Raw genomic sequence first — 57,671 nt, forward strand, 5'->3', positions numbered from 1 at the left:
GTGAAACACCGGTCTTATATTAGTATAATAAAGCAATCATCACAGAATATGACATTAATGCTCGGTCACCATCAGTATTTCATACTCATCACTACTTAGCGATATAGTGCTCTTAGAGTATTACTAGTGATAGGACTGTCTTATTTAGTATGAATCATGATCGATGATTATACTAAATTTAAATAATACATGTAGGCAAACAAAATTAGTACCAGCACAATGGCGATGATAGCGAAGCGTAAGAATCGTTCATCAGCACGTAATTGCTCACTGATATCTTGAGCAGGCAGCAAAAATAAGTTGCATTCAGGACAGCAAGAGTCCATCCGATCCAATATCGTTACAGAACGTGCGTTTGTGCAGCGTAGAGGAGAATTACTACAATAGCCAAGCATAATATATTACCCCTCTTTTCCCACTCTCATTATTCATTCGAAAAGTAATGAGACTATCATTACCGACTCTAAGCTTTTGACATTTTAATATTCTATAAAAATATCAACGAGAGTTTAGCATCATTGACTATAGACCAAATTCTAATGCCGCACCTCTGTATAACATCAGCATGAAGGAATCTAAGTCCTGCTTCACAAATGCTAACTGTCCTAAGTAATGTTTAATTACCTCAACAAATATACCTTTTACGGTAAATTTATGCCATAAAAGCCATTAATATGCGTTTAAAACCTTACAGTAAATATGGTTTTGTATTATAATGGCGTTGTAATGTTACAGGTTAGTCAATAATCATAACATTGTGTATCGGTACCTAATGTCATCCCTCGTTAGATAGCCACCGATAATCTTCTATCACGTTAAGGAATCAAATGATGAAACTACAATCCCTAGTTTTAGCCACTGCTGCTGCACTTACTATGACCACAGCATTTGCTGTACCAGCTGGTACTTGGTCTGTCGCTGCTGGTGCTCACATGGTTGACCCAAAGAGCGATAACGGTACTCTGGCAGATGGCACTATTGGTGTCGACGTAGACAGTGATGTCCAACCAACCATTAGCGGCGAATATTTCGTTGCCAATAACATTGGTATTGAATTACTAGCGGCTACACCATTCCATCATGACATTACCTTAACTGCTGGCGATGCTACTATCGATGCTAAAACTCAGCATTTGCCACCAACTCTATCGGTACAGTATCACTTCGATGGCTACAACATGCCTATGAATGTGAAGCCATTTGTTGGTGTTGGTGTGAACTATACGACTTTCTTTAAAGAAAAAATCTATAGCGATGCTTTCGAAAAATTAGAACTTGATGATAGCGTCGGCGTTGCTGGTCACATCGGTCTTGACATACCTTTTGCCCCAACTGAATACTTCCGTATTGATGCTCGCTATATGGACATCAAAACAGACGCCAGCGTAAAAGCTAATGGTGAGACCATTGAACTTGGTGAAGTTGACATCAGCCCTTGGGTATATGGCGTTGCTTTTGTTAAGACTTTCTAATATAACATAAAGTAATGTGAATAAAAAAAGCTGGCTTAATCGCCGGCTTTTTTGTATCTAAAGTTTAAGCGGCAATGATTATAGATAAAAAGATTATAGATAAAAACGATTGTGCTAAAGTCATTAACCGCTAAAAATCTGGCGACCATTAGCAACAAATTTTAAGCATAAAAAAAGACCATCCTAAGACAGTCTTCTTTTTTCAGATCCTTTTAGTACAAACGATTCTTACAGCAAAATACGGCGCGGATCAGCCAGCAATGTTGCGATATAGCGGGTAAATACGGCAGCATCTGCGCCATTAATCACACGGTGATCGTAAGACAATGATAATGGCAACATGAGACGCGGCTCAAAGCTTTGCTTCTTAGCATCCCAACGTGGCTGCATGCTTGCCTCAGACACACCTAAAATACCCACTTGAGGCCAATTTACTAATGGCGTAAAGGCAGTGCCACCCAAGTTGCCTTGGCTTGATATGGTAAAGCTTGCACCTTGCAAATCTTTAGTAGTGAGTTTTTTGTCACGTGCTTTTACCGCAAGCTCACCAATTTCAATGGCGATTTGCTTCAAGCCTTTATCCTGCACATTCTTGATAACAGGTACGATGAGTCCATCATCCGTTGCCACCGCGATGCCCATATTGACGCTTTTACGTAAGATAACTTGGGTATTGTCGTCGCTTAAATGACTGTTAAAGCGTGGATGCTGTGTTAAGGCATAGGCCGTCGCTTTGACCACGAACGCTAAAATCGTGAAGCCGATACCTTCTGCTTTCATGCTACCTTTTAGCTCGCCGCGCAGTTTTTCCGTCTCAGTGATATCAGACAAATCAAACTGGGTCACTTGTGGCAACAAGGTATTATAGTTGAGCTGCGGTATCGAGACTTTTTGTAGACGGCTAAGGTCTTGGGTTGCTGTTTCACCCCAAATCTCAACGTTGCTCATATCAGGTAAGCTTGGCAGGCTAGCGCTGGCTACATTGCCACTGGCAGGTGCCGATTTTTGAGTGCTTAAGCTTTCTTTAACATGCGCAAACAAGTCTTCTTTTAGAATGCGATCATTTAGCGCCGAACCATTCACTTGGGTGATATCGACACCTAACTGACGCGCCAGCTTACGTACGGCTGGACCTGCATATACGTCAACCAACTTTTCATTGACCTGTGCTTCAGTCAACTTATCAGCTTGCTTACTAGCGACCGCATTAGGCGTTGTAGATTTTTCTGCCTGTTTTGGCTCACCCGTTGTTTTAGCAGCAGCTTTTTCTTCTGCTGAAGGCTTTGGCTCAGCGCTATCTGATGTAGACTCACTTTCATCAGCAGCATCTGTACCACTACTCATGATAACGATAAAGTCTTGACCATTAGCAACCATGTCACCAGTCTGAACTAAGATTTTTTCAATCTTACCAGCGACTGGTGCGGGTACTTCTACCGATGCTTTGTCAGATTCAATCAATAGGATTGATTGATCCGCAGTCACGATGTCACCAACACTGACCATGATTTCAGAAACTTGCGCTTCATCAACACCTAAATCTGGCAATGCATGAGTGGTCGATTTACCAGCGTTAGACGCAGGCTTGTCATTAGAGTCAGACGAGGCTGATTCAGTTGCCGCAGGCTCAGCCTTTGTTTCTGGCTTAGCAGCCGTTTCATCTGCCTTTTGCTTCTCGTCAGCAGCGCTATTTTCTTTAGTGTCTACATTGCTTTCTGCACTGTCTTCTACGCTTTCAAGCTCGATAAGCACCATACCTTCACTGACCTGATCACCAACAGCAACGCTGATTTTGGTGACTTTGCCAGCAGCAGAGCTTGGCACTTCAACCGAGGCTTTGTCAGATTCTAATAGAATGATGTTGTCATCTTTTGCGATGACATCACCCACTTCTACCATAATTTCGCTGACTTCGGCGCTATCAACACCCAAATCGGGGGCTTTAATATCCATGATTTATCTCCTAGTCTTATGATTATTATTCTTTGACATCACCGTTATTAAGTAAAGTCGCATCCGCTTGATCTTCAGCCCGACCCTCATTGCTGATTTCATCATCATCTTCAGCGACAAATTCAGGGACAGGATTTGGATTGACATTACCAGGTGCTGGTGCATCGGGAGAATGATCATAATAAGGCTGTTGTTGCCATGCAGGTGGCTGATCCACATCGATGCCTAAACTTGAGATGGCATCTTTCACCAAACGCATCTCGACTTCACCCTCATCCGCTAGGCGTTTGAGCGTCGCAACCACGATATGTGCGGCATCAACGTTGAAGAAACTACGCAAATTTTCACGAGTATCAGAACGGCCGTAGCCATCAGTCCCTAGCGTCGTGTAAGGACGATTGTCTGGCAACCAAGCACGGATTTGCTCTGAATAATTGCGCATATAATCCGTCGCAGCGACGACGATACCTTCGTGCGGCGCTAACTGCTCAGTGACCCATGGCACCCGCTCTTCATCCATTGGATGCAAGCGATTGTAGTCATCACAAACCATGCCGTCACGAGTCAACTCGTTAAAGCTGGTCACACTCCAAACGTTGGAGGTGATATTGAACTCATCTTTTAGAATCTGCGCCGCTTTTTGTACTTCACGTAAAATAACGCCAGATCCTAACAGCTGCACTTGAGTTGAACCATTGTCTTCGAGCAAATACATACCACGCTTGATGCCTTCTTCCGCGCCTTCTGGCATCGCAGGTTGCTCGTAGTTTTCGTTCATTAGCGTTAAGTAATAATAAACGCGTTCGCCTTCACCATACATACGGCGTAGACCATCATGCATCACAACCGCTAGCTCATAACCGAAGCAAGGATCATAAGTCACACAGTTAGGCACAACGTTAAATAAGATTTGTGAATGACCATCTTGATGCTGCAAGCCTTCGCCGTTTAAGGTGGTACGACCAGCTGTTGCACCCAGTAAGAAACCTTGTGCTTGACAATCGCCTGCCGCCCAAGCCAAATCACCCACACGTTGGAAACCAAACATCGAGTAATAGATATACATCGGAATCATCGGTAGCGCGTTCACAGAATAACTGGTTGCCAACGCTATCCACGTACTCATTGCGCCTGCTTCGTTGATGCCTTCTTCTAACATGTGACCGTCGATGGCTTCTTTATAGCCCATCAAAGCTTCACTATCTTCTGGGGTATATTTTTGCCCAACTGCAGAGTAGATACCCAATTGACGGAACATACCTTCTAAACCAAAAGTACGCGCTTCATCAGGTACAATCGGCACGACGCGATCTTGGATGTCTTTATTTTTTAGCATAGCTGACAACAAGCGTACGAATACCATCGTTGTCGATTGCTCTTTACCATTGCTGCCTTTTAATACCCGATCAAACATTGACAGTTCAGGAATATTCAATGGGATATGCCCACTGCGGCGATTTGGCAAATGACCACCTAGCGCTTCGCGGCGACCTTTAAGATACTTCATCTCTGCCGACCCTTCTTCAGGGCGATAGAATGGTAGCGTCTCTAGCTGCTCGTCAGTAAATGGTAAATCAAAGCGATCACGGAAATACATCAACGCTTCTTGATCGAGTTTCTTAATCTGATGTGATTTATTAACCGCTTGTGTTTGAGCTGATAAACCATAGCCTTTAACGGTTTTGACTAAAATAACGGTTGGCTGACCTTTGGTTTTCATCGCTTCACTGAATGCAGCATAAACTTTCATTGGATCATGACCACCACGATTCAATCGCGAGATATCCTCATCAGATAGCGCATCAGCCATCTCTTCTAACTCAGGATATTTACCAAAGAACTCTTTACGAGTGAACTCAGCTGTACGGGCTTCGTATAGCTGATACTCACCATCGACCACTTCTTCCATACGATGTTTGAGCACGCCCGTTTTATCATTGGCAAGTAAGCTGTCCCATTTACCACCCCAGATAACTTTAATCACACGCCAGCCAGCGCCGCGGAATACAGACTCTAGCTCTTGGATAATTTTACCGTTACCACGGACTGGACCATCAAGACGCTGTAAATTACAGTTGACGACCCATATAAGGTTATCTAGCTTTTCACGGCCAGCGAGAGAAATAGCCCCTAAGCTTTCTGGCTCATCCGTTTCACCATCACCCAAGAATGTCCAAATCTTACGACCTTCTTTCTCTAGCAAACCGCGGTTTTCCATATAGCGATGTACATGCGCATGATAAATCGACATGATCGGACCAAGTCCCATCGATACGGTTGGGAACTGCCAATAATCAGGCATAAGGTATGGATGCGGATAGCTTGATAAGCCTTTGCCGCCGACTTCACGACGGAAATTATCAAGCTGATCTTCGGTCAATCGACCTTCTAAATAAGAACGCGCATAAATACCGGGTGCTGAGTGACCTTGATAATAAATCATGTCACCACCGAAATGATCGCTAGCAGCACGGAAAAAATGGTTAAAACCTGTCTCATATAGCGTGGCACTAGAAGCGAATGTTGCTAAGTGACCACCCAAATCGTCGTCATTTTTGTTCGCGCGCATGACCATGGCCAATGCGTTATAGCGAATCAAAGCACGGATTTTGCGCTCAATGGTTAGGTCGCCAGGGTACATCGGTTCATCTTCAACGGCGATGGTATTGATATAAGCGGTATCGAGACGATTGAACGGCAGGTCTTCTTGAACTGCCATATTGTATAAAGCTTTTAGCAGAAACTGAGCACGATCTTTGTCTGCATGTTTGATAACAGATTCAAACGCTTCCAGCCACTCTTGGGTTTCGGTGCTATCAGCATCCTTATAATAATTCATCACTATTGTCCTTTTTTATCAGTCAGTCCTGCCCGAAGACAGGATATTATTAAATCAAAGTGTTACTTCAATATTGTCGTGCGGGAATAATTTTCTCAATGACTTCCTTGTTAATTTTAAGAAGCGAGATTTATAGTAGGGTGCGGTTATGCAGCAGTATTTGACCGACTCATAACCTGGAGCAGCCTCACATAGCCAAAATAAAAACAGCGCTACTATCCATCGCATATGAACTGAGTATTTAAAAGTGGTTAGATAATAAAATGCTAACCCAACTTTTATAGTCAATTATCAAATGATAATAACTCTTTATTATAGGCTCTTATGCTGCAGTTGTTTATAGCTGTAAAGAAATGGTGATATGACAAGTATTTTTGAAATAAATAATCATTAGTTTTTTTAGAAATGTTTCAAAGAAATATAAGGATTGTTTGCTAACGAGCTGACATCTATAACTAGATACTGTAGCTGGTCATGAAATATCTGCCATTCATCCACTTCGTAGGACTTTTACGAAATTATTGCTTAATATGTTAAGTTACGTAATATATACATTAGTTTAGTTAGTGAAATAATTGAGAACTAGTTAAACGCTTATAGCAAGTTTTAGCTTCTTATAGGAATAATCATATGCATAAAATGCCATACGTTCTAAATTCAATAATTTCACAACTATTCAGTGAACATATATATCGGGTGCTGGCATTGATAGCCGCTATGGGCTTGATGTTGGTTAGTAATACATCCTCTGCAAGAGTTGATAATCCAGGCGCAGTTTGTCCTGCTGGTTTTTCAAAAGACAAACTGACAGATAGCGACTATACCAATTTATTTTTAAGTAGCAGCAATAATAACTACTTTAATGTCGCAGGTAATGCTTCAGATAGTATTCCACTACAAATGAAAATGGATCTTAGCGAATCTAGCACTAGTAATACTAATAATAACTTTAGCATTATAGATGCTAGCCAGTATAGGGTTATAAATATTGGTAGAAACTTTTCTACTCCAACTGCATATACAGATATTACACTAAGCTTTCGTAATAAAACGACCCAACAGCCTCTCTATTTGACCAACGTAGCTGTGAGTGCATTTGATATTGACTATTCAAATTCTGGTAATAATTTATTCGATGACTATGTACGCATTACAGGTACTACTGAATCTGGCTCTATTATTGATGGCACACTACAAACAATATCAGGCTCAAATGTCATATACTCTGCAGGATTAAACAACAGCACTTCCTTCAATTGCCCATCAAGAGATTTAGATACACGCTGTCAAGGCTCTATACAATTTTCTCAAGCTGTCAGTGAAGTGACATTTCGTTACACCAATAATCCTATATATGTTAAAAATGACCCGACTAATCAAGAAGTACAAATTCGCGTAGACAATTACTGCTATGTCCCTCAGTATATATTTTCAGGTACAGTGTTTGATGATAACGGTGGTATTACTGATACCCAAGCTGATGCTAATAACGCCAATATTACTAGTGGTACCTATTTTAATAAACCAAACTACTTTAACGGTGTATTTAATACCCCTCAGGAATTAGGTATTAGTGGGAGTAATGTAAGATTGGCTAATTGTTCTAATACATCTACTACTTATCCAACCCAATCGGTAATTAGAAACGGGGCTTCCGTCGGTGAGTATCAAATCAGTATTCCTAAAACAACACTGGCTAATAATACTAATCTTTGTTTGGTAGAAAGTCGAACAGGGGCTACTTATCCTATTCGCACTAGTAGTGAGAGCAGAAATGTTGGTTTCTCAGCAACCACTTATAATTATCCTAATAACAACTTTGGTAGAGTCATCGCTGCAAATGCCGCTTTGGTATTACAGAAGTACCAGTTTGTGAATGATTGCAATGCCAGTACTTTAGTTTACGCCTCAGTTCCGATTACTGGCGATCCAAGAACTGGGTTCAGTATGGATCCTATCCAAGATAATATCACTCCGCAGCAGTGTATTGCTTATAAGATAACTGCGACCAATCGTGCCAATCTCGCCATCAACAACTTCGTAATGAGTGATGTTCTGCAGAAAAAAGACGTTAAAGGTGCACAAGCCACGTCTATACGTGTGGCACCTACTGATCCTAATGGCAGCTTCGCTAATGGTAGTGTGGATATTGGACTAAATGGTACGGTCCAGACGACTGAGTTAACATTGCCAAAAATAACCAAACGTGATTTTTATTTCAACACCAAATACGGCACTACTGTGAATCCTTAGTAACTATTCCCCCTTGCTATATTATCAACCCTAAAGAATATTTTTTACTGACAAAAGCCCTATCTCTATAGATAGGGCTTTTACCGTTTGTGTACTCCAAAATACCATTTGTCGTTTTTGTGGTGAATATTTGTATTGTTTGCGTGACAATCACATTAAGGAACAATTCTAACTTTATCAGCATCTCTTATTCATAGTTGATTGCAGTTTTTACATTGCATGGGACGAAGTCAAGATTGACTTGATAATAATGGTTTAAGCAAGGAATACGATATGAAAGGTTTTAATTTTTTACGCAGTGCCATATTAGCAAGCTTAGCGTCGGTAATAGCATTAAGTGCTGCTCACGCCAATGATGCCTTAAAAATGGATTTAACAGCCAATCAAGTCACCAAAAACGCCGAAGGTAAGATCTCTTATCTACCAGTTCGTAATGCTCCAGCGGGTACGGTCATTCAGTATAAGGCAACATACAGCAATATTATTAACAAAGATATCCAAGATCTGGCGGTCGTATTACCTATCCCTGCCAATATGGCTTTCACTGGTGAAGCTAATCCTACCAGTGCTCAAGCCAGTATCGATGGCAAGAACTATGCCGATATGCCACTGATGCGTAAAGTCGATGGCAAAATGGTTAAAATTCCGTTTTCTGAATATCGTACCCTGCGCTGGAATATCAAGTTATTACCAGCACAGAAGTCTGCCGCCGTGGCACTTAACACGATCGTCAACTAGACCTCTCCTTCAACTCACAAAATCTTGCTCTTCTAATTTTAGGATATCTATATGAAATCAAATAATTTTAATTATAGCCTGTTAGCCGTTGGTGTTGCTGCGGTGATGGGTATCTCTACTGGGGCTATGGCGGCTAAGCCTACTGGCGGTACTGGCACAGGTAGTTTCGATGTCACTAACAAAGCAGAAGCCACTTATAAGGTTGCTGGTAACGACCAGTCGCAAACCGCTACTTCTAATGAAGTAACAGTCAAGGTCAATGAGCTTAGCTCATTTAGCCTACTTACTGACAACGTTAATACTCCTATCAATCCACAAGCTAATTCAACAGCTACTTTCACACATACCTTAAAGAACGAAGGTAACGTAAATGATAGCTATATTTTAGATTTAAAAAATGTTAACGGAGATGATTTTGATTATAGTGGCTATGTAGTCACTTATACAAAAACTAGCAATGGCACGTCTCAGAACATTACACTTGATGCTAATGGAAAAGCTACTACTGCTATTACTTTGACACCCAACGAAACTGCGAGTATCACAATTGTAGCGACTGCTAACACTGCACGTAGTATGGATAAAAACGGTATCTTAACAGTTAGTGCTGAAAGTGCTTATTTAAAAGCTAAAAATACAGGTACGCCTGCAGCCTATACAGCGTCTAATACAGACAACGCAAAAACCACTACGCCTGTCTATGCTATTACTAAATCGGCAGCTACTAACCTTGGTAACAAAAACTTAGATCTTAATAATGCCAACGCTTATATTGATTATACTATTACGGTCAAAAACGAAGGTAACATTAATGGTACCGCAGTCACTATTGAAGATGCTCTACCTAACGGTTTAACACTAGTCCCTTCTACACAAACGGATATTTATACTGCTCCAGTCATAAAACGTAATAACGCTGTTATTACCGTAACTCCAGAGATTTCGACTAATAAAATAACATTCAAGAATGTTGATATCGCTAAAAACGATGTAATTACCATCACTTTCCGTGCTAAAAAATCTAGTGCTGCTACTTCAACTAGTGATTTCTCAAACTATGCGACCGTTAAAGACAACACTAAAAACGATGTTGATGCTAACACTCCTGATTTAATTGATCACTCAAATGACAAAACCAATGCTGGTGTTGCAGAAGTGAACTATGAAAACCCAGTAGGCACAGGTCCTTATCCAGGTAAAGACGATAACACTAATGCGACAGTAACCACTACAAACCAGACTCGTTCTATAACTATCAGTGAAGGAGTTAATAAAGAAGTGCCTTTGTTAACACCTAATACTGAAAATAAAGTTGGCAATACTTATATCTACACTATCACTAACAATGGTACTGATATTACAGAAGCAGCAACCGCTAATTCTGTTACATTCTCTGTTAAGCCTACTGCTAGTAAAATTAATGGTGTAGATGGTACTACTGATAACACTGACATTAGCATAGCCCGGGTGTTTGCAGATATTAATAACGACGGTGTTTTTAATATTGGCGACATAGAACTTACTGGCACTCAAGTTGGAACGACTTCAGAGTATACCTACGATTTAAATCAAGCAAAAACAACAGGTTTTGCTGCTGGTACAGCTAATGCTATTAAAATAGGTGTGCAAGTATCAACTTCTGGTACTGGTAGTAATCTTGTAGGTGGCAAAAACAACATTAATGACTCTGAAACCTTGACCTTAGCGGTATTACCACAAGGGTCAGTAAATGGTACACCAAAACCTGTTGATGTCAGCACTACTTCGAAAACTACTATGCAAGGTATTAATTTACAGAAATACCAGATAGTTGCTAATTGTGAGGCAGCACTACCTGCTGATAATAATGCTGCTTGGTCGAGCACTGCTACTACCGCAACTTCTGGACAGTGTATCTTCTATAAATTAGAAGCGAAAAATACCTTTACTGAAAGTAATAGAGCTATTAGTAACCTTGCAATTTCAGATACATTGATGTCATCTGTTACGTATCAGGGCAACTTTACTCCTTCAAAAGCAGTGACTGCACCAACTCAAATTGCTGCTCCGTTAATCAAAGGGATTTTTGCCACTTTAAATCCGCAAGAGACAGTAAATATCAGATTCTCTGTAAAACCTTCACAATCAGGCACTAACTAAATAGTAAGTATCAATTTATGAGCATTTTCGAGTGCTTGTAGATCCCCTCTAGCTTGAATTAATCACTTTTCATTATTCAAGCTAGAGAATCTCTACCCTTACCCTCACTGATATTTTATTGGATAAGCGACATATGACTCTATCTACCATGACACCGTCTAATCGTACTGCATTGTGTTCAGCAAAGATCTCTGCGCTGTCATTGGCAATGTTGCTTATGCAATCAAATATCGCGATTGCAGCTGATGCAGCAAACCCTAATCTGCAAATCATCAACAATATTGCAAATGCTAGCTATAACGTCAATAACCAGACTGACGTCACAATATCTAGCACCTCAAACCAAGTACAAGTCAAAGCCTCAGACCTTCCTGAATACGGTATTGAACTCACTCAACAGCCGTTACTCACCGTTATGCCCAACGCCTTAGTTAACTGGGTAAATGTCCTCAGCAATACCAGCTATAGCAACCAGACTGTTGAGCTAACATTGGCTGTATCTCCAACGCTCTCAAACTTAAAAGTCTATCAAGATCTAAATAAAAACGGCGTCGTTGATAATGGTGATACTGAAGTTATTTTCGATAATTTAAGCGCACAAATCAAACTTGGACACAGTGAAAGTATCCAGTTCATCGTGCAAGCTTTATCAGATGTTAACGGCAAAAGTGGCGATACTGCAGATATTAAAATTGGCGCTGTCGTTCTGGAGGACCCATCCGTATCGAGTGTCAACGCGATTGATAGACTGATCATCGTTGAGCCTGAAATCAAATTTACAACTCCTAAGTTTGACGAAAACAAAACCACCTCACAAATCGATGAAAACGTCTATATCGATGCCAGCTATGCGCAGTGTAACGTTCAGCTAGATAAGCCAGATCAAGTATGGGTCACGATTACCTCTTTGTTGACGGGTGACAAATACGCATTGAAAGCGATTGAGACGGGCAATAGTACTGGTAAATACCAGCTATCAGCACCAACACAAAACAATGCCAACGCTATCAATGACAAATTTATTCAGACTCTAGCAAATGATACGTTGACTGCAAGTCTAGACGCCTGTATCGCGCCTTCTGTCGGCACTGGCGCTGAGCAGCTACCAAGCGAAGGTGACTTCACCGTACGTATCGATGACTTAGATACACAAATCAATATCGTCGATGATAGCCCAAGCTTAGTCGTCACCAAAGAAAGCGATGTTAAAAGCGCTGAATTTGGTGATTATGTTAGCTACACCATTAATATCACCAATAGTGGCAACTCTACCGCTTACGATGTACAACTAAAAGACGCCCTACCACGTGGTTTTGCTTATGTAGATGGTAGTGTACGTGTCAACCAAACTACTGATATCAATATCGACCAAGCGCAAACCACTGAGTTTAAAGCTGATGGTAAATATCAGGTGCTAAATTTAGGTAATATGGCAAATGGCGAAAGTAAAAAAATTACTTACCGTGTCTTAATCGGTGCCTCATCATTAGGCGGTGATGGCATCAACCGCGCGACTGCTGTTGCTAGCAATGAGCAAGGTAAAAGCTTAGTTTCAAGAGAAGCACAGTGGAAGATTGAAGTAGAGCGCGGCGTCATGAATACTGATGGCATCATCATCGGTAAGGTCTACCACGATATCAACCGTGATGGCATTCAACAAAAAGAAGATGGCGAACTTGGCGTTGCAGGCGTGCGTATCTACATGGAAAATGGTAACTTTGTCGTGACTGATCCTGAAGGTAAATATAACTTCTATGGTGTCAGTGCCAAAACTCACGTCTTAAAAGTTGACCGCACCACCATCCCTCATTCAACCGAGATGGTCACCCAAAGTAATCGCAATGCTGGCGATGCGGGCAGCCGTTTCGTTGACTTGAAATATGGCGAATTACATCGTGCCGATTTCGGTATCGTTGTCGGTATGGGCGATAGCACTGAGCGTTTGAATACGGAGCTTGTCGCTCGTAGCAAATCAGTGAGCGCTAAGAATGATAGCCTTGAGCAAGCAGTAAAAACCGAGCTAACCCTAGATCCTGACTACAATCGTGACTACGATGATAATGTAGACGCCAGTGGCTGCAACATCAATGGCGACTTAGATCTGGGCAGCAACTGTGACTCTGCTATCGTCAATGAGATGATCAATCCAGCCGCCAATCGTGTTGATATGACCGTAACTACGGTAGCACCGCCAGTAGAAAAAGAGCTGGAAGAATATCTCAAAGAAGTGGCTAACAATGACGTGGCTTTTATCAATTTAAACGAAGGTCAACAGCTCAGCACTTATAAACAAATGGTACAAGTGCAAGCGCCACTGGGTTCAATATTTACACTATATGCCAATGGAAAAGCAGTATCAGAACAACAAATCGGCAAAACTGCTGAGCAAGAAAAACAGAATGTGACTGCCTTTGATTACTATGCCGTCGACTTAAATCGCGGCAACAATATCTTGCGCGGTGTCGCTACTGACGTGAATGGCAAAATTATCTCTGAGCAAACCATTAAAGTATCAACGCCAGACAATTTACAAGCCATTGACTATCGCACTCAAGCGCAGCTAGTACCGGCAGATGGCGTTAGCGATTATCAAGTCGTTATTAGCCTAAAAGACCGTGATGGCCGTCCTTATATCGCCTCAACACCTATCACTATCGATACCAATATCGGCCGTATCAATCTTAATGACAGCAGTAAAGATCAAGCTGGTACGCAAGTTATTGTCTCAGGTGGCGAGCTACTCATACCTGTGACTGCACCGAATGTACCGGGTAAAGGTGAGTTGGTCATCGACACTGGTAGCAGTAAACAGATTATCCCGTTACAATTTACCGCGCAATTACGTCCTCTCATTGCCGTCGGCATCGTCGAAGGCGCGATCTCACTTAAAGACTTTGATGGCAGCAGCATTACTGACGCCCAAGGCGCTTTTGAGCAAGAGCTCAATGATTTCGCTGGTAACGATGACTATACCGCTTCTGGTCGCGCCGCGATGTTCCTTAAAGGCAAAGTACGTGGCGATTATTTGCTCACTTTGGCTTATGACAGTGGCAAAAAAGGCGAGCGTCTGTTCCGTGATATCGAGCCTGGTGAATACTATCCTGTCTATGGTGATTCATCAGCCAAAGGCTTTGATGCGCAATCTACCAGCAAACTCTATGTGCGCTTGGACAAGGGCCGCTCATTTGCTATGTATGGCGATTTAAAAACTCAAATCGATAACGATGAAGGTATTAAATTAGGTCAATATAACCGTACGTTGACTGGCCTAAAAGCCCAGTATGAAGATAGCAATACTCGCATTACCGCCTTTGTCGCGGAGACGAGTACCAGCCAGCGCGTCAATGAGACTCGTGGTCTTGGTATCTCAGGCCCTTATCCATTGGCTGAAAACTTTGATGCCGTATTAGAAAACTCAGAAACTGTCGAAGTGATCACTCGTGACGCCAACAATCCAGGCTTGATCATTAGCCGTGAGACCCTTACCCGCTTTGCCGATTATGAAATTGACCCTATCAGCCGCAGCTTATTTTTAAAAGCCCCTATCGCTAGCCAAGATATCGATGGCAACCCTATTTATCTACGAGTCACTGTAGAAGTAGATGAAGGCGGCGAAAAATACTTGGTCGGTGGCATTGCTGCCAAGCAGCAGTTGACTGATAAAGTCGCCATCGGTGGTAGCTATGTCAACAGTGATGACCCTCTTAACAAAGAAGAGCTTGCTAGCGTCAATAGCGTTATCAAGTTTAACGATAAGCTAAAACTGGTCGCTGAATACGCGATGAATAAAGCTGAGAATCCAAATTTTCAGCCAAGCAATCAAATCAATGCGACAGAATTAGACGGTCAGGACGCAGAAGGTAATGCCTTGCGTATCGAGCTTGACTTTGATAACAAGAAAAACACTCGTGCCAAAGCTTATTATAATGATACTGACGAAGGTTTCGTGACTGGCACCTCGCCGCAGACTGCTGGTCGCGCTGAATCGGGCGTCGAAGTCACTCATTTAATTAATGATAAAAAGACCGCGCTAAAACTAGAAGGCGTACGTACTAAAGATCATACCACTGATGCTAGCCGCCAAGGTGTCTTAGCCAGTATTGAACAGCGTTTGAGCACCAACATCGTTGGCGAGATTGGCTTACGTTATTATAAGCAAGATGCAACGGCAGCTTCACGCAATATCCAAGCGGTAACAGACGTCGTAGATGTGACTGATAACACTCTCTTTAATGACGATATTATCAATCAATCGGCGCTAAATAATGTCAGTGATTCTGAAAAAGATATTGAAGGTACTACCGCCCGCGCTCGCATCACGGCACGGTTGCCCAAGCTCAATGACTCTTTAGTATTTGCAGAATATGAGCAAGATATTGATAACAGTAATCGTAATGCCACCTCCATCGGAGGCGAGACGCCGCTAGGTGGTTTAGGCCGCCTATACGCCCGTCATGACTTGATCAACAGTCTATCTGGTAGCTATGGTCTTGATGATACTGAAGAACGTCAGCGTACGGTTTTCGGTTTTGATGCCGCTTATATGAAAGATGGCAAAGTCTATAGCGAATATCGCATGAGTGACGCCATTAGTGCTCGCGAAGCTGAAGCTGCTATCGGTCTAAAAAACAAGTGGTATGTTCAAGAAGGTCTGACTTTAAACACCTTATTTGAGCGTGTTGAATCATTAGAGGGCGATACCGAAAACACCGTAACGGCAGCTGGCATTGGTATAGAGTATCTTGCGAAAGAAGATTACAAAGCCTCAGCGCGTTTTGAGAAGCGTTGGGGTGAGACCAGTGACACATTGCTAGGTAGCGCTGGTATTGCTTATCGCTATACTGACGATGTGACTCTGTTGGCCAAAGACATCTACTCGCGCGTCGATTATGACGATGGCAATCGCACGATTAATCGCTTCCAGCTAGGAGCTGCTTATCGTGATTATGATAGCAATCAGTTAGACATGTTAGCCAAGCTTGAGTATCGCTTAGATGATAACAGTACTGGCGATGACGCCTATCAAAAAGACGCCGTTATCTGGTCATTGAGTGGTAACTATCATCCAACGCGTCCGTTGACGTTATCAGGCCGTTACGCGGGTAAATATACTCAGTTTGATGCTGATGATATTAGTAGCGACAATACAGCCCATGCGCTTTATGCTCGCGGTCTATATGACATCAGTGAGCGCTGGGATGTGGGTTTGCAAGCAGGCACTTATTGGAACAAACAAGCAGATGATATGTCTTATATGCTGGGTGCGGAAGTGGGCTATAGCCCGATGACCAATCTTTGGTTGTCACTAGGTTATAACTTTATGGGCTTTGAGGATGAAGACATCGCTTATGACGATAGCACTATGGAAGGCGCTTACTTTAGATTACGCTTCAAGTTTGACGAAGACCTATTCAAACGTGATGATCCACGTAAGAACCAGCGTTTGACGACTCACTCTACATTGTAATTTATCCCCATTGTCGTGTTATTATCTGACGACAATGCGGGCGTTATCGCGCTGTTCATCATATTATATGAAAGATATATTTTAATAAGTGATGAGATCAACGCCAAAAACCGCAAGTACCAATACCAATATTGATACTGATCCGCTTAATATGAGGTTTTGCATCATGCCTAATCATGCCAACAAAGCAGCCCATTATAAACAGCCTATAAAGGCTTTATTATCAACCGTTTTTTTCCTGACAATGACCTCGGTTGCATCGGCGAGTCATCATACTCCTGAAGTGGCAGTAACCCATGACGATAATCACTGTGCCAATGATGTTCAAACTCAGTCTCACCACCCAAAATACCAAAGTACGCGCCAACGTGCTATGAACTGTATGTTGACAGAGTTACAAGCGTATCAACAAAAAAACATGAGTGCACGTCAGCAATACTTTGCCTATAAAGCTCAGGCTTGGCTTAACTACGCCATCCATCAAGACAGCATAAATAGTCGTTCACCTGCTGGGCAGCAAGCAGCACAGGCAGCAGAGACGATTTTGACTACCTTAAGAAATGGCAAGGAACAAGATCTCAACCTTATTCAAGACATACCCTCAAACTCTGCTCTCATGCGCCCCGATCTATGGGCAACCTTAAGCGCGCTAAAAGATAGCGGTGGTATCGAGTCAGCACCACGAGAGATAGCCTTCAGCGAGGTCGCTTTAATTTGGGCTGCTACGAACCAGTGCGAGCGCGGCTGGCGGGAATCAGGCATCCATTTTCGCATGGCAGATCGTTGGCTTGAACAAGCCCGCGAAGCATACGTCAATACCCATGATTCACAGACCAACGTCGCTTTGGAAGAGCTGATCGTCAGCTATTATAAGCAATATGAGACATTAGATGCGAGTGCTGATAGTTGCCGTGGGCAAGTATTGATGCCTATCCGTTAAGTCCATTATTACCACTGCTCATCAATGCAGTAAATACAAAAAAGCCGACATATGATGTCGGCTTTTTTGTATTTACTTAGCAGACATTAGAGCATGTTAATCACACTCTAATGTCTATGCATCATCTAAATAGCGAAAAAAACTAGCGATTCTTACGCGGTAGCTTTTCTGGTAGATAGCAACGCAAATAAGCGATAAACGCAGTGTTTGCTTCTTGGATATATTCATTAGTAATGCTTTGGTGACGACGATAAGACAATGTGAATATAGCATTAATAATGCTATAAGCAATCAATAGCGTGTCTTGAATATCGTGGAAACTCGGCATCTCATAGCGCTCTGATAAACGCTTATAAACCAAATCGACGATTTGATGATCGATATCTTCACCAAAACTATCACCTTCAAAATCAGGCGTGTTCGTGTCATAAATGAGCTTGGCTTTGGTTTCGTCGTTATGGAATATCGTCACACAATTATCAATAAGCGCCGTCAAATAGCCCTGCCATCTGTCATAATTACCAATATCTACTGTTTCTACTATTTCTAATATTTCGATAGCATTCAAAAAACGCAATGCTAAAAATATCGCTTCGATGTTAGGAAAAAAGTGATAAGCAGAAGCTCTTGGAATGCCTGCTTCTTCACATACAGCCGCCAAAGTAATGTCATTGATAGGTTGGGTTTCACTTAACTTCTTGGCACCAGCCAAAAGTTTTTGACGGCGCGCACGGCCTTGTTGGCTGGTAAACTTAAACTTATTCGGGACCAGTTTTTTTGCCAGTTCCGAATCTACCAACACATCTTCAATCTTTTCGTCTTTATTTTCGCTCATCATAAGTCTCTTAATGTTACACCCTATTTTATAAATATAATCTTCAATAGATAGTATTCGCCCTAAATTGAAGAATTACATCCTATTAGCTAATAATGTAGCACTGATATTAGCGCTACTATGTCTAATGGAGAGGCATCATAAACGCTTGTACACTATCAAGCAAGGGAGATAAATGGGTTAAAAATTAATGTATAGGTCAACCATTTAATAGCGTTGACCACGTAATGTAAAAAATTTAATCTTTGAGTTTAATTTTCGCTCTTATAATACCATGATCGATGACCCTATCTGTATAGTCCCACTTTAAATGGTCATTGAAATAGTCTACTCTTTCAACCTGACCCAGTGAAAACTTGCTATCAGGAAGAAACTCTTCTGAAACAAATAATTGATCAATCACTTCTGGCATACCTTGATATATATGGGTATATGCCACATCTTTCATCCAACCATAGCGTGCTTGGATACGCGCAGCATCGAATAATGCAACATCGCGCATGCCTTTGTCATAATTAACTTCACCAGTCTCAGCCATCAATTGGGTAGTGACGCTACCAGTGACATCGTTCATATCACCTAACAAAATCAATGGCTCACGAGTATGATGTAATCGCTCTATAATAGACATGCGAATAGAGGCTGCTTCTGCGGCGCGCATACATAAACTACGGAGCTTGGCACGGACTCGAATATTTGGATCGTCCATGTCTTCTAACAAATTGCCACTTTCATCACGCAAGAAAAATGCCCGTTTGCTTTTTAGATGCGCCGTAATAATCGTTATCGGTTGCCCAAAAGCATCGACCCGTACTAGCAATGGTGGACGATTAAAGCGTTGGTAAAGGCCAATATCAGGGATATCAATCACCGCTTTTGGTGCAATATCTTCAAGCAAGCGGCTTTCTAATTGCTCAAAGCGACTAATGATACCAACGGCAGGAGTGTTTTGTGCCCCTTTGCCATGGGTATAAGGGCTTGAACGGTCGTTACTTGCCAACGGAACAACAACATGCTCGGGCTTAAATCCCAACGACACAGCCAACGCTTCAAGCGCATTACTATCCCAGACTTCTTGCACCGCAATAATATCAGCATGAGCTTTTGCTAATAAATCGGTGATGCCGCTTAGCTTGTGCTCGTATTCATCGTTACTGTAAGCTGGCGCATTGTCATAATAAATTCGGTTAGGGTTGGCAAAATTGAGCAAGTTGGCAGTGGCGATATAAAATTGTCTGGCGCTTTTAGCTTCCGCATTATTGTTCATAGATTACCTATTATTTTTATTCTAGAATATTGCTTCCAAAGATGATTGGCTGTTTAATATATTCATACTTAGTAATATACAGCAAAAAAGTCTCCAAAGAAATCTTTGAAGACTTTAAAATAGCATAAATTGAAAGTATTTAGTCTATCAGCAGACCCAAGTCTACAATCAGACTAAGCCCAGTGATAAGGTAGTAAGCTTATATACTGTCTACTTACTTAAATAAAATGTGCTGTTAGTTTCGCTTATTACGATACACGATTCCATGCGTCATACGATGCTTTGCGTGCTTCTTCCCACTCCATGCGTGATTCACCTTTTACTTCATGCCATGAGCGCTCTAATTCAGCTTCATGGTCTTCAAAACGTGCATCCGCAGGGTAACGAGCACGGTTGGCGTACCCTACTGCATAAGCTGGATGTAGATCACGGTCGAAGTCATAACCTTCTTTGTAATAATCAACATTTGCATATTCTGCACGCCAGTAAGCTTCTTCACGTGTTGGATCAATTGCTTCTGCTGCTGCATGTCCTGCACCGCCACCAACGATAGCACCAATCGCACCACCAATAAGTGTGCCAAGTGGTCCTGCCATTGTACCGATTGCTGCACCCGCTGCTGCGCCGCCAAGACCACCAATAGCTGTGCCTACTGGATGCGAACCTGGCTCACCTGTAATGATATCAGCATTCAGATCCTGCTTAGCTTCTTTTGACATATGCTTTACTTCACTGCGATCAATACCGTCATAGTTACTCATAATTTTATCCTTAAATTAATTTGTTATATTTTAGATTTATTAAGTGCTAAAAATTAGCGGTCTTACTCGAATCATGTGTTACTTGAGTCGCCTAAAGTATAGAAATTTATGGATAACAACAGATAGATAGGTTGTGTAAATTGTGTCCAGATTGCGATTGTCTTGCGTTACAGCCTGTATCTTTATAATGATTTTGTAGGACAGTGAAGCGTTTTAAGTAATTTTTCATTGAGTTGTTACAATATTTTAATGTGTCTGTTGAATACTTATAAGGATGTCAATGCTCTATCGATGGCTCGTTGCCACTTATCAAGATGTTGTTCACGGATATCACTGGACATTTGGGGTTCAAAAATCCGATCGACTTGCCATGATGCTTGCATCGTCCCTTCATCATATAGCCCCGTTTTTAAACCTGCGAGTAATGCTGCACCTTTGGCAGTGATTTCTGTATCTCTCGGACGCAGGACAGGCACATCGAGTAAATCAGCTTGAAACTGCATCAATAAGTCATTGTTAGCCGCGCCGCCATCTACTCTTAGCTCAGTTAATGGATGAGGACTGTCTTTTTGCATGGCAATGAGCACATCATAAGTTTGATAGGCAACTGCCTCTAACGCAGCACGAGCAATATGGGCTTTCGTCGTGCCGCGGCTCATACCAGTAATACTCGCGCTGATATCGGAGCGCCAATAGGGTGCTCCTAGCCCTGTGAATGCAGGCAGTAACACCACTTCTTCACTACTATCAACTTGGCGGGCTAAATCTTCGACTTCACTACTGTGTTGAATCATACCCAGATTGTCCCGTAGCCATTGGACAATAGCACCTGCCATAAACACACTACCCTCCAAGGCATAAGTGACTTCTTTTCTGGGTGGCTGCAACATGCGTTTGCCTGACTGTACAATTTGATCGAACGATAAATTGTCTGGACGAGTCGGTGTGGATTTTCGTTGCCAAGCGATTGTCGTTAGTAGTTTATGCTCACTCAGTTTGGGTTTTTGACCAATATTCATCAGCATAAAACACCCAGTACCATAAGTGTTTTTAGCCATACCAGCATCGAGGCAGCCTTGTCCAAAAAGTGCCGCTTGCTGATCGCCCAATACCGCTTGAATAGGAATTTGTTTGGCAAACAGTCCTTTTTTGGTTTTACCAAAGTCACCATCAGATGGTAGGACTTTAGGCAAAATATTCATGGGTATCGCAAAACGGGCGCACAGCTCTTCTGACCACTCAAGCTTGTGGATATCATATAATAAAGTACGGGAAGCATTGGTCACATCAATGACATGCTCGCCACCGGTGAGCTTATATATGAGCCAACTGTCTATAGTACCAACCGCTATTTCTCCTCTACTGGCTCGTACGCTCAATTTCGGATTGTGCTCTAGTAACCAAGCGATTTTGCTGGCGCTGAAATAAGGATCTAAACGTAGGCCTGTAATGCGTTGCACTTCGCTTGTCACATCATCATGGCTGCCATTCATCATGCTACTGGCACTCTCAGCTGCGAGTGTTTTACAGTAGTTCGCCGTACGGCGATCTTGCCAAATGATGGCAGGGGCTAAAGGTTTACCCGTTTGCTTATCCCATATGACAATAGATTCACGCTGATTGGTGATCGCGATACTGGTGACGTCGGTAGCAAGCAGCCCTGCTTGATTAATCACATCATGGGCACAGCTAATCTGCGTTTGCCAAATTTGTTGCGCGTCTTGCTCGACAAAGCCCGCTTTTGGGGTTTGTAAAGTGGTGGGCTGCTGTGCCATTTTTATCGGACACGCACGATCATCGTACAATATCGCTCGACTCGATGTCGTCCCTTGATCCAAAGCCAAAATATATCCTGCCATTACTCACATCCTATTTTGTCGCATTCATTTTTTACATTTATATTTTATAGCCCAGTCTTTATTGATGGCACATACTTTTTGTGAGTAACGCCTATCGTAATAGCCAGTTTTATTTACATTAGCACTGCGCCAATGAGCAATTGCTGACAGTTAAAATAAATGCCATTCATTTTAATCTTGCTCAACGCTATAAGGTGCTGAAATATAGCACACACCACTGTTATATATAGTTTATAAGCTGCTTTGTAGTACAACAATCATAACTAACCATCATTTTCGCTGAAAACTTTTAAAAGTGATCTAAAATCGATTTAAATGCTAATGACTTGATAAACCTTTTATTATTAATTAACAAATGATGTTATTATTTGTCTTAACACCCGACCTCTAACATAAAATCATGGCTTATTCAACGCACAGTAAGCAAATACTGAGCATTGACCCGTCACTATTGTGCCACTACAGTGTAGCGCTTGTTATCCATAACAAAATACTAGCTTCTGTTAATGGTTGACCATATTGAACTGTTTGAACAGGGTTTGACCATAACAGTTGATGTTTTTGATACTTTTTTGCCTGACTCTAAAATACTTTGCATTCTAATTAATGGCTTATGTGACTTATGAAATTTGCTTTATCGACTCTGTCTACTGCGGTGATGACGATTACGTTCATGGGTTTAGCAGCGCCTGCTTTTGCAAGCGCTACTGATCATAATATCGAGTCACCGAATGGGGTCACAGCCGTTGCAGTGACGCAAATTATCGATGCTGACACTCAATACAGTACTCAAAGCAGCATTCAAGACAGCGCTCAAAACAGTACTCAAAAAAATGAGATTCAAAATAGAAGGTCAACGACAGATACGGATATGGGTCAAGCTGAGCAAAAAACTGGCTTAACAACGCTTATCGATCCCATTACCCATAAAAGTATTGATAATAGTTATCCATTAGCAGTATCTAGCCTGTTAAGCCTTGAGCAAGCTCAAAATATTTTATTACAAGTGTCACCGAAACTGGCCGCCAATCAAGCGGCGATTGCTGCTAGTGAATATCAAACGGATGCGCTCAAAACTTTAGACAATCCATTGGTGTTTGCCCAACTATCAGCCAACGCTTACAACTTAGACGCGGATCTTGACTTATCATCATTGAAAAACGGTATTGTTAATGACGTTAACAATGGTGTCGATAATGTGATTCCGCCTATTCCACCATTACCAGATTTGCCGAATTTTGGTGAATTGGTCGGTGAGCGTATCCCAGATTCTTATGAGTTAAAGCGCTCAGGCTCAACGGCTGGTGCAGGTCTGGGCGTGGTTTGGCCCATCTATACTGCTGGACGTACCAACGCTTTGACAGGTGCTTCCAATGCCCGTACCCAAGAAGCCGTCGCAGACAGTCTATTGGATAAAAACGAGCTTTATAACACCCTGATTGAGCGTTACTTTAAAGCACAGCTGGCCATCATTGCCGCTTATTTACGTGAAGATGCTTATGATACCTTGCAGCAGACTGACCATATGGCGCAGCGGCTTTTTGAAGAAGGTTTTATCTCACGTGTTGATCGCTTAGAAGCACAATCTGCGCTTGCCGATGCAAAAAGTGAGTCCGTCAATGCCAATAACGATGCTCGTCTTGCGATGATGGCTTTACAGCGGCTATTGCGTACCGATTATCGTATCAAACCCACGACACCGTTATTCGTTTCTAGCCGTCCTTTACCCGATGTAACCTATTTTCAGAATTTATCACTCACCAATCACCCAGGTCTACAAAAAGTCGCCGCCAAACGCGCACAAGCTGAGCAGCTACATGCGCTATCAGATACTGGTCACAAGCCTACCGTCATGCTCTATGGCTACGGACAAATTGAAAAAGACCCCAGTTGGGTAGCCGGTATATCAGCCAGCTGGAAGCTGTGGGGTGGTCTTGATAAAAATGCGTCACTCGCGTCAAGCAATGCCAAAATACGCCAAGCGGATCTGTCTGAAATCGAAGTCAGTGACAATTTATTATTACTGGTCGAAAAAAACTGGCACGATGTTAATAACGCCCAATCTCGTTATCAGGCATTACAAAGCAATGTAGATCTGGCCGCAGAAGTATTGCGTTTGCGCCAGTTGGGGCTACAAGAAGGTGTAAATACACCGATTGAGGTAGTCCAAGCACAAACGCATTCGCTTAAAGCACGTACTGAACAAGCGCAAGCTGCGAACAGCTATGTACAATCGCTGGCCGCACTCATGCAAAGCTGTGGTACGCCTCTTGCCTTTAATGCCTATCTTAATGCTGCTGATATTCAATTACCGACTTTGTATACTGAGTAATGATTTAATTTGAAAATGATAGATAGTGTGGATAAGCGTTTATATAGTTGATTCGATTTTAAAGTATGACAAGGCAGCTGAGCGAAGAGGTATATTTGATACTTCAAGCGAGGTTAACGCCGCAATACTATTACAGTAGCCTGACCATACTAATTATCATGAAGCTGTCAATAACCATACTATTGCTAACTCTATTGCGAATACTGTTTTATGAAAAACCCGACTTCTAAATTAATAAGTAATTGGCTGCAGCCTTCATTAAAGACGTGGCGTATTGCGAACAACTCTAATGTTTGGGCACACTGCGCGAGCGTGGGATTTTTTGGTTTCTTATCAATTTTTCCAGTAATGGCGGTGTTTGTGCTGCTTTATGGTCTCGCGTTTTCACCAGCTGAGATGCAAGAGCAAATCTCGATTTTGCGTCCGTTTATACCTGATACGGTGTATGAAGTCCTCAATTCACGCCTAAGCGCATTGGTCTCTAATACCACATCCGCACTCACGTTCAGTCTTGTCTTATCGACCTTACTCGCCCTATATGCTGGCTCTAAAGGTGTTAAATCTTTAATTATTCTTATCAATCTTGCCTTTCATATCACTCAAGAGCGCAGCTTCATACAAGGTAACATTTTAGCAGTCAGCTTAACCTTTGGCGCGGTAGTAATCTTGATTATAGCGGTCTCTTCTATTGCTATTATTCCTGTAGGGGCAGCCTATTTCCCCTTCCCGCAAATAGCTAAAACGATTGCACTTTGGAGCAGGTGGCCTATATTGGCTGGCATCATATTTTTAAGCTTTTTAAGTCTCTATCGCCTAGCCCCAAACCGTGACGCCGTCGCGCTAAAAAAACTGGTGCCAGGAGCAGCTCTGGCGACCATTCTTTGGATTGTATTGTCTGTGCTATTTTCAATTTATGTGCAAAACTTTAATAACTATAGCGCTGAGTTTGGCGCGCTTTCAGCTGCCGTGGTCATTATGCTTTGGCTTTATTATTCAGCATTTATCGTCGCCTTTGGTGCGATTTTTAATTCTGAAGCCTTAGAAAGCGCCAAACCTTATGCTGTACGAATGTACTAATAACATACCTTTTATCCTCAATTTTGCTGCTTTAGGAATCTCACTGTCATGACTGAATCTACCAACGAATCAGACGACTCGCGCAAGTTAAACGACTCAGAGCAATCTACCGACTCAGTCAATAACCATAACGATCAAGCAACTGATGCTGAAAATGAGCAAGCAGTGCCTACTTATAAGCGCCATGCAGAAAAAGCGGATAAATCTGCCATGATAAAAAAGGCACTTCTGGCGCTATTGGTTCTGATTGTATTAGGCGTTATTGCCTATGGTCTATATAAAAGCAATCAGCATAGCGAGCCTGAAGTCGTGACTTTGCAAGGGCAGATGCAGATGCAGCAAACATCCATCGCTGCAAAAGTGCCGGGACGTATTGCCAAAATTCTGGTCACAGAAGGTGATGCAGTGACAGTCGGGCAACAGCTAATTGAAATGGACTCGCCTGAGATTAACGCAAAGATTAATCAAGCGCTGGCTGGCAAGCAAATGGCACAAAGTCAGTTAGATAAAGCCGAAAATGGCGCCCGTCCACAAGAGATCGCTCAAGCAAAAGCGGCATGGCAAGCCAACAAAGCTGCTTCTGATTTGGCAGAGAACACTTACCAGCGTGTCAACCGCCTGTATGAAGAAGGCCTTATGGCACGGCAAAAACGCGATGAGGCGTATGCGCAATATCTGGCTACTCAAGATCAAACTGAAGCGGCACGCTTACAATACGACTTGGCAAAAGAAGGCGCACGCAGTGAAGATAAATCAGCGGCGACAGCACAAGTAGCACAAGTCGATGCCCAACTAGAAGAAGCACTGGTGGCAAAAGAAGAAGCCAACTTAAAAAGCCCTATTGCAGGTATTGTGGACAATGTCATTGTCAGCGCGGGTGAAGTCATCGGACAAGGCGTGCCTATCTTGACGTTGGTCAATACCGATGAGCAGTGGGTCGTACTTAATGTCACCGAATCCTACTTAAACCAGTTTGCGATTGGTCAGCAATTTACTGGTACGATTCCTGCGCTGTCATCAGCAAATAAGCCTTATACCAAACAGTTCACCGTTTATGCTACGTCAACATTGTCTGACTTTGCCACTTGGCGCCCGACCAATAATGATGATGGATTCGATGTACGTACCTTCGAAGTAAAAGCACGTCCGACGACTCCCGATGCACGTATTCGCTCAGGTATGAGCGTTATTGTACGCGTCAATCCAGCACTTACTAATGCAAGCCAAGAGTAAGCCATGCACCCGATGAAGTTAAGTAAGGCTTTTTTACGTAGTGCTGCCTATGAGCGACGGTTTTTGACCAAAAATCCGTGGGACTTTAGTATGGTGGTCTGGATACCACTGGCAACCGTCCTACTGATTTGGTGGATATTTTCACAAACGCAGATTACAGATTTGCCCATTGGGGTGATAGACCAAGATAATAGCCCGATTGCCAATACCGCGGTACGCTATTTGGAAGCCAGCCCTACTCTAACGGTTAGACAGCTTTATTACTCAGAGGCTGAGGCAAAAGCGGCTATTTTGCAGCGTGATATTTACGCTATTGTTATTATCCCTGAAGATTTTTCTCGGCATATTTTATCTGCTGAGCCTGCTCCATTAATTTTACAAGTAAATGCTCAGTACGGCACACATTCGGGCATTATCCAAACCAGCGTTCAAGCGGTCGCTGGGACGTTATCGGCAGGCGTTGAGATACAGCGTTTAGTCAAACAAGGCATGGCACCGTCGCAAGCTGCGATTGCTTACTCACCGATTGGCATACAGCGTATCAGCTTATTTAACGCAGCCACCGATTATCAGCAGTTTTTGGCTTCAACCGTCATACCCGCACTGCTGCATATTTTAGCGATGGTGATCGGTGCAACGACGATTGGTCGTGAGCTGCGGGATAAACGACTCGGCCATTGGTATTGCTTTATCAGTACAGGTCATCCTGATTTGACGCGAATCACAAAAAACGAGTCAACATCAGGGCAAATATTAAATGCCGTAGAAAACAACCAATACTTGAGCAAAAACGATCAAATCTCAGTCTCTAGCCATGCGAATGAAGATATGACGGAAAGTACAAACGTTTTAGTATTATTGTTTGGTCTGTTGGGCAAATACTTTTGGCCGACATTGGCCTTTAGCATTTGGGCGATGTTGGCTCTATGGCTTGCCACGCCGCAAGAATCCGTTGCCATGAGCTCAGTGCTTGCAACTTATGCTGGTTTGATATTATTAATAATGCTATCGTTTTGGCTGGGTGCTATCTTTACCTTAGGCTCATTTTCATTACGCATGGGCTTGTCTGCTACTGGTTTTATTTCAGCACCTTCTTATGCCTTTGCTGGTGTGACCTTCCCTTATATTGCTATCAGTGACAGTGCTCGGCATTGGTCAGATGCACTGCCACTCACTCACTATCTAAAACTGCACATTGCACAATTACAGATGCAAGCGCCTGTTGCTGTGTCATTGCCGATCGTCTATGGTCTGGCTATTGCCACGACGATTGCGATGACCCTGACTACTTTATTAACCAAACGCGCTCTGGCGCATCCTGAACGTTGGGGGGCGCGCTAATGTCATTACCACCAAAAGACCATTTATCTTCGACAACGTCAGATTCAACCAAGCAGTCCTCAACACCTAGTTTCTTAGGTAGTTTTTTACAGACCATTAAGGACATCTTTTCTGATAAAGGTGTGCTATTACTCTTACTGATCGCCCCTATTATTTATAGTTTTTTTTATCCTTGGCCGTATTCGACAGAAGTGGTCAACCATGTACCTGTTGGTATCATTGATAACGACAATAGTAATCTATCACGAACCATCGTTCGCTATGCGAGTGCCAGTCCACAGTTAGACACACAGCTTTTTCTCAACGAGCAGCAGGCTAAAGAGGCCATGTGGTCAGATGAAATCGCTGGGTACATGGTCATTCCAAGTGGGCTTGAGCAGCAAGTACTATCGGGAAAAGCGGCGAGCGTCAGCGTATTGGGTAATGGCGGCTACTTTCTGTTAAATAAAAACGTACAGATGGGGTTTTTAAAAGCAGTCAGTACGGTATCAGCAGGGATTGAAGTCAAAAAAAATGTGGCGCAAGGTGCTTATTCAGCAACAGCGGCTGCTAATACTCAAGCGGTACCATTAGTGATTGTCCCTCTATACAATCAAACAGAAGGTTATGGCGCTTACGTGGTGCCAGCGGTCTCTATTCTAATTTTGCAACAAACCTTATTAATCGCCACAGCGATGCTGATTGGTACGTGGTATGAGCAGCGGCGACATGCGACAAGTATCCGTGGTTGGCTTGGGCGAATTGCTGCGCTCAGTATGTTTAGCTTCATTATTGGCTGCTTTTATTATGGTTGGACATTTGAGCTACACCATTATCCGCGTGGGCAAAACATGCTTGGCAGTTTACTGTTCCTTCTGTTATTTTGTCCAACCGTAGCGACACTTGGCTGTGTGCTTGGACTCTGGTTTCGCCAGCGCGAACGTAGTATGCAAATCCTAATTTTTAGCTCACTACCGATGTTTTTTGTCAGTGGTTATCCGTGGCCAGCAGATCAGCTGCCCACAGTTTTACAAATCATACGTTGGTTCGTACCCACGACACCGGGTATCAACACCTCCGTCCAGCTTAATCAAATGGGAGCTAGTATTTCCCAAGTTTCTACTGGATTTTATGCACTAGCCGCATTATGGGTGTTTTACTTTGCGCTACTTATGTGGGTGCGCTGGCATGACGCGAATAAAGCACTTAAAACAGTGTCCTAAAGCAAAAGACGATTGCATGTCATTAGCGCCTACCATCAATAAAAGCCAAATCAATGATCCTGAATCAAAAAAAGCGCCTGCTAACATAGCAGACGCTTTTTTATTTATAACGTTTCAATATTCTATCACTTAAAAAACACGATTAAGACCATTTAGTGCCGCCACACGATAGGCTTCTGCCATCGTTGGATAGTTAAAAGTAGTATTCACAAAGTACTCAAGTGTATTATTACTCTTACACTTCATCACGGCTTGTCCAATATGAATAATCTCTGATGCATGGTTACCGTAGCAATGAATGCCTAAAATCTCCAACGTATCACGATGGAACAAAATCTTTAGGACACCTGAGCGTTCACCAATGATTTGTGCTCGTGCCAAATGCTTAAAAAATGCTTGACCCACTTCGTATGGGACTTTTTCGTCGGTTAGCTCTTGCTCAGTTTTACCGATACAAGAAATCTCAGGAATCGTATATATACCAGTCGGCACGCTTGACACTGGTTCCGCATCGCTATCACCAACCATAAAGGCCGCCGCACAGCGTCCTTGGTCATAAGCGGCAGAAGCCAGAGATGGCCAACCAATCACATCACCAGCGGCGTAGATGTTTTCAACGTCAGTACAATAAGTATCATCTACTTTAAGTTGACCACGGCTGTTTGCTTTTAGACCAATCGCTTCTAAGTTTAAACCTTCAGTATTACCTGAGCGACCATTTGACCAAAGAATGGCATCAGATTTGATGCGCTTACCACTCTTTAGATGCAAGACCACATAATCGTCATGCGTTTCAAGATGATCGATCTCTTCATTACTGCGTATCAGTACGCCAAATTGTCTAAAGTCATGCGCGATGGCATCGCTAATTTCACTATCTAAATAAGTTAGTAGCTGATCTTGGTTATTGATTAAGTCAACTTTATAGCCAAGACCGGTAAAGATAGACGCATACTCGCAACCAATTACCCCTGCCCCATAAATGATGATTTTTTTAACCACATAATCCATTTGTAAGATTTTGTCAGAGTCAAAAACGCGTGGATGGTTGAAGTCTAGAATATCAGGACGGTAAGGACGGCTACCTACGGTGATAATTGCTTTATTAAAGGTGATGGTTTCATAAACATTGTCATCGACTTCAACACGTAGCGTATGCTTATCGACGAAACTTGCCCAACCTTGGATAACTTCAATGCGGTTGCGCTCATAAAAGCGTGTATGCGTACTGACTTGACGACGAATAACTTGACGCGCCTTAGCCAATACTTCATTAAGAGGAACTTGCTTGTATTCCATCGCCTTGGTAAACATCGGATCGCGGCGAAAGTTAATCAAGTTAAATACCGATTGGCGCAGCGCTTTACTTGGAATAGTACCCACATGAGTAGAGTTACCACCCACCTGATCACGCGGATCAACAACCACGACTCTTTTGCCAGATTTAGTCAGTTTCATCGCCGCCGCTTCACCAGCAGGACCTGCCCCTAAAATAACCGCATCATATTCATATTCATGATCATCGCTTTTTAAGCGACGAGAGTCTTTAGCAAATCCAGATTTGATATCGATGCGCGTATCATCAAGCGGATTAACGAGATCAGGATGATGCATGACATCGTCAGTGACTTGTTCGTGAGTTTGTTCAATCTTTTGTTGTTTATCTTTTCCTTGAGTATGCTCAGGGCTAGGCGTGTGACCACTCGCTTTGTTCGATACTTCGGTGTGAATGTCTTCACCGATATCATTGGTCGCGTCGCTTGGTTTTTTACTTCCCATCGTGTCCTCTTTATATTTACTTATTTATTTAATATTTAGACTGTGTATGAATCAATAATTGGTTGAGTCAAAATCACAGGACTAAGGCGTGCCCACCATACGTTGTGACACAATATTTTGCAATGTCCAATGCCCAGTCGCACTTTTCTGTCCCTCATCAATCTGCGGACGAGCACTAATCACGTATTCTGTGCCAAGGCTTGGTTTAAAGTCATCAATCCAATCATAAGGAATCTGAAACACGCTACCATCTTTGCTTGATTTGGCCAGTAAGCACTGCATCGGTAATGCCGAAGCACAGGCAACACGATTGGGCATAATTGTTAACGTTTGCGCTTCTCCCAATACAATGGTTGGGATATAACGTGGCTCAGGTACTGGCTCACGTGAAAAAGGTGACGTTTGACAAGCACTCAGTAAACTGACCGCACTCAGCAAGCTGGCCAATAACAAAGGGGTCTTGCTAGACTTATAAGATGAACGCATAATATTCTCTATGTGATAATGAGATGGTATTAAATGATGGTTATTTTTTGAGCAATCGTTATTGCTAAGCGATTAATTGATTCAATCGGTTAATTGATAGCTTACACTTTACTAACCGATACGGCGTTTGAGACCAGTCATCTGCAAGATACGCGTAGCGATTTCTTCAACGGACATCTCAGAGACATCAAGGCTTGGAATACCATGCGTGATATAAATCCCTTGTATGGCACGCTGCTCCTGCTGACATTGCTGATAGCTTGAATAACGACTACCCGCACGGCGCTCTTGGCGAATTTTTACCAAACGATCGGTATCGATCAGTAGACCAAACAATTTGTCTTTGTGCTCGCGCAATGCTTTTGGTAATTGATTGTCGTACAAATCATCTTCAGTTAACGGATAGTTTGCTGCTCGAATACCAAATTGTAATGCTAAGTATAAAGAAGTCGGTGTCTTACCCGAACGTGATACCCCAATCAGAATAATATCAGCCGCATTATAGTGGCGAGTACGTGCCCCATCATCATTGTCTAGGGCAAAATGTACCGCGTCGATACGTTCTTTATAAGTCTCAGAATCCACATCGTCGTGTGCATGACCTGAATGTCCGTCAGGCTCCACGCCAGTCTCTTCGGCAACGCGTCCAATCAAACCTTCGTACATATCCAAGTTACAGCTTTGGGCAGAATTAATCTTTTCACGAATATCAGGGTTAACAATCGTATCAAAGACCAACGGTAACAAACCATCTCGTTGATACGCCATGTTGATTTGCTCAACGGCATCCTCTGCACGCTCTAAACTATCGACATAAGGCAAGACTCGTGTTTCAAAAGGTACTGAGGCAAACTGACTCAAAATAGCGCGGCCAAGTGTCTCAGCAGTAATTGCTGTACCATCTGAGATAAAAAACGCGGTTCGAATAGCTTGAGAGCTGTCTAAGTTTAGTGCATTGCGGTTTTGAATGGTGGGATTCACTTGTTCAGCTGAATTGCTTGAGTACATAACTTTGACACCTCGATTGACAACACAATGGTAATCTTCATTTGGCTTTTATTTTTAAACGACTATAGACGAAATTCTCGTTTTATATCAGCGCTAATGTTGCACATTTATATAAGGATAAACCGCTACTATTTATGCTCTACATTATACGCATAATAGCGACCTAATAGAAATCAATGTTACAGGCGTACACTTAGAAAGCCACAGTGCCTTTAATCTTATCATGCCGATTAATAACCATTATTGTGCTGACTGGTTACTCATACTAGCGCAGCATTATCTGCTATATATAAAGGCAAATATTATAAGAATATCCTAAAGCTCTTCTGTTATTTATTTTAAACCCTCTATTTATCAGCCGATTTATAAACATATCTTGATAATTAGAGTGGTCTTTACTCGCATTTTTACGTCATCTCAAAAATAAAAAAATGAATAACCTTCTATTAATTATGTAGCAAAGCCCACAATTTGTATCTTTTTGACAAAAATATTGGTTCAACCCCTCGAAATTCTCCAAATATAGCGGTATAATTCACCGTTATAATCTTTACTAAATAACCTTATTTTCTGGAGTTATCATGGCAGCGCAATCTACAGCACTTGTAATCAATCTTGATCAGCTAGGAAAAGACGACATTGAAATGGTCGGCGGCAAGAACGCCTCATTAGGTGAAATGATCAGCCATTTGTCTGATTTGGGTGTTAGTGTACCAGGCGGCTTTGCCACCACATCAAATGCATTTAACCGCTTTTTGAATGAAACTGGCCTGCTTGACAAAATCAACAGCGAACTAAAAACGCTAGATGTTGATGATGTCAAAAAACTTGCAGAAACGGGTAAAAAGATTCGTACTTGGATTATTGAGCAAGAGCTGCCAAGTGATCTTGAGCAAGAAGTACGTCAATCGTTTGAAACGATGAGCGGCGGCGAAGACATCGCGGTTGCTGTACGTTCTTCTGCGACTGCCGAAGATTTGCCAGATGCATCATTTGCGGGTCAGCAAGAGACTTTCTTGAACATTCGCGGCATTGATAACGTCCTAATTGCAATTAAAGAAGTATTTGCATCACTATATAATGACCGTGCCATCTCTTATCGTGTCCATAAAGGTTTTGAGCATGAAGGCGTTGCCTTATCTGCTGCTGTACAGCGTATGGTTCGCTCAGAAACTGGCGCGGCGGGTGTGATGTTCACGCTAGATACCGAAAGCGGTTTTGATCAAGTGGTATTCATCACGTCAAGCTATGGTCTAGGTGAAATGGTTGTACAGGGCGCGGTTAACCCAGATGAATTCTATATTTCTAAGCAATTGCTAGCCAATGGCAAACCATCGGTGATTCGCCGTAACCTAGGCAGCAAGCATAAGAAAATGATTTACGGTGATGAAGGTAGCACCACTAAATCAGTGAAAACTGTCGATGTTGAAAAACAAGATCGTATGCAGTTCTCATTATCAACTGAAGAGCTAACCTCTCTTGCTAAACAAGCCGTGACGATCGAAAAGCATTATGGTCAAGCGATGGATATCGAATGGGCAAAAGACGGCGACACTAACGAAATCTTCATCGTTCAGGCGCGCCCTGAAACGGTTAAGAGCCGCCAAGACAGCAATGTTATGGAACGTTATATCATCGACACGACTAACGCTAAAGTATTGTGTGAAGGTCGTTCAATCGGTCAGCGTATCGGTTCAGGTAAAGTCCGTATCGTTAGCAACTTAAATGAGATGGATAAAGTACAAGAAGGTGATGTACTAGTATCAGACATGACGGATCCGGATTGGGAACCTGTCATGAAGCGTGCTTCTGCTATCATTACTAACCGTGGTGGTCGTACTTGTCACGCAGCGATTATCGCTCGTGAGCTAGGTGTTCCAGCCATCGTTGGTTGTGGTAATGCCACTGAGCTATTGGTTGATGGTCAAGACGTCACTGCTTCTTGTGCCGAAGGTGATACTGGCTTCATTTATGAAAGCCAAATTGATTTTGAAGTACAGACCAACTCTGTTGAGTCTATGCCAGAGCTTGCCTTCAAAGTAATGATGAACGTTGGTAATCCTGATCGTGCCTTCTCATTCACGCAAATGCCAAACGAAGGTATTGGTCTTGCGCGTTTAGAGTTCATCATCAACCGTATGATTGGTGTGCATCCAAAAGCACTACTGAACATGAACAGCTTGCCACGCGAAATTGCACAAGCCATCCAAGAACGTATCGCTGGTTATGCCTCACCGGTTGACTTCTATGTAGATAAGTTGGTCGAAGGTATCTCAACGCTAGCCGTTGCCTTTATGGATCAGCCCGTTATCGTTCGTATGTCAGATTTTAAATCGAACGAATATGCTAACTTGCTTGGTGGTAAATTATACGAGCCATCAGAAGAAAACCCAATGCTTGGTTTCCGCGGTGCCAGTCGTTATGTGTCTGATAATTTCCGTGACTGCTTTGAGCTTGAGTGTAAAGCACTAAAACGCGTACGTGATGAGATGGGCTTGACCAATGTCGAGATTATGATTCCATTCGTTCGTACCGTTGGTGAAGCCAAAGAAGTCATCGAATTACTTGAGAAAAACGGTCTAAAACGTGGCGAAAACGGTTTACGCGTTATCATGATGTGTGAGCTACCAACCAACGCCCTATTGGCAGATGAATTCCTAGAGCATTTCGATGGTTTCTCAATCGGCTCTAACGACTTGACTCAGTTGACACTTGGTCTTGACCGTGACTCAGGTATCGTCTCACATCTATTTGATGAGCGTGATCCTGCGGTTAAGAAACTATTGACCATGGCGATTGATGCGTGCCGTAAAGCAAACAAATATGTCGGCATCTGTGGTCAGGGTCCATCAGACCATCCAGATCTCGCGTTCTGGCTCATGGAGCAAGGTATCAGCTCAGTGTCATTGAACCCTGATTCTGTACTAGATACTTGGTTCTTCTTAGCTGGTGAAGAAGCGAAGTAAGCCGTAACGTTCAGTCACAGCAGTAATTCACACAGTCATTAAAGAAACAATTATTAGGGTCTATTTGAAAAATGTTAAATAGGCCCTAATACTATGTATCATATATAGTGACTTAAGATATGACTAACTATGCAGGCAATTATGCAGATTTTCCTTGCTCGAAATAACGTACAAGCTGGTCCCTACAATTTGGAGCAGCTAAATATCATGTTGGCATCTGGTGAAGTACTGCTGGATGATTTGATGTGGCATGAAGGCTTAGACCAATGGCAGCGTGTCGGTAACTTGACCAATAATCAAACGGTTTATCGACCTACCAACCTTGGCAAGCCTCAAGTTAATGACTCTATTATCAATAATGTAACTGTTTTTCCTGAAGACAACGCTAGCAATAGCTCGGATAGCAAATCAGTTTCATTAGATAGATTGTATGGCAAGCCTGAACGTCCAAAAGACACGGATAAAAATATGAAAGCTGACATGACCACCAATCGTCAGCAAACACCGCACAATAATGTGTCACTAAACAAGTCTAATAGCAATAAGGCTGCGTCTAGCAAAGACAAAGTCGTCGGCAATGTGGTACTTGCACCGATTATGTCGCGAGTATTAGCAACAGCCATCAATGGACTACTCTATCTACTGGCTATTTTTCCGCTAGTGATGGCATTGACCAAAATGGATGTGGATTATACCAAATTCCAAAATATCCAAGACATGGATGCGGCTTATCAGTATTCAATGACACTGATGGAGAGTCTTCCTAGTAGCACATTGATGATGTCGCAAGTGATGGTATTTGGCTTATTTGCGCTGCAATTGGTATTTATCACACTGCGTGGTCAGTCACTCGGTAAGCTGATTACGGGTATTCGCGTGGTGGATCAAACCACCCATCGGTTGCCCTCTTTTACCAAGCTTATTGGTGTGCGTACTTTGTTATTATTTATTATTTATAACTTATTGTTTTCGTTTACTAGCTTCTTAGGGTTCGTGATTATTGCTATTCACTATTACATGGCATCGAAAAGCCCTGAAAATATCGGCTGGCATGACAAATTGGCCAAAACCTTAGTGGTAAAAGCAGATAGTAGTCAGTTAGTGAAAGAACCAAAGATAAAATAGCTTGTTTATTAACAATCCATCTTATTGTTTTGATAAAAAAGCAGCGTGTTATCGTTGCTTTTTTATTGATAGAAAGCAGTTTATTGCTTTTATATTTTATTAACAGTGCCTCAGTGATTAACCTTTGTGTTAATGTCTGACTACTGTTATAATACGGCGCTTTATAAACTAAGCTTATTTCTTATTATTTATTCATAATAATAGCTAGAAATCGGGCTTACCTTATAAATCTCCTTGCTATTAACATAGGGTTAATAGCTACTAATCCGTAAGGAGTCATAATGCGACATTACGAACTGGTGTTACTTGTACACCCAGACCAAAGCGACCAAGTGGTCGGAATGGTTGAGCGCTACATCAAGTTAGTTCAAGACAACAACGGTGTTATCCATCGTTTAGAAGATTGGGGCCGCCGTCAATTGGCATATCCAATCAACAAGATTCACAAAGCTCACTACGTTCTTTTCAACATTGAAACTGACGGTGAAACTTTAGCTGAACTTGAAGAATTATTCCGTTATAACGACGCGATCATTCGTAGTCTAGTTATGCGCCGTGACGACGCTGTCACTGAAGAGTCGCAGTTAGCCAAGAATGCCGATGAAAAACGCGCACGCAAAGCAACTACTCGTCGTCCAGACAGTCGTGAAAACGATAATGACGACAACGACAACAGTGAAGACTAATTAAAGGAGAATACTCATGGCACGTTTCTATCGCCGTCGCAAATTCTGCCGTTTCACTGCTGAAGGCATCACTCACATCGATTATAAAGATGTTGAATTGCTAAAACAGTACATCAGTGATAATGGTAAAATCGTACCAAGCCGCATTACCGGTACATCTACTAAATATCAGCGTCAACTAGCTACTGCTATCAAGCAAGCTCGTTATTTATCGCTACTTCCATACACTGATAACCATCAGGGTTAACCGTTAATTTTAACTAGGAATGACTCATGCAAATTATTTTGTTACAGCGTATCGTCAACCTTGGTAAACTCGGTGAAACTGTCGATGTGAAACCAGGTTACGGACGTAACTTTCTTATCCCTTTGGGTAAAGCACTACCTGCTACTGCAGCTAACATTGAAAAGTTCGAAGCACGTCGTGCCGAGCTTGAAGCTGAAGAAGCGAAAGAAGTAGCTGTTGCTCAAGAACGTGCTGATGCGCTAACTGACGTTAATGTCATCATGCGTGCTAAATCAGGCGACGAAGGCAAGCTATTCGGCTCTATCGGTACTCGTGATATTGCTGAAGCATTGACTAACTCAGGTCTAGAAGTAGACCGTGCTGAAATCAAGCTTCCTGAAGGCACTTTACGTCAAGTTGGCGAATACAATGTTGATATTCAGCTACATCATGACGTTACCGCTACTATTCTAGTTACCATTCTTTCTGAAGATGGCGACAACGAAGAGTCAGCAACAGAAGTTGAAGACGAGAACGAAGATTATTCAGAAGAGTAATTTTTTGAATATCTAGATCTAGTCTAAAAAAGCCAGTAACGTCATGTTGCTGGCTTTTTTGCGTTTTGCTATCGCGCTTAATTGATGATTTTATCAGGTATTTTGAACAGTGATATATTCTAGCAACTATTTGTAATAAATAGCTTGGAAAGCCTATACTTAACAATAAGATACTACCTATAAAGTCATCTTTATTATTGTCACCTGAGTTGATATGCTCGTTGTATTTGATTGATAGATTTTATTTAGATAACGATAGGCTGCAATGACATGATAAATACTGACGACAAATTACGCTGTACCCAAGGCAATCATTTTTATAGCGAAGGTGAAATTTATAAGGTGGGTAGAATCGTTAATAATAAATACTTTCAAATCCTAACCGATAATGATGCAGACCACTGGTATGCAACACTGGATGATAGAGGCATTTATGTGAGCTTTGATTCGAACCTAGGATTAGCAGAAAACGAGAGAGCCTATTTTGAAAAAATCGATGAGCTACAAGCTGAAAGCTAACAGCCTCCTAAATTATTCAAAAGCACTCAAAAGCATTCAAAATTTAAAAACGGTCAATATAATGGCCGTTTTTTTAATTAAATATCAATACGATTACAGGACAGATATGCGACAGAGCGCGGCCACTCAGCGGCTGTTTTCGGCACTTCTTGGTCAGCAGCTATTATCTTGGCTGCATTTATCCAGCCTGCATGACCGATGACTAATACTGGGCTATCTTTTTGTTCAGTTGAAACCTTAACCAACCAACCTTCAACACGCTCAAATAGCTGCTGCAAGCTCTCTCCATGACTGGGCGCAAAATGGGCAAAATTATGACACCACTCATCAATCTCTTGCTTGGTGATTTGCGCCCACCGACATCCATCCCATTCGCCAAAATGAATCTCAGCCAATTCAGGCGCGACGCGACACTCAAAACCACGTTGCGCTAATATTTGCCCGACTTTTAGTGAACGTTGTAAGGGGCTGACCCAAATTGTTTTTGGCAATTGATGCAAACGCACAAAGCGCTCGATTTTATTGGCAAGACGTTTCAACTTACGTTTATCGACGCCGACATCAGTTTGTCCAATACAAATTCCTTCAGTATTCATCGGTTTGGGATGACGCCAAATATAGAGAATCATGAATGAGTATTGTCCTTGTTGACGATTTGATTTAAATAAAGGGTATAGAAGCAGCCAGTCCGATATAAATAGCAATTTCACTAAGCTGCTGCGTCGCGCCGAGCCCATCGCCCGTGTAACCATCCAAGCGCCTGCGTAATAAACGTCGCATGTAATCAGTGGCTATCAGCGCCAATATCATGGCTAACAACCATTGAGCAAGCCCAATCTGCTGCATCGTATTGGGGAATATAAGTGCGACTAAAATAATAGCCAATATTAGCCAGCCACTGCTATATAGCCCTTGTATTGGCGTCAACTGCTGCGCCATCGGTTTGGCTTTTGCGTGTTCTATCTCTCCACCATAAGGCAGTAAAGACAGCAGGCTAATGCAAAGTAAACGCGATGCGGTATGTCCTAGGATAAGCGCGATGACAGCCATTGATATCGGCATCGAGGCAAGTAAGCTAATTTTGAGTAATAGCGCCGACACCAAACCTAATACACCATAAGTACCTAGGCGCGAGTCTTTCATAATAGTCAGTGTGCGCTCGCGAGTCAGACCACCGCCGAGACCGTCACAGCTATCCGCAAGACCATCTTCATGAAAAGCGCCAGTGAGCTTAATTCCAAAAGCTGTGCTCAGCACTGCAGCAACTAGGGGCGTAAATAACAGACTGCCCAGCCAAAACACGCCAGCACAGAGTAAGCCAACCAGTAAACCGACTGCGGGAAAATGGCGACTGCTCTGATGCAACCATTGCGGATCATAATGCTTAAATGGTGGTACTGATAATCTCGTTAAAAATTGAACGGCGACCAGTAACAATATCCATTCATGCTTTATCAATTGAGCAAGGGTTCGTCTAGGCGAGGATGGCTGATTTGATGATTGTGACATCAGTTGGTTTGCTCACTGATACCGGCGTCACTAAAGCTTGCCATCTCATTGATAATGGCGCAAGCGGATTGCAACAATGGATACGCGAGCGCAGCCCCGCTACCCTCGCCTAAGCGCATGCCCATATTAAGTAAAGGCTCAGCATTTAGTGATTTCAATAAATGCGCGTGCCCCGGCTCAACAGAGTGATGAGCAAAGACCGCGTATTGAGCAACACCAGGCGCTAGGCGTTCAGCCACCAATAATGCGCTACTGGCAATAAAACCGTCAATCAGGAGAATACGCCGTTCACTAGCAGCTTGAATCAGCGCACCCGCCATCATGGCAATTTCAAGCCCGCCCAATGCAGCGAGTACATCAAACGGTGCTTGTGCCTGTTGATGACGCTCTAATACTTGCGTCAAAATATCCGTCTTATGCTCTAATCCTGCATCGTCAAGCCCTGTGCCGCGACCAATACAATCAGCAATGGGAAAATTGCCCAATCTCGCCAGCAAGAGACTCGCCGCCGAAGTATTACCAATACCCATCTCCCCAACAATCAACAGATTACCCGCTAGATTCTTGACGACTTTCATGCCGTTTTCTAGCGCTATTAAACACTCTGTTTCTGTCATTGCAGGCTCTGTTAACGCATCACGACTACCATGACGAACCTTGTAATCCAGCAATTTTGGATGAGGAGCAAAGTCGGCATCCACCCCAGCATCAACAACCTTTAACTCAATATTATGCTGGCGTGCCAGTACGTTGATGGCGGCACCGCCTTGCAAAAAGTTATGAACCATTTGCGCAGTGACAGCACTAGGAAACGCTGATGTACCATGCTTAGTTAAACCATGGTCTGCCGCAAACACTCGTATTTGCGCTTGCTCAATATGCGGTGTGATCGTTCCTTGAATCATGCCCAACTGCACAGCGAGTGCCTCTATTCGCCCAAGCGCGCCCAGCGGCTTGGTTTTTAGGTCTATAATCTGCTGTAGCTGCAGACGTAATTCATCATTTTCTATATTGGCTATAGTAGGCGCGGTAAATATGGTCAAGGTAGGCATCCTGATAATGGTACGTGTGAAGCAAAAAGCACATACTAGCAGAGTATCTAAGCTTTACCATGAATAAAATCAAATATGAGCCGAATAGATTCCCTAGCAGCTTGGATTTACTATAGAATATGCCCCTTTAAAAATCCATATACCTATTGATGCTGCTATTAATGAAATAATAGCTAAATAACAGCATCCACAATTATCGCTATCAACCCTACATGTAGAGACAGTAATGATCGTATTTTGGCTTGTGCTGACCATTCTTTTTATTATTTTTGCCACAGCAAAGTTAAAGTGGCATCCTTTTTTAGTATTGATATTATCAGCCTTTTTAGTAGCGCTATTTTACCAAGTGCCGCTTAATACTGTTGCTAAAACCATCTCGGATGGCTTTGGCGGTATTTTAGGTTACATCGGTCTGGTTATTGTCTTCGGTACTATCATCGGGCTAATCCTTGAAAAAACAGGTGCCGCCATTGTAATGGCAGAAACGGTCATCAAAGTTTTGGGGCCCCGCTTCCCTACTTTGACCATGTCTATCGTTGGTGCTGTAGTTTCAGTACCAGTATTCTGTGACTCTGGCTATATTATTTTAAACTCATTGAAAGAAACATTGGCCGAGCGTTTACATGTATCCAGTGTGGCGATGAGCATAGCCTTAGCGACAGGCTTATACGCAACTCATACCTTTGTACCGCCAACCCCAGGTCCAATTGCCGCAGCAGGTAACTTAGGACTAGAGTCGAATTTAGGTTTGGTCATCATGGTCGGTGTGGTGGTGACAGCGGTTGCTGTACTGGCTGGCTGGTGGTGGTCTAATCGCTTCTTGAATGTCGCTCCCGACAATATCGACGCACTGGACGCGCCAGCAGCGACTTTGCCTGAAAATATGAAGTCACGCGACGACTATAGCAGCATGCCATCCGCAACAATGGCGTTTTTGCCTATCATTGTCCCTATCGTATTGATTTGCTTATCGTCTGTTGCGAACTTCCCAAGTGCACCATTTGGCAGTGGCACGTTGACAGATATTTTAGTGTTTATCGGCAATCCACTCACGGCATTACTGATTGGTTTATTCTTGTCTTTCTTGCTAATTAACACTGAACAAAAAACGCAGCAAATTAGCGACAGCATCTCTCAAGGTTTGGTTGTGGCAGCGCCTATCCTATTGATTACTGGCGCAGGTGGTGCATTTGGTGCCATGCTAAAAGTAACACCTATTGGTGACTATTTGGGCACAACGTTATCTGCGTTAGGGCTTGGTATTTTTATGCCATTCATTGTCTCTGCTGCATTAAAAACGGCACAAGGTTCGACCACAGTCGCCTTGGTCACCACCTCTGCGATGATCGCGCCGTTATTGGATCAAATTGGTCTCGACAGTGAGCTTGGTCGCGTATTTTGTGTGATGGCCATTGGTGCAGGTGCCATGACTATCTCGCACGCCAATGACAGCTTTTTTTGGATTGTCAGTCAGTTTAGTCGTATGAGTGTGGCGCAGGCTTACAAAGCCCATTCTATGGCAACGGGTATTCAAGGCGTGACCAGCATCGTCTTTATCTGGCTATTAACCTTGGTATTTATTTAAAGAGATTCAAAGAGACATTCATGAAAATTTTAATTGCTCCCGACTCATTTAAAGAAAGCTTAGACGCACTGGATGTTTGCCGCGCCATTCAATCTGGCTTCAGCCAAGTGTTTCCAGAGGCTGATTATAAGCTACTGCCGATGGCTGATGGCGGCGAAGGCACGTCTGCGGTACTGTCTTATGTATTGGGTGGACGCTGGAAAGAAGTGGTGGTCAATGATCCACTGATGAGACCGATAACGGCAAAGTATTTGTTATTGCCCGACGCTACGGCTGTCATCGAAGTTGCTCAAGCGTGCGGATTACATCTACTGACAAGCGATGAACGCAATCCTGTCATTGCTAGCAGTTACGGTGTCGGCGAGCTGATTGCTGATGCGTTAGAAGAAGGGGCTAAACGTATCGTGATTGGTCTAGGTGGTAGCGCAACCAATGATGCAGGTCTTGGCATGCTAATGGCATTAGGCATCACATTTCACGATATCGATGGCACTCTACTCACTCATGGTGGTGGCGCACTTGCCAGCCTACATAGGCTTGATAATATAAATCTTCATGTAAAGGTATTAGACACAGTATTTGAAGTCGCTTGTGATGTGACCAATCCTTTATGTGGTCTTTTTGGTGCGAGCGCAGTATTTGGTCCACAAAAAGGCGCTTGTCCAGAGCAAGTCAAAGCCTTAGATAAAGCACTTAGTCACTTTGCCACCATGTGTGGTCATCACGGTTATGAGGACTGCCAACATGTCGAAGGCGCTGGAGCAGCTGGCGGTCTTGGCTACGCGATGATGACGTTCTTTCAAGCTCAGCTAAAATCAGGCTTTGACACAGTTGCTGAGGTGGCTCATTTATCGCAGCATATCGCAGAGGCTGATCTCGTTATCACTGGCGAAGGTAAGCTCGATGCGCAAACAGCCATGGGTAAAGTGGCAGGTGGCATCAGTCAGCTTGCCAAAGCCAGCCATACGCCAGTCATTGCTATTTGTGGTAGTGTTGACGGACTCAAACCTGCGCAAACTAGCCAGTTCGAGGTCATCATGCCCAGTATTCAAAAAGTAGATACCATCGAAAACGTACTGAGTCAGGCTTATGACAATATTGAAACCACGGCTGTAAATATTGCTGCTGCTATGCGCTTAGGTATTAATATGAGATAGATGTTTTTATCATTTCAAAGCAGAACAGAGCCAAACCATTTAATCTGTTTTTTGGCTCCATTCTGTATACATATCACAATATTTCTGGATGCCAGTGTCACAGATACGCTTTAACCCTGCTAACCCACCTACTCTATCGCCATAGACACCATCACTTAGAATATAAATTTTTGCTAATTCGTTTTGCACGTCTTGATATCCTAGCTGATTATAGCTTTCAAACCAATGCGCTGCTTTGCTATAGTCTAATTTTACACCCTCCCCTTTATAATACATAAAACCAAGGTTAAACTGAGCTTCTGCCATGCCTTGCTTAGCTGCTTTTTCGAACCATTCAGCCGCTTTTACGTTATTTTTAGAAACCCCTTGACCCTGCTGATACAGAACACCTAAATTAAATTGAGCACCAGCAACGCCTTGTTCAGCAGATTTTTTGTACCATTTAAACGCTGTTATATTATCTTTAGGGACACCTTTCGCATCGGCATAAGCAATGCCTAAATTAAACTGTGCTAACTTGTTATTTTGCTCAGCTGCCTGTTGCCAATGTTCAAGGGCGCTGATATCGTTTTGAACGACACCTTCACCTTTAGAGTAAAGATTACCAAGATTATATTGGGCTCTGCTATAGCCTTGTTTAGCAGAATGGCTATAGTAGGTAAAGGCTTTTTCATGACTTTGTGGTACAGCTATACCTTGATCGTACATAACACCGATATTATATTGCGCTTCAGCTAATCCTTGACTGGCAGATTTATTCAACCACTCAAAAGCTTTGACATTATCTTGCTCGACATCTGAACCTGCTGCATACATAACACCCAAATTATACTGAGCAATAGCATTTCCTTGCCGTGCTAGCGACTCAATAGTAGCCAAATCACTTATCAACACTGAATCTTCGGCAATAGCAGGTATTGGTAGTCCAGCTATCATATAAGTCATTACAATATTAAAGTATGTCTTTTTTAATAGCTGTATATTCATTATTAGTCCATAGATGTAGCATAAATCGAAAATACATCTAAATAAATTATGGCGTGTTTCACGTTCATATATAGATACTGTTGCTAGCCAAACTGTATGACAAACAAAATGTAAGGCTAATTATTCATGCATTAATGCTATAACCATTTCGTTACTTCATCAATGACAGTATGCAGTCTATTAGAGAGTGCATGCCGTCGTCTTACCGCAAGATATAGCGTCTCGCTAACGGCAACAGGCAGATGATGGCTTTTAATGAGCTCAGGCTTTGGATAAGCAGCCACTGCATGTGCAGGTAGCACGGTAAAGCCTATACCCCTACTCACTGGCTCTAAGATTAATCCTATCTGATTAGAAAAGCCTTTTTTCTCAAAATCATTGATGTGCTGGAATTCAGGATAATTAGCGCTTAGCAGCATACCTGCATGATGGGCACCATCTGGATGATCAATAAAGCCAAGCTCGGTGAGATGCTCCCAGCTCGGCTCTACCGTAGTTGCAGGTGTCACTAATATTAGCGCTTCTTGAGCCATAGACTTACAACTGACTGTCTCCTCATCTGAGACATCCGTCATAAAACCAATGTCAATCTCATGACTTGCCAGTGCCTTCTCTATATCAGAATTGGGTGCAAAACGGTAATCAATCACTAGTTTTGGATACTGCTGCTGTAATGTCAAAAGCTGCGGATATAGCTTGAGTCCCACACTACCAGGCGACATCAAACGCACCAATCCTTCATAAGGAGGATCTTCACCGATGCGCTGCTCCAGATGTGATAAGCGCTGCAATATCTCGCCTGCTTCTTTACAGAGCTGCTCACCTGCATTGGTCAGTGAAAACTGCTTTCCTTGACGAATCAGTAAGTCTGTATCCAACTGATCTTCTAGCTTGCGTATGTGCTGACTCACGCCAGATTGGGTCATGTGTAAGCGTTCAGCCGTACGAGTAAAGTGCCCGAACTCGGCAAGCGCACAAAAAGTGCGCAACCATGTGATATTTATCATTACGATACATAATTATTTATATAATATTTGATAATTTTACATAATAATCGTATGTTTGTATACTGGCCTCATGTTAAATAAGAGTACAACTAACAGGAGCAAAAGCTATGAACAACGTTTATCCAAGGAGTTTTTCGCACATCGGCCTTTCAGTTCCCGACCTAGAAGCCGCCGTAAAATTTTATACTGAAGTAATGGGTTGGTACACCATCATGGAGCCAACAGAGATTGTTGAAGATAATAGCCCGATTGGTGAGATGTGTACTGAAGTATTCGGTTCAGGTTGGGGCAGCTTCCGTATTGCTCACCTATCTACTGGTGACCGTATCGGTGTTGAGATTTTTGAATTCAAAAATCAAGAAAACCCTGAAAATAACTTTGAATATTGGAAAACAGGTATCTTTCACTTCTGTGTTCAAGATCCAAATGTTGAAGAGTTGGCTGAGCGCATCGTTGCAGCAGGCGGTAAAAAGCGTATGGAAAAACCACGCTATTATTACCCTGGTAAAAAACCTTACCGCATGATCTATATGGAAGACCCGTTTGGCAATATCGTCGAGATATACAGCCACAGCTACGAGCTTATTTATAGCGAAGGCGCATACTAAATACAGCTTAATACAGCCTTGGCGTGTATCTGACTGATAAACAAATAGCGACCTCAGAATATGAGATCGCTATTTTTATTTGTCTGCTTTCTACATGAGCAACCTATTATATAAGAGGTAAGCCATGCTACTATTTAGGTAGCTATACATAGCATCTACCAAACGAAACAACCCATTATCAAGGATGATAAATGACAAACTCTGACGTTGCCTTAGACATGGACGACTTTCTCGTTATTAGAAAAGACGATAGAAAAAGTGGCGTGGTCACTCTCACCTTAAACCGACCAAAGCAATTCAATGCCTTATCCGTTGAGCTACTCTCTGCGCTACAAGTGGAACTGGATAATATCGCGCAAGATGACAATATCCGTGTAGTCGTCATTGCAGCAAATGGTAAAGCGTTTTGTGCTGGTCACAATCTAAAAGAGATGCGCGCACATTCAGATGAAGCCTTTCAGCGCGCCCTATTCCAACAATGCAGTCACATGATGCTCACTATTAACCGTATGCCACAAGTCGTGATTGCAAAAGTGCAAGGTATCGCGACAGCAGCAGGGTGCCAACTGGTCGCCGCCTGTGATTTAGTCGTTGCCTCTAATGAAGCCAAATTTGCCACTTCAGGGATAAACGTTGGACTGTTCTGCTCCACGCCTGCCGTTGCTGTCAGTCGCAACCTACCTCGTAAGCAAGCGTTTGAGATGCTCATTACTGGTGAGTTTATCGATGCACATACTGCCTTGCAATATGGATTGATTAATCGAGTAGCGCCAGCGGGACAATTAGAGCAAGTTTTGCAGTCTTTAATCACAGCTATCACCGCCAAATCTCCAGTAGCGGTAAGAACTGGCAAAGATATGTTTTATAAGCAATTGAATATGAGCGTCGAAGATGCTTACGACTATGCCAGTGAAGTAATGACTTGTAATATGATGGCAGACGATGTGAGTGAAGGTATTGACGCTTTTATTGAGAAGCGCCAAGCGGTATGGAAAGGATGCTAACGGTTTGACGAAAATACTCTGACTAAAGAAAGATGACGTTGCTATTATTATGAAGCCATCAAAGCGCCCACAATCATAAATGCAACGGCTATGAGTGATCTCAAAAATGGTGAACTGCACTCTGCCCAGCGAGTGATAATAAAGTATAAATTGGCAAATGGAAGAAATAGATATAACAGCCCCCACAGTACCGACTCTTGGAAGGCTATAATAATTAACTTAATACTATAAATAATGCACATGATGCTTGCGATGACAAGTAAAATAACGCCTATGAATTCCACGTGAATTTCCTCAAAATGTTCAATAAGAAACAAACTATTATTAATTTAAAAAGACATCGAAAATATAACTACCAGCAGTTCGCTTAGCCATTAATGCTAAAAAAATGATGGTTTTGAGAGACTGTTTATTATCTCAGAACTGTTGCTGTCGTATAATAACAGGTAACACAAAAAATTCATAATTTTATAAGACATAAGTTGAATAAATATAGTCTAGTCCGCTTTGGTAATTTATAAAAATAGATTCACAACCAAATCATAAGACGATAAAAAAGGCCATGATATCGCTATCATGGCCTTTTTTATTTAATACGGATACTACGGGCAATCTATTACTCAGCAGCGATAGCTATCATCTCAACCAATAGCTCAGGGCGTGCTAGGGCTGACTCGCCACAAGCACGTGCTGGTGGCTGAATGCCTTCAAAAAAATTGTCATAGACTTCATTCATAGCAGCAAAGTCTGCCATATCTTTGATCCAAACCGTTACTGATAGTAGTTTTGATTTATCACTACCCACTTCTTCTAACAACGTTTGGATTTTTTCCAAACAAGTCAATGTTTGCGCTTTGATATCGTCTTCTGCATTACCTACCTGACCACATAAATAGATAGTCTGGTTATGAATTACAGTTTTGCTCATACGTTGATTGCTATGCAGCTTCTTTATCATGTTATATACCTTCAATTTATTAATTTAAGTCTGTGCTAAATCTGGCAAATACGCTGTTAATTAGAAAAACGCTGGGCACTGAATGGCGCAACATCTACTAATAATGGCTTGTCATGAATCATCTCTTCAACCAGACGCCCTGTCATAGGCCCTAAAGTAAAGCCTTGATGACTGTGACCAAAGGCAAACCATAGTTTTTCATGCTTGTCTGCAGGACCAATAACTGGCTTCATATCAGGCATACAAGGACGCGATCCTGCCCATGCTTCGCTCTCAACCGCATCTTCTAATGGTAAGATTTTGCGAGCCAGCTTCAGAACCGTTTTTAATTGACCAAAGTTCTTTGGTGCATCCATCGTGGTCATCTCAGCACCGGTCGTGATACGGATACCCTGCTGCATTGGGCCCATCACAAAGCCTTTGTCCATATCAAACATACTGTGATTGATGGTATTTTTTTCTGTTACTTTGAAATGCTGATGATAGCCACGCATTGGGAACAATGGCAGATTATAGCCAAGTGGCTTGATCAAATCGTTCGACCATGGACCTGCTGCGATGACCAATTTGTCACTATAATAAGTGTCATTATCAGTAATGATTTTCCAACCTTCACCGTCTTGTACGATTTCTTTTACATCGCTCTCTTTAATTGTACCGCCCATCTCTTGGAAGTTTTTCGCATAGGCTTTTACTAGCGAGCTTGGGTTCGATACTTGCCAAGAGTTTTTCCAATGAATCGCACCAACGAAACCTTCAAAATTAGCGCTAGGCTCCATGGCTTTTAGCGCTTCAAGGTTTAGTACGTTATGCTCAACGCCTTGATTGCGCGCATCAATGGCTGATGCTTGTGCTTCTTTAAACGTCTCTTCAGAACGATGCAATTGCAACCAGCCGTCACGAGTGATTAGTTCGTCAGCACCAGATGCTGAAATCATTGTCTGATGCTCACTGGTACAATGCGCGATCAGTGTCTGCCATTCTGATTCTATTTTTTTGACCGAAGCGGGCGTAGAGTATTTCCAGTACTGTAGCAGCGCTTGATGGTAACGCAAAATTGCTGGGATACGATAGCGAATATCAGTACCTTGGTTCGGCAATACTCGGATCATCTCAGTCAGTTGACGAGGAAAAGGATGGGTATGAATGGCTTCGCGCTGAATCAATCCTGCATTGCCATACGAGGTCTCTGACCCTGGCAACTTCTTGTCTAACATCAGTACTTTTGAATTATTTTTTTGTAAATGCCACGCGACTGACGTGCCAACCATACCTGCACCGATAACGATCACTTCATAGCGCATAACCTATCCTTTTCTTATGGTGTTAATACAAAGTATCAAATATGAGGGTCTAACGGAATAAGGTGGTAATAGTAACGCATTGAGCTGAATATTAAACCCCAATCTCATAAATATTTTTGCTATTAAATACTTTTGGTTATAGGGTTTTAAAGAAAGTATTTTTGATAGGAATAATGAGAGTTTGGTTGATAAAATAGTAATGATTAGCCATCATTTTTAAAAATACTAGATGCGACTTAGTGCTATCAATTTCTGTGCTATAGTTTGGTCTTTTTTCAATTTAGAAATGATCAGCCGCCTAAGCATTTTAATTATAAAATTTGATAAACAGTATTTATGATGTGCCAGTGAGGTCAGGGCTAATATTTTGATGATTTAGAAGGTTTAACAAATGAGTATTTACGCACAAAGACTGGCCTCTCAAATTGAGTTCATCAAGCAGTGTGCTTTGATGAAAAAAGCGCCTACTCAAGATTTTGCTAAACACAGTGATTTCACTTGTACTGAGGAGCAATTATTAAGCTTGCCGGGTATCAACCTTAACATCACCGACGATACCTCAGAGGACGTTTGGCTTCGTTTAGAGCGATTGCGTGAAAACTCAGCACCTAAACCCAACAGCGCACTGTTAGCACATTGGTTAAAGTTTCCAGCTAAGTTTAGCGAGCAGCCTTCATTAAAAGAAAAAACATCTGTGCAATCATTCATCGATGATGGTCTTTTGTCCTCGGGCGCTACAGAGGTATTCACTCCGTTTGAAGTTGAAAATAATCATAAAAATGAATCGTTAGAAGTAGATGAGCCATTACAGGCAGAGGTTTACTTAAAAGACTTTCCTGACAGAGCATCTCTACAAGATGAATTTAACGATTACCTCAAAAGCATTTGGCAACCTTGGCTAGAGCAAGAGAAACTCGTTCGCCAAAGCATTGCTTTGTATTCTAGCCTATTCATGCTGAATCAACAGCTTCAGGGCAATCTCGCCGATGCGCAGCTAGAGCTGGTATGGGGTGTAGGGGTTGCCCTACGAAAAAGCACGGACGACGAGAAAAATAGCAAGCAGATAAAGTACCCCCTATTGACACAATCTGTTGAAATTACCTTAGATCAAAAAACGATGGCATTACTTATCAAGCCTACCTTATCTGCTCCCACGCTTGAAACGGAACCGTTTTCTATAGAAGAAAATCAAGGTTTGGCCAAACTATTAAAAAACAGCAAAGACTTTTATGATTCAGAAGATGTGTCATTAAGTCCTTTTTTGCCAAGTAGCTATGAGCCTATACTAAAATCAGCCGTCACTTTGCTTGACTCCTCTGGCGCTTATCAGCCAGATCATACTATTGCAGATGATCGAAAAATCCCTAAAGCGCAAAACAACCTGATTGTTACTAACACATGGGTCATTATGGCGCGTCCTAGAAGTAACAATATTTTTTTGCAAGACTTAAACAACTTATCCATTCAGCTAGAATCGGTCACTGATATCGATTTGCCGAGCGCCCTTAAGGCAATGCTGACAGAGCCTGCTACAGAAAACAAAGAATATATACTGCCTGCTTATCGTGGTTTGTCTATGGTGAGTGGCAGCGATAGCTATATCGGTACGCCAGCCGAGCTATACTTCCCCAAAGCATTCAACGATGAACAAGTACAAATCATAAAGCAGTTGGATGTCCACGATGGAGTCGTCGTTCAAGGCCCACCCGGTACAGGCAAAACCCATACTATTGCCAATGTCATTTGTCATTACTTAGCACTTGGCAAGCGGGTACTGGTCACGTCGATGAAAGACCCTGCTCTAAAAGTACTGCAAGGACAACTGCCTGAATCTATTCGCCCTCTCGCCGTTAGCCTACTGACCAGTGAAAACGAAGGGTTAAAGCAGTTTGAACATACCATCAAAAAAATATCGAGCGAAGTGTCTAGTATCAATCGCGAGGCCTACAAAAAAGACATTGTCATGTTTGACACTCAAATTGATACCATCCATGCACAGTTAGCCAGCACTGATCATAAAATTACGGCTTGGGCACGGTTAAACCTTGATGATATCACTATCGACAATGAAACGATCAAGCCCATAGATGCTGCGACTGAGGTTGCTCAAAACAGACAGCTTACCGAAAGCTTTCCCGATAAGTTGGGTATCGAAGAGACCTTTAAACCTCGATTTACTCATGCTGATATCACAGCGCTAAAAGATGCAAGAGTAAATCTCCGCAATGATTTGGGTTATCTTAATAAAAAAATTCCTGCGGTTGCAGACATGCCGCCTACCAACGCTATCAAGCAACTTCATAAGGATTTGAGCTATCTCAATGAGTCGCAAACAGCTGAGCAGCAAGGAGAACTACCAAGCTTAATAAATGACAGTACTAGTACGATAAATATTGCTCAGGAAATCACTGCCAGTACATCTCGTTTGACTGACCTGCTACAAAAGATTGTAACGGCTGGCCAGAATTGGACGACGGATATTCAGCAGCATTTAGCTAATAAAACTAAGCAAGACATCATCGGCCACCTCACTATACTAAACGATGAAATCAAAGCCATTTTTGATGAGAGAACGATTTATTTAACCAAACCTATTGCGATGACTGATGATTTTGATAAAAATCCAGAGCTCGTTGACGCGGTTAAAAACTTATCTGAAGGCAAAAAGCCATTTGGTCTCGCTGGCATTTTTGGTAAATCTGCTGAGAAGAAAAGCCTTGAGTCTATTACAATAGTCTCGTCAGCGCCATCAAGTACGGCAGACTGGCAGTATATATCCAGCTTTATAACGTTTAGAAAAAAATCTCAAGCGCTTATCCTTCGCTGGAATGCTTTATCAAATGAGCTGTCCTTACCGATATTTGAAGTATCGCCCAATAATCTGTCTGCGTTACATTCAGCCGTTCATCTATACGATGAAATCGTTGCTAGTCACAACTTGCAGCACAGTATCAAGCAGGCGTTAAGCACTATATTTATAGATTGGGGTGTTATCTCTACAGCACCTTATAACAAAGATATTTTGACTGAGATTGAAAGTGTTCTTAAACAACATTTAAAGAGACATAATCTGGCTGAAAGTCTCACGTTAAAAGAGACCTTACTCAATAACCTTGCTGACTGCAAAGGCACTATCAGTGAAAAAATGACGGCTTTTGTCACTCAAAATATTGGTGACCCGAGTTTATCTGATGATGAATTACAAGCAGACTATCAAGAACTGCTTAATGAGCTGCAACGAGTAAATAATCTTGCAACAGACTTACAGACAGTCGCTGACGTTACCCAACTCATTGAAGATAACGGTGCACCGCTTTGGGCAAAGAAATTGCGTTATGAACCTCATAATAATTCTCAAGACACCTTGGCATCAGATAACTGGCAGCAGATTTGGCGAATTGCTAGATTGACTAGCTTTATAGACAGCATCGATGGTCGCAAGGAATTGGTGCAACTGGCCAAAACTCGTGGCAATTTAGAAGTAAACTTAGTCAGACTCTATCAAGAAGCCATCACTAAAAGAGCATGGCTAAAAGTTGCAGAAAATGCGACGCCAAACGTGAGAGCCTCTTTAGAAAAATACCGCTCTGCCATTATGCGTATCGGTAAGGGAACAGGCAAAGGCGCGCATTATTATCGCCGTGAAGCGCGCGAAGCTTCTGCGGGAGCAAGTGCTGCTATTCCGTGTTGGATTATGCCGCATTATCGTATTTCTGAGTCCTTGCCAGCAGAATTCGGCAGTTTTGACTTAGTTATCATCGATGAAGCCTCTCAATCTGATTTAACAGCATTGCCAGCCATCATGAGAGCCAAGAAAGTGTTAATCGTTGGTGACGATAAGCAAGTGTCACCAGAAGGCGTAGGTCTCGATATCGAAAAAATTCGCAATCTGATGGCACAGTATCTGAGCAATCAAGTCCCTGTTTATCGCTCACAGATGTCGCCTGACCGTTCAATCTATGATTTATTTAAAGTCGTTTTTGCAGATAGCAGTGTGATGCTAAAAGAGCACTTTCGTAGTGTTTCGCCTATTATTGAGTTCTCAAAACGTGAGTTTTACAATCATGAGCTCATACCACTACGCAAAGCCAAACCTTCAGAACGCTTGGACCCTCCATTAATTGACGTATACGTTACTGATGGCTATCGAATTAATTACTCGGATATCAATCCTTCAGAAGTGAGATTTATCGTCGATGAAATCAAAACAATCGTTTCTGACCCAGCTTATAAAGGTAAAAGTATCGGTGTGGTTTCATTGCTAGGTAATAAGCAAGCGCATAGCATTATGGAAGCACTCAACAAAGAACTGGATGAGGCTCTCATGACTACTTTTGATATCGCTTGCGGTGATGCTAGAACCTTTCAAGGTAAAGAGCGCGATATCATGTTTTTGTCATTGGTAGTGGTACCCGGAGCGGCCCATGCACAAACGAGAGATACCTTCGCACAGCGGATGAATGTCGCTGCTTCAAGAGCGCGCGATAGAATGTATTTGGTACGCAGTATTGAACTGGATGAACTAAGCCAAGCTGACCATTATCGCGCTGAACTCATCAAACACTTTCAAGCGCCATTTATGCAAGACGAAGAGCAAGTAGCTGACTTGCGTGATAAATGTGAGTCACCCTTTGAACAGGAAGTCTTTGATATTCTTGTAGAGAGAGGTTATCGAGTCACCCCACAGGTGAAAGCAGGTGCATACCGAATCGATATGGTAGTAGAAGGTGAAAATGATAATAGCCTAGCTATCGAGTGTGATGGTGACAGATATCATGGACCTGATAAATGGGACAGCGACATGCAGCTTCAGCGTATTCTTGAGCGTGCTGGCTGGAAATTTTGGCGCTGCTTTGCCTCCACTTTTGTCACCCGTAAAGATGAAGTCATTCAAGATTTATTATTAGAATTGGAAGGTTTAGAGATTTATCCAATAACTAGAGACACTTCCTATCGCAGCTCATACGTTGAGTCTAGAGTCGTCACTACGGTTGAAGAACCCATACTCGATATTGAAGCTGAGACCTAGACATTTATAGCCTGCTAGATACTCAGTTCATAGCGACTATCATAATTATCTTAAGAAAAATCCGTCTTTTATCAAAGCACGGATTTTTCTGTTCTTAACTATATTTGAATTTAAATAATTCCGATACGAGGAAGCCGAGTGCAAGCTATACATTAGTATGGTTATCGAGGCTGACGATGTAGCTGATTTATATGAACTTGACTATACTTAAACTTAAAGAATCACCATTCACTACAAGCCACTATTTTACCTAGCTTGTTAATGCAGACAGACGTACCATCACTTTTCTCTTCTATCTGCGCTGTACCATTATTAAAATTGAAATACGTTGCACCAAAAGAAGTAACGCTCATCCTCTGTACTTTATCGTCCGAGAACTTGAAAGGAATGACAGTTCTATTGGCACCATCTATGAAGCCCCAACGATTACCTTTACGCACGCCAGCGAGCTGCTCACTAAAAGGTCTTATTTCATCATAAATGAAAGGGACAGCAACAGCTCCCGTCTTGGTAACAAACCCCCATTTATCATCTTTAATTACACCGAGCAGACCTTCATGAAAACCATAGTGTCCACCCAAATGACCATCCAGACCGTCGTATTGCGGGGCAACAACTTCTTTACCGTTAGTGTCTATAAGACCCCATAACTCCGTATTAAAGTCATAAACAGGAGCCCTGTCATTGCTAAAAAAATCCATCATGGCGTAGTTATTTTCAAAACTGAGAATAACTTTATTGTTAGTATCGATGACACCATATGCACCATCTTTTACAACGACAATTTTACCTTGATAAACAGGGTTTGCCCAAACCTCATTATATTTATTATTAGGATCTATTAAGTTGTCGTAAATAGTAGGTACGACCAGTTTACCTTGTTCGTTGATATAGCCGACTTGATCGTTTTTTAAAACAGGAAAAAATCCATCGCTGTACAACCACGCCTCAACTTTATCAAAATCTTTGAGACTAGCTGTTACTTTACCTTTTATATTGAGTAACGCTTGTGGACGATAATCGTCATCATAAGCAACAAATAGATGCTTATTATCAGTACATTGAATATTTCTATAGTGACTCGTCGGCGGCATACAGTCCTCAACAGCTAAAGCAGGAAAACTACTTATTGAAGCAATAATTGGGACTAATAAAGCTTTAGCTATTTGCTTATACAAAACCTAATACCTCGAAATATTATTACTGTGAATTCGATAAAACACTACCACCACACTGGATCATCATTTTCCAGACTAGGATGTTTAGCTATATCTACAGTCACTTCATCAGCAGACAGCTCAGCGATAAACCGCGATGGCTTGTCAAAATACCCTGAATAACTGGCAAAGTAATCAGGTGCCGTTAGATACAGTCTGCTCTTGGCGCGACTACAAGCAACGTAGAATAATTTTCGTTCTTCTTCTAGCTCCTCAAAATCATCCAAAGAGCGATAGTGCGGCGTGATACCATCGACCAATGAGTTAACAAACACCACTGGCCACTCCAGCCCTTTGGCACTGTGAATGGTCGAAATAGTCACTTTATCTGTGTCATTATCCTCTGGTTTATCCATGGCTGCGACCGAATCATTAGGCGGATCGAGTGCCAAATTTTCTAAGAAGTTATCAAGGCTACTGTGTTCTATTGCCAAATTTTTGAGCACACGAAAGTCCTCGTTGCGCTCTCGCCAATTTTCCTCAATCGTTTTTAGGATGGGAACATAAAACGCTAAAACATGCTCGATGACTGTCTCGACGGATTCAGCCTGATTTGCCTTAGTCAGCGTATTATATAAAGGCTCAAGCTGTGCGCTTTTTTTAGCAAACTTTGGCGTGAGTAGTGGCTCAAAGGAGTTGTCATCGGCATTAATCGCTTGGGTCAAACGCGTCGCGGTTACTGTTCCCACGCCTTGGAATAAGGTTAAAATGCGATGCCAAGCAATCGTATCATTCGGGTTGTAGAGGACTTTAACGAATGCCAAAACGTCTTTGATATGTCGCCTTTCAATGAACTTGATACCGCCCACCACAATGAATGGAATATGACGCTCCATAAATTCTAACTGTACATAATTGGACTGAAACGAGGTTCGGCACAGTACCGCAAAATCATTGTAATCATGATCTGACTTTAGCTCGATGATTTTGTCAGCGATATATTTTGCTTCTTTCGTCTCATTGCTTAGGCGGCTAAACACTGGCTTATCCCCACTTATCGATACGCCAGAGTACAATTTTTTTTGATAGCCTAGCGTGATTTGCGCTGACAGAGCATTGATATAATCCAAAACAGCAGGCGTACTGCGATAGTTTTGTTCGAGCTTAATCAGCTTGGCATCGGGATAGGTCTCACCGAATAACAGAATGTTTTCGTAATTGGCACCGCGAAAAGCATAAATACTTTGATTGTCA

The 57,671-nt window shown here is 42.4% G+C and carries 40 protein-coding genes (1 of these 40 only partly in view); 22 read left to right on the top strand and 18 right to left on the bottom strand.

What is annotated here, in order from left to right; genetic code table 11:
- Nucleotides 1-830: 830 nt before the first annotated feature.
- Nucleotides 831-1,472 carry an OmpW/AlkL family protein gene (locus INT03_RS13465; RefSeq protein ID WP_109590148.1) on the top strand — a complete coding sequence of 214 codons (642 nt, stop codon included), beginning with the start codon at nucleotides 831-833 and terminating at the stop codon, nucleotides 1,470-1,472.
- A gap of 228 nt (nucleotides 1,473-1,700) precedes the next feature.
- Here the strand turns inward: INT03_RS13465 and INT03_RS13470 are convergent, their stop codons facing one another.
- Together INT03_RS13470 and aceE are read right to left on the bottom strand one after the other, a co-directional pair.
- A complete protein-coding gene (locus tag INT03_RS13470) occupies nucleotides 1,701-3,425 on the bottom strand; it encodes a 2-oxo acid dehydrogenase subunit E2 (protein WP_193009339.1) in 1,725 nt (574 codons plus the stop codon).
- Between the two features lie 25 nt (nucleotides 3,426-3,450).
- Nucleotides 3,451-6,264, bottom strand: coding sequence for a pyruvate dehydrogenase (acetyl-transferring), homodimeric type (aceE, locus tag INT03_RS13475; protein WP_055124237.1), 2,814 nt, complete (start codon nucleotides 6,262-6,264; stop codon nucleotides 3,451-3,453).
- Nucleotides 6,265-6,894: 630 nt separating this feature from the next.
- Between aceE and INT03_RS13480 the strand changes: the two genes are divergently transcribed.
- The 5 genes from INT03_RS13480 (at nucleotide 6,895) to INT03_RS13500 (ending at nucleotide 17,801) form a co-directional block, all read left to right on the top strand.
- Nucleotides 6,895-8,517, top strand: a complete 1,623-nt coding sequence (locus tag INT03_RS13480; protein WP_193009340.1) for a hypothetical protein — start codon at nucleotides 6,895-6,897, stop codon at nucleotides 8,515-8,517.
- Between the two features lie 273 nt (nucleotides 8,518-8,790).
- Nucleotides 8,791-9,255 (top strand): hypothetical protein, encoded by a 465-nt coding sequence (locus tag INT03_RS13485; protein WP_060490843.1) that lies wholly within the window; start codon nucleotides 8,791-8,793, stop codon nucleotides 9,253-9,255.
- 51 nt (nucleotides 9,256-9,306) lie between these two features.
- Nucleotides 9,307-11,394 carry a DUF11 domain-containing protein gene (locus tag INT03_RS13490; RefSeq protein ID WP_193009341.1) on the top strand — a complete coding sequence of 696 codons (2,088 nt, stop codon included), beginning with the start codon at nucleotides 9,307-9,309 and terminating at the stop codon, nucleotides 11,392-11,394.
- 133 nt (nucleotides 11,395-11,527) lie between these two features.
- On the top strand, nucleotides 11,528-16,861 hold the full coding sequence (locus tag INT03_RS13495) for an SdrD B-like domain-containing protein (RefSeq protein ID WP_193009342.1): 5,334 nt from the start codon (nucleotides 11,528-11,530) through the stop codon (nucleotides 16,859-16,861).
- Between the two features lie 166 nt (nucleotides 16,862-17,027).
- On the top strand, nucleotides 17,028-17,801 hold the full coding sequence (locus INT03_RS13500; RefSeq protein WP_193009343.1) for a hypothetical protein: 774 nt from the start codon (nucleotides 17,028-17,030) through the stop codon (nucleotides 17,799-17,801).
- Nucleotides 17,802-17,943: 142 nt separating this feature from the next.
- Here INT03_RS13500 and INT03_RS13505 read toward each other — a convergent pair whose 3' ends face one another.
- The 4 genes from INT03_RS13505 to glpK form a co-directional block, all read right to left on the bottom strand.
- Nucleotides 17,944-18,636 (bottom strand): TetR/AcrR family transcriptional regulator, encoded by a 693-nt coding sequence (locus tag INT03_RS13505; RefSeq protein ID WP_055124242.1) that lies wholly within the window; start codon nucleotides 18,634-18,636, stop codon nucleotides 17,944-17,946.
- 238 nt (nucleotides 18,637-18,874) lie between these two features.
- Nucleotides 18,875-19,903 carry an endonuclease/exonuclease/phosphatase family protein gene (locus INT03_RS13510; protein ID WP_193009344.1) on the bottom strand — a complete coding sequence of 343 codons (1,029 nt, stop codon included), beginning with the start codon at nucleotides 19,901-19,903 and terminating at the stop codon, nucleotides 18,875-18,877.
- A 248-nt stretch (nucleotides 19,904-20,151) separates the two neighbouring features.
- Nucleotides 20,152-20,664: a hypothetical protein gene (locus INT03_RS13515; RefSeq protein ID WP_045446919.1), complete on the bottom strand. Its 513-nt coding sequence runs from the start codon at nucleotides 20,662-20,664 to the stop codon at nucleotides 20,152-20,154.
- 266 nt (nucleotides 20,665-20,930) lie between these two features.
- Nucleotides 20,931-22,523 carry a glycerol kinase GlpK gene (gene glpK / locus INT03_RS13520; RefSeq protein ID WP_193009345.1) on the bottom strand — a complete coding sequence of 531 codons (1,593 nt, stop codon included), beginning with the start codon at nucleotides 22,521-22,523 and terminating at the stop codon, nucleotides 20,931-20,933.
- 622 nt (nucleotides 22,524-23,145) lie between these two features.
- Here glpK and INT03_RS13525 point away from each other — a divergent pair.
- The 5 genes from INT03_RS13525 (at nucleotide 23,146) to INT03_RS13545 (ending at nucleotide 29,708) form a co-directional block, all read left to right on the top strand.
- Entirely contained in the window at nucleotides 23,146-24,855 is a 1,710-nt protein-coding gene (locus INT03_RS13525) for a TolC family protein (RefSeq protein ID WP_193009346.1), read from the top strand.
- Nucleotides 24,856-25,065: 210 nt separating this feature from the next.
- A complete protein-coding gene (locus tag INT03_RS13530; RefSeq protein WP_109590168.1) occupies nucleotides 25,066-25,932 on the top strand; it encodes a YihY/virulence factor BrkB family protein in 867 nt (288 codons plus the stop codon).
- Nucleotides 25,933-25,980: 48 nt separating this feature from the next.
- Entirely contained in the window at nucleotides 25,981-27,165 is a 1,185-nt protein-coding gene (locus INT03_RS13535; protein ID WP_193009347.1) for an HlyD family secretion protein, read from the top strand.
- A 3-nt stretch (nucleotides 27,166-27,168) separates the two neighbouring features.
- Nucleotides 27,169-28,506, top strand: coding sequence for an ABC transporter permease (locus tag INT03_RS13540; protein WP_193009348.1), 1,338 nt, complete (start codon nucleotides 27,169-27,171; stop codon nucleotides 28,504-28,506).
- Complete coding sequence (locus tag INT03_RS13545) at nucleotides 28,506-29,708, top strand: ABC transporter permease (RefSeq protein WP_193009349.1); 1,203 nt, start codon at nucleotides 28,506-28,508, stop codon at nucleotides 29,706-29,708. Before INT03_RS13540 ends, INT03_RS13545 begins: the two co-directional genes overlap by 1 nt.
- A 129-nt stretch (nucleotides 29,709-29,837) precedes the next feature.
- Here INT03_RS13545 and sthA read toward each other — a convergent pair whose 3' ends face one another.
- From sthA to INT03_RS13560, 3 genes are all read right to left on the bottom strand, one after another.
- A complete protein-coding gene (gene sthA / locus INT03_RS13550) occupies nucleotides 29,838-31,487 on the bottom strand; it encodes a Si-specific NAD(P)(+) transhydrogenase (protein ID WP_193009350.1) in 1,650 nt (549 codons plus the stop codon).
- 81 nt (nucleotides 31,488-31,568) lie between these two features.
- Entirely contained in the window at nucleotides 31,569-31,973 is a 405-nt protein-coding gene (locus tag INT03_RS13555; RefSeq protein ID WP_193009351.1) for a DUF4377 domain-containing protein, read from the bottom strand.
- A gap of 111 nt (nucleotides 31,974-32,084) precedes the next feature.
- Nucleotides 32,085-32,981, bottom strand: a complete 897-nt coding sequence (locus tag INT03_RS13560; RefSeq protein ID WP_226914599.1) for a pyruvate, water dikinase regulatory protein — start codon at nucleotides 32,979-32,981, stop codon at nucleotides 32,085-32,087.
- Nucleotides 32,982-33,562: 581 nt separating this feature from the next.
- Here INT03_RS13560 and ppsA point away from each other — a divergent pair.
- From ppsA to INT03_RS13590, 6 genes are all read left to right on the top strand, one after another.
- Nucleotides 33,563-35,947 (top strand): phosphoenolpyruvate synthase, encoded by a 2,385-nt coding sequence (gene ppsA, locus INT03_RS13565; protein ID WP_045452104.1) that lies wholly within the window; start codon nucleotides 33,563-33,565, stop codon nucleotides 35,945-35,947.
- 129 nt (nucleotides 35,948-36,076) lie between these two features.
- Nucleotides 36,077-37,072, top strand: a complete 996-nt coding sequence (locus INT03_RS13570; RefSeq protein ID WP_193009352.1) for an RDD family protein — start codon at nucleotides 36,077-36,079, stop codon at nucleotides 37,070-37,072.
- A 281-nt stretch (nucleotides 37,073-37,353) separates the two neighbouring features.
- Nucleotides 37,354-37,758 carry a 30S ribosomal protein S6 gene (rpsF, locus tag INT03_RS13575; RefSeq protein WP_045446907.1) on the top strand — a complete coding sequence of 135 codons (405 nt, stop codon included), beginning with the start codon at nucleotides 37,354-37,356 and terminating at the stop codon, nucleotides 37,756-37,758.
- A gap of 16 nt (nucleotides 37,759-37,774) precedes the next feature.
- Nucleotides 37,775-38,005 (top strand): 30S ribosomal protein S18, encoded by a 231-nt coding sequence (gene rpsR, locus INT03_RS13580; RefSeq protein ID WP_010198808.1) that lies wholly within the window; start codon nucleotides 37,775-37,777, stop codon nucleotides 38,003-38,005.
- A 26-nt stretch (nucleotides 38,006-38,031) separates the two neighbouring features.
- Complete coding sequence (rplI, locus tag INT03_RS13585) at nucleotides 38,032-38,541, top strand: 50S ribosomal protein L9 (RefSeq protein ID WP_045446903.1); 510 nt, start codon at nucleotides 38,032-38,034, stop codon at nucleotides 38,539-38,541.
- Nucleotides 38,542-38,811: 270 nt separating this feature from the next.
- Nucleotides 38,812-39,060 (top strand): hypothetical protein, encoded by a 249-nt coding sequence (locus INT03_RS13590; RefSeq protein WP_055124252.1) that lies wholly within the window; start codon nucleotides 38,812-38,814, stop codon nucleotides 39,058-39,060.
- 77 nt (nucleotides 39,061-39,137) lie between these two features.
- Here INT03_RS13590 and INT03_RS13595 read toward each other — a convergent pair whose 3' ends face one another.
- The 3 genes from INT03_RS13595 to cobT are packed head-to-tail and all read right to left on the bottom strand — an operon-like array spanning nucleotide 39,138 to nucleotide 41,621.
- On the bottom strand, nucleotides 39,138-39,689 hold the full coding sequence (locus tag INT03_RS13595; protein ID WP_193009353.1) for a histidine phosphatase family protein: 552 nt from the start codon (nucleotides 39,687-39,689) through the stop codon (nucleotides 39,138-39,140).
- Nucleotides 39,690-39,720: 31 nt separating this feature from the next.
- Nucleotides 39,721-40,569: an adenosylcobinamide-GDP ribazoletransferase gene (gene cobS, locus INT03_RS13600; RefSeq protein WP_193009354.1), complete on the bottom strand. Its 849-nt coding sequence runs from the start codon at nucleotides 40,567-40,569 to the stop codon at nucleotides 39,721-39,723.
- Nucleotides 40,569-41,621 carry a nicotinate-nucleotide--dimethylbenzimidazole phosphoribosyltransferase gene (gene cobT, locus INT03_RS13605; RefSeq protein ID WP_193009355.1) on the bottom strand — a complete coding sequence of 351 codons (1,053 nt, stop codon included), beginning with the start codon at nucleotides 41,619-41,621 and terminating at the stop codon, nucleotides 40,569-40,571. The genes cobS and cobT overlap by 1 nt, the downstream gene beginning before the upstream one ends.
- A 226-nt stretch (nucleotides 41,622-41,847) precedes the next feature.
- Here cobT and INT03_RS13610 point away from each other — a divergent pair, with 226 nt between their 5' ends.
- On the top strand, nucleotides 41,848-43,206 hold the full coding sequence (locus tag INT03_RS13610; protein ID WP_193009356.1) for a GntP family permease: 1,359 nt from the start codon (nucleotides 41,848-41,850) through the stop codon (nucleotides 43,204-43,206).
- Between the two features lie 20 nt (nucleotides 43,207-43,226).
- Nucleotides 43,227-44,363 carry a glycerate kinase gene (locus tag INT03_RS13615; RefSeq protein ID WP_193009357.1) on the top strand — a complete coding sequence of 379 codons (1,137 nt, stop codon included), beginning with the start codon at nucleotides 43,227-43,229 and terminating at the stop codon, nucleotides 44,361-44,363.
- A gap of 39 nt (nucleotides 44,364-44,402) precedes the next feature.
- Here the strand turns inward: INT03_RS13615 and INT03_RS13620 are convergent, their stop codons facing one another.
- Together INT03_RS13620 and INT03_RS13625 are read right to left on the bottom strand one after the other, a co-directional pair.
- Nucleotides 44,403-45,299, bottom strand: coding sequence for a tetratricopeptide repeat protein (locus tag INT03_RS13620; RefSeq protein ID WP_193009358.1), 897 nt, complete (start codon nucleotides 45,297-45,299; stop codon nucleotides 44,403-44,405).
- Nucleotides 45,300-45,487: 188 nt separating this feature from the next.
- Nucleotides 45,488-46,357 (bottom strand): LysR family transcriptional regulator, encoded by an 870-nt coding sequence (locus INT03_RS13625; protein ID WP_193009359.1) that lies wholly within the window; start codon nucleotides 46,355-46,357, stop codon nucleotides 45,488-45,490.
- Nucleotides 46,358-46,464: 107 nt separating this feature from the next.
- Between INT03_RS13625 and INT03_RS13630 the strand changes: the two genes are divergently transcribed.
- Both INT03_RS13630 and INT03_RS13635 read left to right on the top strand, forming a co-directional pair.
- Nucleotides 46,465-46,965 (top strand): lactoylglutathione lyase family protein, encoded by a 501-nt coding sequence (locus INT03_RS13630; protein WP_193009360.1) that lies wholly within the window; start codon nucleotides 46,465-46,467, stop codon nucleotides 46,963-46,965.
- Between the two features lie 191 nt (nucleotides 46,966-47,156).
- Nucleotides 47,157-47,969 carry an enoyl-CoA hydratase gene (locus tag INT03_RS13635; RefSeq protein WP_226950200.1) on the top strand — a complete coding sequence of 271 codons (813 nt, stop codon included), beginning with the start codon at nucleotides 47,157-47,159 and terminating at the stop codon, nucleotides 47,967-47,969.
- A gap of 616 nt (nucleotides 47,970-48,585) precedes the next feature.
- Here the strand turns inward: INT03_RS13635 and INT03_RS13640 are convergent.
- Nucleotides 48,586-48,924 (bottom strand): RidA family protein, encoded by a 339-nt coding sequence (locus tag INT03_RS13640; protein ID WP_045452271.1) that lies wholly within the window; start codon nucleotides 48,922-48,924, stop codon nucleotides 48,586-48,588.
- Between the two features lie 59 nt (nucleotides 48,925-48,983).
- Complete coding sequence (locus tag INT03_RS13645) at nucleotides 48,984-50,231, bottom strand: NAD(P)/FAD-dependent oxidoreductase (protein ID WP_109590201.1); 1,248 nt, start codon at nucleotides 50,229-50,231, stop codon at nucleotides 48,984-48,986.
- 391 nt (nucleotides 50,232-50,622) lie between these two features.
- Between INT03_RS13645 and INT03_RS13650 the strand changes: the two genes are divergently transcribed.
- Nucleotides 50,623-55,260, top strand: a complete 4,638-nt coding sequence (locus INT03_RS13650) for an AAA domain-containing protein (protein ID WP_193009361.1) — start codon at nucleotides 50,623-50,625, stop codon at nucleotides 55,258-55,260.
- Between the two features lie 221 nt (nucleotides 55,261-55,481).
- On the opposite strand, the gene INT03_RS13655 is transcribed toward INT03_RS13650, so the two are convergent.
- Both INT03_RS13655 and INT03_RS13660 read right to left on the bottom strand, forming a co-directional pair.
- Complete coding sequence (locus INT03_RS13655; RefSeq protein WP_193009362.1) at nucleotides 55,482-56,438, bottom strand: WG repeat-containing protein; 957 nt, start codon at nucleotides 56,436-56,438, stop codon at nucleotides 55,482-55,484.
- 44 nt (nucleotides 56,439-56,482) lie between these two features.
- On the bottom strand, nucleotides 56,483-57,671 hold the 3' portion of the coding sequence (locus INT03_RS13660) for an ATP-dependent helicase (protein ID WP_193009363.1). Its footprint extends 1,004 nt past the window's final position; the window shows 1,189 of its 2,193 coding nt (coding positions 1,005-2,193); its start codon lies off the right edge, out of view; the stop codon is at nucleotides 56,483-56,485.

This window comes from Psychrobacter sp. PG1, from assembly GCF_014897815.1.
In the GTDB taxonomy this organism is placed as follows: Bacteria; Pseudomonadota; Gammaproteobacteria; order Pseudomonadales; family Moraxellaceae; genus Psychrobacter.

Coding starts and splice junctions, on each gene's coding strand:
- INT03_RS13465 (WP_109590148.1), top strand. CDS start 831: ATGAAACTACAATCCCTAGTTTTAGCCACTGCTGCTGCACTTACTATG.
- INT03_RS13470 (WP_193009339.1), bottom strand. CDS start 3,425: ATGGATATTAAAGCCCCCGATTTGGGTGTTGATAGCGCCGAAGTCAGC.
- aceE (WP_055124237.1), bottom strand. CDS start 6,264: ATGAATTATTATAAGGATGCTGATAGCACCGAAACCCAAGAGTGGCTG.
- INT03_RS13480 (WP_193009340.1), top strand. CDS start 6,895: ATGCATAAAATGCCATACGTTCTAAATTCAATAATTTCACAACTATTC.
- INT03_RS13485 (WP_060490843.1), top strand. CDS start 8,791: ATGAAAGGTTTTAATTTTTTACGCAGTGCCATATTAGCAAGCTTAGCG.
- INT03_RS13490 (WP_193009341.1), top strand. CDS start 9,307: ATGAAATCAAATAATTTTAATTATAGCCTGTTAGCCGTTGGTGTTGCT.
- INT03_RS13495 (WP_193009342.1), top strand. CDS start 11,528: ATGACTCTATCTACCATGACACCGTCTAATCGTACTGCATTGTGTTCA.
- INT03_RS13500 (WP_193009343.1), top strand. CDS start 17,028: ATGCCTAATCATGCCAACAAAGCAGCCCATTATAAACAGCCTATAAAG.
- INT03_RS13505 (WP_055124242.1), bottom strand. CDS start 18,636: ATGAGCGAAAATAAAGACGAAAAGATTGAAGATGTGTTGGTAGATTCG.
- INT03_RS13510 (WP_193009344.1), bottom strand. CDS start 19,903: ATGAACAATAATGCGGAAGCTAAAAGCGCCAGACAATTTTATATCGCC.
- INT03_RS13515 (WP_045446919.1), bottom strand. CDS start 20,664: ATGAGTAACTATGACGGTATTGATCGCAGTGAAGTAAAGCATATGTCA.
- glpK (WP_193009345.1), bottom strand. CDS start 22,523: ATGGCAGGATATATTTTGGCTTTGGATCAAGGGACGACATCGAGTCGA.
- INT03_RS13525 (WP_193009346.1), top strand. CDS start 23,146: ATGAAATTTGCTTTATCGACTCTGTCTACTGCGGTGATGACGATTACG.
- INT03_RS13530 (WP_109590168.1), top strand. CDS start 25,066: ATGAAAAACCCGACTTCTAAATTAATAAGTAATTGGCTGCAGCCTTCA.
- INT03_RS13535 (WP_193009347.1), top strand. CDS start 25,981: ATGACTGAATCTACCAACGAATCAGACGACTCGCGCAAGTTAAACGAC.
- INT03_RS13540 (WP_193009348.1), top strand. CDS start 27,169: ATGCACCCGATGAAGTTAAGTAAGGCTTTTTTACGTAGTGCTGCCTAT.
- INT03_RS13545 (WP_193009349.1), top strand. CDS start 28,506: ATGTCATTACCACCAAAAGACCATTTATCTTCGACAACGTCAGATTCA.
- sthA (WP_193009350.1), bottom strand. CDS start 31,487: ATGGGAAGTAAAAAACCAAGCGACGCGACCAATGATATCGGTGAAGAC.
- INT03_RS13555 (WP_193009351.1), bottom strand. CDS start 31,973: ATGCGTTCATCTTATAAGTCTAGCAAGACCCCTTTGTTATTGGCCAGC.
- INT03_RS13560 (WP_226914599.1), bottom strand. CDS start 32,981: ATGTACTCAAGCAATTCAGCTGAACAAGTGAATCCCACCATTCAAAAC.
- ppsA (WP_045452104.1), top strand. CDS start 33,563: ATGGCAGCGCAATCTACAGCACTTGTAATCAATCTTGATCAGCTAGGA.
- INT03_RS13570 (WP_193009352.1), top strand. CDS start 36,077: ATGCAGGCAATTATGCAGATTTTCCTTGCTCGAAATAACGTACAAGCT.
- rpsF (WP_045446907.1), top strand. CDS start 37,354: ATGCGACATTACGAACTGGTGTTACTTGTACACCCAGACCAAAGCGAC.
- rpsR (WP_010198808.1), top strand. CDS start 37,775: ATGGCACGTTTCTATCGCCGTCGCAAATTCTGCCGTTTCACTGCTGAA.
- rplI (WP_045446903.1), top strand. CDS start 38,032: ATGCAAATTATTTTGTTACAGCGTATCGTCAACCTTGGTAAACTCGGT.
- INT03_RS13590 (WP_055124252.1), top strand. CDS start 38,812: ATGATAAATACTGACGACAAATTACGCTGTACCCAAGGCAATCATTTT.
- INT03_RS13595 (WP_193009353.1), bottom strand. CDS start 39,689: ATGATTCTCTATATTTGGCGTCATCCCAAACCGATGAATACTGAAGGA.
- cobS (WP_193009354.1), bottom strand. CDS start 40,569: ATGTCACAATCATCAAATCAGCCATCCTCGCCTAGACGAACCCTTGCT.
- cobT (WP_193009355.1), bottom strand. CDS start 41,621: ATGCCTACCTTGACCATATTTACCGCGCCTACTATAGCCAATATAGAA.
- INT03_RS13610 (WP_193009356.1), top strand. CDS start 41,848: ATGATCGTATTTTGGCTTGTGCTGACCATTCTTTTTATTATTTTTGCC.
- INT03_RS13615 (WP_193009357.1), top strand. CDS start 43,227: ATGAAAATTTTAATTGCTCCCGACTCATTTAAAGAAAGCTTAGACGCA.
- INT03_RS13620 (WP_193009358.1), bottom strand. CDS start 45,299: ATGATAGCTGGACTACCAATACCTGCTATTGCCGAAGATTCAGTGTTG.
- INT03_RS13625 (WP_193009359.1), bottom strand. CDS start 46,357: ATGATAAATATCACATGGTTGCGCACTTTTTGTGCGCTTGCCGAGTTC.
- INT03_RS13630 (WP_193009360.1), top strand. CDS start 46,465: ATGAACAACGTTTATCCAAGGAGTTTTTCGCACATCGGCCTTTCAGTT.
- INT03_RS13635 (WP_226950200.1), top strand. CDS start 47,157: ATGACAAACTCTGACGTTGCCTTAGACATGGACGACTTTCTCGTTATT.
- INT03_RS13645 (WP_109590201.1), bottom strand. CDS start 50,231: ATGCGCTATGAAGTGATCGTTATCGGTGCAGGTATGGTTGGCACGTCA.
- INT03_RS13650 (WP_193009361.1), top strand. CDS start 50,623: ATGAGTATTTACGCACAAAGACTGGCCTCTCAAATTGAGTTCATCAAG.